Source organism: Micromonospora sp. NPDC051006, from assembly GCF_044456245.1.
Classification (GTDB): Bacteria; Actinomycetota; Actinomycetes; order Mycobacteriales; family Micromonosporaceae; genus Micromonospora.
In genome coordinates this window covers 13,646-61,082 of sequence record NZ_JBITFP010000034.1, presented here as the reverse complement: position 1 = coordinate 61,082, position 47,437 = coordinate 13,646, and the positions used below count along the sequence as shown (strand labels likewise).

Annotated in this window: 45 protein-coding genes and 2 tRNA genes; 14 read left to right on the top strand and 33 right to left on the bottom strand. The window is 73.4% G+C overall.

From position 1 onward, the window contains the following. Nucleotides 1–859 precede the first annotated feature (859 nt). Both ACIBBA_RS31805 and ACIBBA_RS31800 read left to right on the top strand, forming a co-directional pair. A complete protein-coding gene (locus ACIBBA_RS31805; RefSeq protein ID WP_396702336.1) occupies nt 860–1,753 on the top strand; it encodes a DUF1996 domain-containing protein in 894 nt (297 codons plus the stop codon). A gap of 70 nt (nt 1,754–1,823) precedes the next feature. Then, complete coding sequence (locus ACIBBA_RS31800; RefSeq protein ID WP_396702334.1) at nt 1,824–2,447, top strand: DUF305 domain-containing protein; 624 nt, start codon at nt 1,824–1,826, stop codon at nt 2,445–2,447. Between the two features lie 102 nt (nt 2,448–2,549). Here ACIBBA_RS31800 and ACIBBA_RS31795 read toward each other — a convergent pair whose 3' ends face one another. The 12 genes from ACIBBA_RS31795 to ACIBBA_RS31740 form a co-directional block, all read right to left on the bottom strand. Continuing rightward, nucleotides 2,550–3,371 (bottom strand): HpcH/HpaI aldolase/citrate lyase family protein, encoded by an 822-nt coding sequence (locus ACIBBA_RS31795; RefSeq protein ID WP_396702332.1) that lies wholly within the window; start codon nt 3,369–3,371, stop codon nt 2,550–2,552. Continuing rightward, on the bottom strand, nt 3,371–4,579 hold the full coding sequence (locus ACIBBA_RS31790; protein ID WP_396702330.1) for a CaiB/BaiF CoA transferase family protein: 1,209 nt from the start codon (nt 4,577–4,579) through the stop codon (nt 3,371–3,373). Before ACIBBA_RS31790 ends, ACIBBA_RS31795 begins: the two co-directional genes overlap by 1 nt. Further along, the gene (locus ACIBBA_RS31785) at nt 4,576–6,744 is read right to left on the bottom strand and encodes an alpha/beta hydrolase (protein ID WP_396702328.1); all 2,169 of its coding nucleotides are present in this window, start codon (nt 6,742–6,744) and stop codon (nt 4,576–4,578) included. Before ACIBBA_RS31785 ends, ACIBBA_RS31790 begins: the two co-directional genes overlap by 4 nt. Before the next feature lie 4 nt (nt 6,745–6,748). Further along, a complete protein-coding gene (locus tag ACIBBA_RS31780; RefSeq protein ID WP_396702326.1) occupies nt 6,749–8,698 on the bottom strand; it encodes an SUMF1/EgtB/PvdO family nonheme iron enzyme in 1,950 nt (649 codons plus the stop codon). Further along, entirely contained in the window at nt 8,695–9,633 is a 939-nt protein-coding gene (locus tag ACIBBA_RS31775; protein ID WP_396702324.1) for a ribokinase, read from the bottom strand. The genes ACIBBA_RS31780 and ACIBBA_RS31775 overlap by 4 nt, the downstream gene beginning before the upstream one ends. Nucleotides 9,634–9,697: 64 nt before the next feature. Beyond that, nucleotides 9,698–11,047 carry an ADP-ribosylglycohydrolase family protein gene (locus ACIBBA_RS31770; RefSeq protein ID WP_396702322.1) on the bottom strand — a complete coding sequence of 450 codons (1,350 nt, stop codon included), beginning with the start codon at nt 11,045–11,047 and terminating at the stop codon, nt 9,698–9,700. Further along, on the bottom strand, nt 11,044–12,234 hold the full coding sequence (locus ACIBBA_RS31765) for an ADP-ribosylglycohydrolase family protein (protein ID WP_396702320.1): 1,191 nt from the start codon (nt 12,232–12,234) through the stop codon (nt 11,044–11,046). Before ACIBBA_RS31765 ends, ACIBBA_RS31770 begins: the two co-directional genes overlap by 4 nt. Nucleotides 12,235–12,237: 3 nt before the next feature. Further along, nucleotides 12,238–13,530: a sugar ABC transporter substrate-binding protein gene (locus tag ACIBBA_RS31760; RefSeq protein ID WP_350874748.1), complete on the bottom strand. Its 1,293-nt coding sequence runs from the start codon at nt 13,528–13,530 to the stop codon at nt 12,238–12,240. Between the two features lie 35 nt (nt 13,531–13,565). Next, complete coding sequence (locus ACIBBA_RS31755) at nt 13,566–14,405, bottom strand: carbohydrate ABC transporter permease (RefSeq protein ID WP_350874746.1); 840 nt, start codon at nt 14,403–14,405, stop codon at nt 13,566–13,568. A gap of 1 nt (nt 14,406) precedes the next feature. Continuing rightward, nucleotides 14,407–15,342, bottom strand: coding sequence for a sugar ABC transporter permease (locus ACIBBA_RS31750; protein WP_350874744.1), 936 nt, complete (start codon nt 15,340–15,342; stop codon nt 14,407–14,409). After that, complete coding sequence (locus tag ACIBBA_RS31745; protein ID WP_396702317.1) at nt 15,339–16,418, bottom strand: LacI family DNA-binding transcriptional regulator; 1,080 nt, start codon at nt 16,416–16,418, stop codon at nt 15,339–15,341. The genes ACIBBA_RS31750 and ACIBBA_RS31745 overlap by 4 nt, the downstream gene beginning before the upstream one ends. A 154-nt stretch (nt 16,419–16,572) precedes the next feature. Beyond that, nucleotides 16,573–17,457 (bottom strand): NAD(P)-dependent oxidoreductase, encoded by an 885-nt coding sequence (locus ACIBBA_RS31740; RefSeq protein ID WP_396702315.1) that lies wholly within the window; start codon nt 17,455–17,457, stop codon nt 16,573–16,575. A gap of 52 nt (nt 17,458–17,509) precedes the next feature. Between ACIBBA_RS31740 and ACIBBA_RS31735 the strand changes: the two genes are divergently transcribed. Next, entirely contained in the window at nt 17,510–17,860 is a 351-nt protein-coding gene (locus ACIBBA_RS31735) for a winged helix-turn-helix transcriptional regulator (RefSeq protein WP_396702313.1), read from the top strand. Between the two features lie 158 nt (nt 17,861–18,018). Here the strand turns inward: ACIBBA_RS31735 and ACIBBA_RS31730 are convergent, their stop codons facing one another. Beyond that, nucleotides 18,019–19,632: a carboxylesterase/lipase family protein gene (locus ACIBBA_RS31730; RefSeq protein WP_396702311.1), complete on the bottom strand. Its 1,614-nt coding sequence runs from the start codon at nt 19,630–19,632 to the stop codon at nt 18,019–18,021. Between the two features lie 150 nt (nt 19,633–19,782). On the opposite strand from ACIBBA_RS31730, the gene ACIBBA_RS31725 reads away from it, so the two are divergent. Continuing rightward, on the top strand, nt 19,783–20,736 hold the full coding sequence (locus tag ACIBBA_RS31725) for a TetR/AcrR family transcriptional regulator C-terminal domain-containing protein (RefSeq protein WP_396702309.1): 954 nt from the start codon (nt 19,783–19,785) through the stop codon (nt 20,734–20,736). Between the two features lie 98 nt (nt 20,737–20,834). On the opposite strand, the gene ACIBBA_RS31720 is transcribed toward ACIBBA_RS31725, so the two are convergent. The 3 genes from ACIBBA_RS31720 to ACIBBA_RS31710 form a co-directional block, all read right to left on the bottom strand. Then, nucleotides 20,835–21,518 (bottom strand): hypothetical protein, encoded by a 684-nt coding sequence (locus ACIBBA_RS31720; protein WP_396702307.1) that lies wholly within the window; start codon nt 21,516–21,518, stop codon nt 20,835–20,837. 153 nt (nt 21,519–21,671) lie between these two features. Next, nucleotides 21,672–22,790, bottom strand: coding sequence for a snapalysin family zinc-dependent metalloprotease (locus tag ACIBBA_RS31715; protein ID WP_396702342.1), 1,119 nt, complete (start codon nt 22,788–22,790; stop codon nt 21,672–21,674). 176 nt (nt 22,791–22,966) lie between these two features. Beyond that, nucleotides 22,967–23,947, bottom strand: a complete 981-nt coding sequence (locus ACIBBA_RS31710) for a DUF5937 family protein (protein ID WP_396702305.1) — start codon at nt 23,945–23,947, stop codon at nt 22,967–22,969. Nucleotides 23,948–24,022: 75 nt separating this feature from the next. On the opposite strand from ACIBBA_RS31710, the gene ACIBBA_RS31705 reads away from it, so the two are divergent. The 6 genes from ACIBBA_RS31705 to ACIBBA_RS31680 all read left to right on the top strand — a co-directional run bounded on the left by ACIBBA_RS31705 (nt 24,023) and on the right by ACIBBA_RS31680 (nt 30,983). After that, entirely contained in the window at nt 24,023–25,297 is a 1,275-nt protein-coding gene (locus ACIBBA_RS31705) for an MFS transporter (protein ID WP_396702303.1), read from the top strand. A gap of 123 nt (nt 25,298–25,420) precedes the next feature. Further along, nucleotides 25,421–26,002, top strand: a complete 582-nt coding sequence (locus tag ACIBBA_RS31700; protein WP_396702301.1) for a hypothetical protein — start codon at nt 25,421–25,423, stop codon at nt 26,000–26,002. A 98-nt stretch (nt 26,003–26,100) separates the two neighbouring features. Beyond that, the gene (locus tag ACIBBA_RS31695; RefSeq protein ID WP_396702299.1) at nt 26,101–26,781 is read left to right on the top strand and encodes a response regulator; all 681 of its coding nucleotides are present in this window, start codon (nt 26,101–26,103) and stop codon (nt 26,779–26,781) included. A gap of 10 nt (nt 26,782–26,791) precedes the next feature. Further along, nucleotides 26,792–28,321 (top strand): ATP-binding protein, encoded by a 1,530-nt coding sequence (locus tag ACIBBA_RS31690; protein ID WP_396702297.1) that lies wholly within the window; start codon nt 26,792–26,794, stop codon nt 28,319–28,321. Next, nucleotides 28,318–29,232, top strand: coding sequence for a Gmad2 immunoglobulin-like domain-containing protein (locus ACIBBA_RS31685; protein WP_396702295.1), 915 nt, complete (start codon nt 28,318–28,320; stop codon nt 29,230–29,232). Before ACIBBA_RS31690 ends, ACIBBA_RS31685 begins: the two co-directional genes overlap by 4 nt. A 260-nt stretch (nt 29,233–29,492) precedes the next feature. Continuing rightward, nucleotides 29,493–30,983: an MFS transporter gene (locus ACIBBA_RS31680; protein ID WP_396702293.1), complete on the top strand. Its 1,491-nt coding sequence runs from the start codon at nt 29,493–29,495 to the stop codon at nt 30,981–30,983. Nucleotides 30,984–31,035: 52 nt separating this feature from the next. Here the strand turns inward: ACIBBA_RS31680 and ACIBBA_RS31675 are convergent, their stop codons facing one another. Continuing rightward, nucleotides 31,036–31,338: a hypothetical protein gene (locus ACIBBA_RS31675; RefSeq protein ID WP_396702291.1), complete on the bottom strand. Its 303-nt coding sequence runs from the start codon at nt 31,336–31,338 to the stop codon at nt 31,036–31,038. A 26-nt stretch (nt 31,339–31,364) separates the two neighbouring features. Beyond that, nucleotides 31,365–32,099: an SDR family oxidoreductase gene (locus tag ACIBBA_RS31670; RefSeq protein WP_396702289.1), complete on the bottom strand. Its 735-nt coding sequence runs from the start codon at nt 32,097–32,099 to the stop codon at nt 31,365–31,367. A 138-nt stretch (nt 32,100–32,237) separates the two neighbouring features. Here ACIBBA_RS31670 and ACIBBA_RS31665 point away from each other — a divergent pair, with 138 nt between their 5' ends. Continuing rightward, nucleotides 32,238–33,062 carry a helix-turn-helix transcriptional regulator gene (locus tag ACIBBA_RS31665; RefSeq protein WP_396702287.1) on the top strand — a complete coding sequence of 275 codons (825 nt, stop codon included), beginning with the start codon at nt 32,238–32,240 and terminating at the stop codon, nt 33,060–33,062. A 74-nt stretch (nt 33,063–33,136) separates the two neighbouring features. Here ACIBBA_RS31665 and ACIBBA_RS31660 read toward each other — a convergent pair whose 3' ends face one another. The 3 genes from ACIBBA_RS31660 to ACIBBA_RS31650 form a co-directional block, all read right to left on the bottom strand. Beyond that, a complete protein-coding gene (locus ACIBBA_RS31660) occupies nt 33,137–34,336 on the bottom strand; it encodes an RtcB family protein (protein ID WP_396702285.1) in 1,200 nt (399 codons plus the stop codon). A gap of 34 nt (nt 34,337–34,370) precedes the next feature. After that, nucleotides 34,371–34,444, bottom strand: a tRNA-Gly gene (locus ACIBBA_RS31655). Nucleotides 34,445–34,478: 34 nt separating this feature from the next. Then, nucleotides 34,479–34,550: transfer RNA gene (locus ACIBBA_RS31650), tRNA-Glu, on the bottom strand. Between the two features lie 396 nt (nt 34,551–34,946). Between ACIBBA_RS31650 and ACIBBA_RS31645 the strand changes: the two genes are divergently transcribed. Continuing rightward, nucleotides 34,947–35,558, top strand: coding sequence for a DUF6058 family natural product biosynthesis protein (locus ACIBBA_RS31645; protein WP_396702283.1), 612 nt, complete (start codon nt 34,947–34,949; stop codon nt 35,556–35,558). Nucleotides 35,559–35,604: 46 nt separating this feature from the next. Here ACIBBA_RS31645 and ACIBBA_RS31640 read toward each other — a convergent pair whose 3' ends face one another. Then, nucleotides 35,605–36,030 carry a VOC family protein gene (locus tag ACIBBA_RS31640; protein ID WP_396702281.1) on the bottom strand — a complete coding sequence of 142 codons (426 nt, stop codon included), beginning with the start codon at nt 36,028–36,030 and terminating at the stop codon, nt 35,605–35,607. Between the two features lie 92 nt (nt 36,031–36,122). Here ACIBBA_RS31640 and ACIBBA_RS31635 point away from each other — a divergent pair, with 92 nt between their 5' ends. Together ACIBBA_RS31635 and ACIBBA_RS31630 are read left to right on the top strand one after the other, a co-directional pair. Then, the gene (locus tag ACIBBA_RS31635) at nt 36,123–37,085 is read left to right on the top strand and encodes a helix-turn-helix transcriptional regulator (protein ID WP_396702279.1); all 963 of its coding nucleotides are present in this window, start codon (nt 36,123–36,125) and stop codon (nt 37,083–37,085) included. 36 nt (nt 37,086–37,121) lie between these two features. After that, complete coding sequence (locus ACIBBA_RS31630; protein WP_396702277.1) at nt 37,122–37,943, top strand: alpha/beta hydrolase; 822 nt, start codon at nt 37,122–37,124, stop codon at nt 37,941–37,943. 7 nt (nt 37,944–37,950) lie between these two features. Here ACIBBA_RS31630 and ACIBBA_RS31625 read toward each other — a convergent pair whose 3' ends face one another. From ACIBBA_RS31625 to ACIBBA_RS31575, 11 genes are all read right to left on the bottom strand, one after another. Beyond that, nucleotides 37,951–38,457, bottom strand: a complete 507-nt coding sequence (locus ACIBBA_RS31625; RefSeq protein ID WP_350874721.1) for a DinB family protein — start codon at nt 38,455–38,457, stop codon at nt 37,951–37,953. Nucleotides 38,458–38,549: 92 nt separating this feature from the next. Then, nucleotides 38,550–39,359, bottom strand: coding sequence for a M15 family metallopeptidase (locus ACIBBA_RS31620; RefSeq protein ID WP_396702340.1), 810 nt, complete (start codon nt 39,357–39,359; stop codon nt 38,550–38,552). Nucleotides 39,360–39,588: 229 nt separating this feature from the next. After that, the gene (locus tag ACIBBA_RS31615) at nt 39,589–40,554 is read right to left on the bottom strand and encodes an alpha/beta hydrolase (protein ID WP_396702274.1); all 966 of its coding nucleotides are present in this window, start codon (nt 40,552–40,554) and stop codon (nt 39,589–39,591) included. Between the two features lie 52 nt (nt 40,555–40,606). After that, nucleotides 40,607–40,921 (bottom strand): antibiotic biosynthesis monooxygenase, encoded by a 315-nt coding sequence (locus ACIBBA_RS31610; RefSeq protein WP_350874718.1) that lies wholly within the window; start codon nt 40,919–40,921, stop codon nt 40,607–40,609. A gap of 143 nt (nt 40,922–41,064) precedes the next feature. Then, nucleotides 41,065–41,292: a hypothetical protein gene (locus ACIBBA_RS31605; protein WP_396702272.1), complete on the bottom strand. Its 228-nt coding sequence runs from the start codon at nt 41,290–41,292 to the stop codon at nt 41,065–41,067. Next, on the bottom strand, nt 41,289–42,341 hold the full coding sequence (locus ACIBBA_RS31600; protein ID WP_396702270.1) for an RNA-guided endonuclease InsQ/TnpB family protein: 1,053 nt from the start codon (nt 42,339–42,341) through the stop codon (nt 41,289–41,291). The genes ACIBBA_RS31605 and ACIBBA_RS31600 overlap by 4 nt, the downstream gene beginning before the upstream one ends. Before the next feature lie 18 nt (nt 42,342–42,359). Further along, the gene (locus ACIBBA_RS31595; protein ID WP_396702268.1) at nt 42,360–42,506 is read right to left on the bottom strand and encodes a helix-turn-helix domain-containing protein; all 147 of its coding nucleotides are present in this window, start codon (nt 42,504–42,506) and stop codon (nt 42,360–42,362) included. 76 nt (nt 42,507–42,582) lie between these two features. Further along, nucleotides 42,583–43,074 (bottom strand): acetylxylan esterase, encoded by a 492-nt coding sequence (locus ACIBBA_RS31590; protein WP_396702266.1) that lies wholly within the window; start codon nt 43,072–43,074, stop codon nt 42,583–42,585. Nucleotides 43,075–43,081: 7 nt separating this feature from the next. Next, nucleotides 43,082–45,460 carry a glycoside hydrolase family 3 N-terminal domain-containing protein gene (locus ACIBBA_RS31585; RefSeq protein ID WP_396702264.1) on the bottom strand — a complete coding sequence of 793 codons (2,379 nt, stop codon included), beginning with the start codon at nt 45,458–45,460 and terminating at the stop codon, nt 43,082–43,084. Nucleotides 45,461–45,552: 92 nt separating this feature from the next. Next, on the bottom strand, nt 45,553–46,416 hold the full coding sequence (locus ACIBBA_RS31580; RefSeq protein WP_396702262.1) for a carbohydrate ABC transporter permease: 864 nt from the start codon (nt 46,414–46,416) through the stop codon (nt 45,553–45,555). A gap of 2 nt (nt 46,417–46,418) precedes the next feature. Next, a complete protein-coding gene (locus tag ACIBBA_RS31575) occupies nt 46,419–47,258 on the bottom strand; it encodes a carbohydrate ABC transporter permease (protein WP_396702338.1) in 840 nt (279 codons plus the stop codon). Nucleotides 47,259–47,437 lie beyond the last annotated feature (179 nt).

Here is a 47,437-nt window from a genome sequence, read left to right as displayed (position 1 = left end):
TCGGGGGTGTCAGGTGCACGGACACGCGCATAAGGGGGGCGCGCAATGCCCGTAAGCAAGAAGGGGTCCCGGCGATCGTGGTGACCTGCTCGGGGTGTCCCGGGGGGATGTAACCGTGCGGGCCGGCCAGCCATTCCGGCGGGGCCCGGGTCTTGCGCGGTACCGGGTAGTCAACCGAACCCAGCGGCCGGTCATTCCCGGCGGGCTCTCAGGCCCGCGGTACCGGGTAGTCAACCAACCCGAGCGGCCGGTCATTCCCGGCGGGGTTGGTCCCCGGGGCCGGCGGCGAGGCCGCGCGGCACACCATGTTCAACGACCCGGGCCCGGCCATGATTCCGCCACCCGGGTGGTCCCGACCACGGGACACGGCGCGCCGAACCCGGACACCCGCGTCCAACCGGGCAGCCCACGAACCGGGCACCCGGCGCAATCGGGATCCGGGCGACGACCGGGCGGGCCGGTGGGCGTCAGGATGACCGACTCCAGGTCGCCGAAACGGGGGTATCCGGCTCGCGGCGATACCGCCATGTCAGCGAACTGGAGTCGATCATCCGCCCGCCCGCCTCGCGAGGGGCTGATCCACTCGGGTTCCGTGATGTCGGGGTGTCCCCGGCGCCCGCATACCGCGACCTCGACGGGGCCCGAGTCGATCGCGCGGCCCGCCCCGCGACGCGGGTGAGTCGTCATTCGCACCAACCGGGCATGTATTGACAACTGTCGACATCAAGGTGACTCTGGACGTGAGAGCGCTCTCTCACACCGGGCACAGCCCCCACCACCAGTCTGGCCAGGGATCTCCGACGTCTTCGGCGGCGACGCCGGAGGTGTCCCTGACCCGTACCCCGACAGGAGTCACGAGATGGACAGGGCCGCACCCCTATCCGGCACCCGCCGCCGGCTGCGCCTCGCCATGGCGATCGGCGCCGTGCTGGCACTCCTCGCCACGTACGTCGCGTCCACCACCACCCGGGCCGACGCCGACCCGGGCCCGAACGTCATCCGCGTCGCGGAGTTCCCCGCCGACTGCACGTACAGCCACCGACTGCCGGACGACCCGATCATCTACCCCGGGCTGCCCGGTGCCTCGCACATGCACAGCTTCTTCGGCGCCACGGTGACCAACGCCCACACCACGCTCCCCGACCTGGTGCGCTCGCCGACCACCTGCAACCCGCGGGTGGACGTCTCGTCGTACTGGGTGCCGACGCTCTACAACAACAACGTGCCGGTGGAGCCCGCCATCGCCACGTTCTACTACCTGGGCGAGGGCGTACGCGCCGACGTCGTCGCGAACACTCAGCCGATCCCGCAGGGACTGCGGATCGTCGCCGGCAACGCCCGGGCCACCGGGCCGAGCGAGAGCATCGCCCGCTGGTCCTGCCTCCACGCCGGTCAGGTTCCCCCGTCGAAGGACTTCGTCACCTGCCCGGCCGGCACCATGATGGAGTCGTACCTGGACTTCCCGCAGTGCTGGAACGGCCGGGACCTGGACTCGCCGGATCACAAGAGCCACATGGCGTACCCGGTGAACCAGGCCTGCCCGGCGACGCACCCGGTGCACGTGCCGAAGCTGCGGCAGGTGCTGCGCTACCCGGTCAACGGCAACCCGGCGCAGTTCCGGCTGGCCTCCGGGGCGGGCTACACGATGCACGGCGACTTCTTCAACGCCTGGCCGACGGCGGAGATGGCCCGCCGGGTCAACGACTGCATCCGCCCGGTCATCAAGTGCGGGCACGACGGCCGACCGATCTGAGCCCACACGTTCGCACCCGAGGGCGGGCCCGGTCACGCCGGGCTCGCCCTCCGGGCGGAAAGGAGGCCGGATGCGAACGTCCGTCGCCGCACCGACCACCCTGCTCGTCGCGGCGCTGCTCCTCGCCGGTTGCGCCGCCGGATCACCCGACCCCGCCGGGACCGCCCCGCCGTCCGCCGCCGCGCCGCCGGCGACCGCAGCACCGGCCGTGCCCACGGCAAGCCCGACCGGTCCGTTCAGCCCCACCGACATCGCCTGGCTCCAGCTGACGGTGGCGATGACCGAACGGGTGCTACCGGTGCTCGACCTGGTGCCGGGCGGGACGACCGACCCGGCCTGGCGACGGTTGGCCGCTCAGGTCGAGGCCGCCCACCGCGCGGACCTGACCCGGGCCCGCCGGCTGCTCACCGAGTCCGGGGCGCCGGCGACCAACCCGCACGAGGGTCACGACATGCCGGGCATGGTCACCGCCGAGGAGTTGGCCGCGCTGCGCTCGGCCACCGGTGCACCGTTCGAGCGGCTGGTCGCCCGGCACCTGCGCGCGCACCTGGCACAGTCGGTCCGGATGGCCGGCGCGGAGCAGCAGGCCGGCGCCCACCCGGCGACCACCGCGTTGGCCGCCGCCGTGGCCCGGGACGGCACCGCCGAGCTGACTCGGCTCGACCGACTGCCGGGGGCCGACCGGCCGGCGTAGCGCCGGGCCGGCACCGCGATCGCCGCACGTCGCCGGCCCGTCAGCTGCCGGTGGTGACCCCCGCGACGACCAGCAGCCCGCCGGCGGGGGCCGGTGAGATGCTCAGGCTGCGTAGCGGGCGGCCACGTCCACGACGCGCTGCGCGGCGGCCACCATCGCCCGGTCGGCGAACCGGCCGTCCGGCAGCACCACCGTGCCCGAATCCCGCCGCTGCGCGTCGGCGACCGCGGCGAGCAGCTCCACCGCCCGGGCCACCTCCCGCTCGGCCGGCCGGAACGCCTCGACGATCACGGGTAGCTGGCGCGGGTGGATCGCCGTGCGGCCGAGGAAGCCGAGCCGCCTGCCCAGCGCACAGGAGGCGGCCAGGCCGTCGAGGTCGGCGACGTCGGCGTACACCGACATCGCCGGCGGGGCCAGGCCGGCCGCGCGGGCCGCCACCACGACCCGGCCGCGCGCCCAGGCCAGCCCGTCGTCGTCGATCACCCCGAGATCGGAGCGCAGGTCGGCCTCGCCGAGCCCGAGCGAGGCCACCGCCGGGTGGGCGGACGCGATCGCGTACGCGGCCTCCAGCCCGAGCGCCGACTCGACCAGCGGGTGCAGTGGCGCGTCGACCCGGTCGGCGAGCGCCGCGACCGTCGCGGCCGACTCAACCTTCGGCAGCCGCAGCCCGCCCAGCCCGGGCCGGCCGGCCACCGCGGTGAGGTCGGCGTCGACGTCGGACCCGGTCAGCTCGTTGACCCGGACCTGCACCGGCACCGGGTGCGCCTCGGCGAGGAACTCGGCGACCGCGTCCCGGGCGTACGCCTTGCGCCCGGCGACCACCGCGTCCTCGAGGTCGAGAATGACCGCGTCGGCGCCCGAGGCGACCGCCTTGGCGAACCGGTCCGGCCGGTCGCCGGGGACGTAGAGCCAGCTGATCAGCATCAGAGCACGCCCCGCTCGCGCAGCGAGTCCAGCTCCTCGGCGCTCAACCCGAGCGCGCCGAAGACCGCGTCGGTGTCCTGGCCGTGCTGGCGCCCGGCGTGCCGGATCTCGCCCGGTGTGTCGGTGAGGCGGAACGGCACGTTCTGCATCCGTACCTCGCCGAGTTCCTCGTCCGGCACGCTGCGCACGGTGCCCAGCGCCGCGTACTGCGGGTCGGCGAGGATGTCCCGCACGTCGTAGACCGGCGCGACCGCCGCCTGCGCCGCCTCGAAGGCGGCCACCACCTCGTCGCGGTCCCGCTGCGCCACCCAGGCGCTCACCGCCGCGTCCAGCTCGTCGGCGTGCGCGGCCCGGCCGCTGCCGGTGGCGAACCACGGCTCGGCGACCAGCTCGGGGCGACCGACCAGCGTCAGCACCCGCTCGGCGATGCTCTGCGCGCTGGTGGAGACCGCCACCCACCGCCCGTCGGCGCACCGGTAGGTGTTGCGCGGTGCGTTGTTGTTGGACCGGTTGCCCAGCCGGGGCTGGATGTAGCCGAGCTGGTCGTACCAGGTGATCTGCGGGCCGAGCATCGCCATGATCGGCTCGATGATGGCGAGGTCGACCACCTGCCCGGCGCCGGTGGCGTCCCGGGCCCGCAGGGCCAGCATCACCGCGTACGCGGCGGCCAGCGCGGTCACCGAGTCGGCCAGCCCGAACGGGGGCAGGGTGGGTGGGCCGTCGGGTTCCCCGGTGGCCGCGGCGAAGCCGCTCATCGCCTCGGCGAGGGTGCCGAAGCCGGGCCGGCGGGCGTACGGCCCGACCTGCCCGAACCCGCTGATCCGGGTGATGACCAGCCGCGGGTTGACCGCGTGCAGCTCGGTCGGGCCGAGCCCCCACCGCTCCAGGGTGCCGGGGCGGAAGTTCTCCACCAGCACGTCGGCGTCGGCGAGCAGCTGGCGCAGCAGGGCGGCGCCGTCGGGGTCGGAGAGGTTGAGGGTGACCGTCCGCTTGTTGCGGCCGAGCACCTTCCACCAGAGCCCGACGCCGTCCTTGGCCGGGCCGTGCCCGCGCGACGGGTCCGGCTTGACCGGGTGCTCCACCTTGATCACGTCGGCGCCGAAGTCGCCGAGGAACGCCGCCGCGAGCGGCCCGGCGAAGAGGGTGGCCAGGTCGACCACCTTCACCCCGTCCAAGGGGCCCGGGGCGTTCGGATTCGCGCTGGTCACGGCGTTCCCTTCGTCGGGTCGAGTGCGGCGAGGAAGACGTCGCCGTTGCCGAGGGCGCCGCCGCCCACCGGCGCTCCGGCGGTGAGCCCGCTGACCAGCAGCCGGCCGTCGGCGCCGAGGGTCGCGTAGACGTTCTCCTCGCCGAACGGGTCGGCCGCGTCGTCCCGGGCGGTGCCGTACTGGGCGACGCCGAGCTGGCGTCCCCGGGCGTCGAGCCGCACGGTCAGCACGTCCGCGCCGCCGACCGGCAGCCCGAGCGTGCTGCCGGTGAACCCGACCACGGCGACCGCGCCGTCGGTCAGTGCCACCACCTCCGCGCCGGCATCGGCTCCGCGGCCGCCGGTCACGGTCCGCCAGCGTTGCCGACCGGCCGGGGTGTACGCCACCGTCAGCACGTCGCTGCCGCCGGCGGTGGCCTCGCCCCCGGTGGAGCCGGTGGCCAGCACCGAGCCGGTGGTGCCGATCGCGACGCCGCCGAGCAGGTCGTCGCCGGGCCCGCCGACCGAGGTCACCCAGCTGCGGGTGCCGGCCGGGTCGTAGCGGGCCAGCCAGCCGTCGGCCCCGCCGAGCGCGGTGGTGCCCGGCAGGCCGGCCGAGGTGCCGCCGGCCACGTACACGCCCTGCGCGTCGGCGGTCACCGCGTACGCCTTGTCCTCGCCGGGCCCGCCGAACTGCCGGCTCCAGGCGACCCGCCCGTCCGGGCCGATCCGGGCCAGCACGGCGTCCTTGTCACCGGCGCCGGTCTCGCCGGCGAACGAGCCACTGGTGTAGCCGGCGACGTACGCGCCGCCGTCCGGTGCCGGCGCGACGGCGTAGAAGCGGTCCGCCTTCGTCGGGTCACCGGCCTGGGTCAGCCAGGCCCGCTGCCCGGACCCGGTCAGCCGGGTCACGAAGGCGTCGTCGGCCGGGCTGCCGGGGTGGGTTCCGTCCAGGTCGCCGCGGGTGTAGCCGGCGGTGATGACCCCGCCGTCGGCGAGCGGCACCAGCCCGTAGAGGCGGTCGTTCGCGGCGGTGCCGAACTGGGTCGTCCACCGCGTGGTCGTGCCATCGGTGGCGAGTCGACTCACCACCGCGTCCAGGCCGCCGGCGTACGGCTGGCCGGCGACCGGCCCGGACGCGGCGTAGCCGATGGTGCTCGTGCCGTCCGGGTGGGCGGCGACGCCGCCGGCCCAGTCCGTGCCCGCGCTGCCGTGCACCGGCCCGGGCAGCCCGGCCGGCGGGGTGACGCTCAGCGTGCCGGCGAGATGCCTCAGCCCGTCCACGAAGGCGGGTCGCCAGACGTCCCAGTCGTGCCCGCCGTCGAGCACCCGCAGCTCGGCGGCGACCCCGTCGGCGCGGCGCACCGTGTTGTAGAGGGTGGCCGCCTCGTAGTCGAGGTCGTGCGCGGCGTCGGCCGGGTCGGGGTTGGCCCACTCGTCGTCGCCGACCGCGACGTACATCCGGACCGGGGACTCCGGGTCCAGACCGGGCAGCAGGGCTGGGTAGTTCAGTCGCTGGTAGACCTCGTCGGAGAAGCGCTGCGCGCCAGAGCCGAAGGCGCCGTACTCGCGCGCCGACGAGTCGGCCGGCGGCAGCGGCCGGTAGACCGCGGGGCTGAGCACCAGCGCGTTGGCGAAGAGGTCGGAGTGCGCGAGGGCGTAGCGCAGCGCGCCGGCGCCGCCCATCGAGTAGCCGCCGACCAGGCGGGCGCCCCGGTGCGCGGCGGTGCGGTAGGTGGCGTCGACGTGCGCCACCAGGTCGCGGGTGAGCGCGGTCTCCACCGGCCTGCCCGGGTCGTCCGCGCCGGTGTAGGCGGAGTCGACGTACCAGTTGCCCCGGCTGCTCCACGGCGCGTCGGGCAGCACCGCGATCACCGGCGGCACCTCCCCGTCGGCGATCATCCGGTCCAGGTCGGCCTTCACCCGGGTCCACGCCTGCATGGTGTCGCCCCGCCCGTGCAGCAGGTACAGCACCGGGTAGCGGGTGGCGGTCGCCTTGGCGTACCCGTACGGCAGATAGACGGTGTAGTCGATGGTCCCGTCCAACGCCGGGGACGGCGCGGAGGCGCTGGTCAGCGTGCCCGCGCGGAGGCGCTCCGCGCTCGCCCCGCCCGGCACCGCACCGGCGAGTCCCAGCGCGAGGAGTACGGCGGCCACGCCGCCGCCGATCCGCCAACGTCTGCCCATCAGGTCACTCCTCGGGGGTCGGCAGGTCGGCCGCGCAGCGGAAGCCGACCTGGTCGGAGCGGGTGAGGCCGGCCCCGGTGAGCAGCAGCTTCACCGAGACCTCCGGCGGCTGCGGGCCGCCGTCGAGGTACCAGTCGGAGCCCTCGGCGCGGTACGCGGCGCCGCCCTTGAGGATGGCGAAGCGGGTACGCCCGTCGGAGTGCTCGCTCTCGGTCAGGTTCCACACCAACGGCTCCCGGCGGGCCAGCAGCCCCGCCTCGGCGGCCACCTGCCACTCGTCCTCGGTGGGCAGCCGCAGCCCGGCCCACGCCGCGTACGCCCGGGCGTCGGCCAGCTCGACCCCGGTCACCGGCGCGTCGGCCGGCCCCCGCCCCGCGGTGAACCGCTCCGGGCGCACCGGCCGGTAGCCGGTGGCGCGCAGGAATTCGGCGTACTGGGCGTGGGTGACCTCGTGGGTGGCGATGGCGAACCGGCCGAGCGAAATGCTGCGGCGCAGGGTGCCGGTGTGGTGCAGCCGGGGTGGCAGCGGCTTCCACTCGTCGACGTAGGGCGTCTCGCCGTAGAGCCCGGTCTCCCGCACCCGGTGCCGGACGACGAGATCCCGCCGGCCGGCGTCGACGGCCACCATTCCCGCCGGCAGCTGCGGCCGGGGCGCCCACGGGGTGCGGAGGCGCACCGCGGCGCGGGCCGGGAAGGACGGATCGCCGACCGGCGGCTCGTGCCGCTCGACTGCGGCGTCGGTGACGGCCACGGCGGCGATCGCGCCGGCCGGCAGCGGGCCGCCCACCGTCACACGGCCGTCGCCCACGTCGGTCACGGTCAGCTCGACGCCGGTGACCAGGTCGACGAAGCGCCGGCCCGGCCGCGCCCCGGTGACCAGCCACGGCCCGTCGTGGTCGCCGCCGGAGTTCACCACCGTCCACAGTGGCTCACCGTCGTGGGTCCAGCGCGACGCGTACACCTGCCCGGAGCCGGGGTGGTCGGCGAGCGGAACCCAGTCCTCGGCGCGCAACCACGCCGCGTGGCTGGTCTGCACCCGGCGCATCGCCCGCAGCACCGCCCGGTCCCGCTCGTTCCAGCCGACCCAGACGCCGAAGACGCTCTCCCAGACCAGCACCCCGACCCCGTTGAGCCAGGCCGAGTGCAGCTCGTCGAGGTGGTCGCGGTGCCAGCGGCGGGTGTGGTGCAGCACGTGCCGCCGTTCGAACCACTTGGCCCGCAGCACACCGGGAACCTCGGAGTCGGCGAACCACTGCGCCCAGGACATCGCGTGGTCGGCGATCCGGGCCAGCGGCACCCGGCTCTCGCCTTCGAGGACCAGGCCGGGGCGGGCCGCGTCCAGCGCGGCGCGCAGCTCTCCGGCACCCTCCTTGAGGGTGTCCAGGAAGACCCCGTCGACGCCGAGCTTGCCGGCCAGCGCGGCGACCTCCTCGGCGTCGCTACCCGACTCCCGGCGGGTGCCGGTGTCCCACGGGTTGTAGTCGACGAACACCCGCACCCCGCGCTCCTGGAACGCCCGCACCACCTCGGGCAGCTCCGGCACGTCCCGGTACCAGTCGAACTGGTTGCGGTCGTCCAGGCCGATCACCGGATAGGCGTGCCAGAGCACCACCCCGTCGAAGCCGCCGAAGTCCCGCCCGGCAGCGTCGAGGAACTCGTCCACGGTGAAGACGCCGCGCTCGTGGTCGTAGAGCGCCTCGTCCCAGAGCCAGGCCAGGCAGACGCTGAAGCAGTCGCCGGCGATCTCGTCGTAGTGCTCGCCGGTGTAGCCGATCCGGGCCCGGGCGTCGGCCCGCCAGTGGGCGAGCTGCTCCCGCCAGGCGGGCCAGTCCGCCGGGTCGTTCGGCGCGGCGAAGATTTTCGCCTCGTCCAACGTGGTCAGGTCGGCGTGCGCGCCGAGCGGAACTTCGGTCGGCCGGTCGATCGGGCGCGGGACGTAGGGGTTGAAGCTCACGGGGTACCTCGGTAGGTCGCGTCGTGGAGGGCGTCGATGGCGGCCCGCTCGGGCAGGGCGGTGGACGCGCCGGGTCGCTGGGCGCAGGCCGCGCCGGCGGCGCAGGCCCAGCGCAGGCTCGCCGTGACGGTGTCTTCGGTGACGGCGCCGCCGCGCTCGGCCCAGCCGACGGCGAGCGCGCCGGTGAACGCGTCACCCGCGGCGGTGGTGTCCACCGCGTCGATCCGCGGCGCGGGCACCGTCAGCCGCAGGCCGCGCCGATCGCCGTACGCGGCGCCGCGCGCCCCCAGGGTGAGCACCACCCGGGGCACCAGCTCCAGCAGCGCGTCGAGCAGCACCGGCGGGTCGGCGGAGAAGACCCCGGCCACGACCGCCGCCTCGTGCTCGTTGACCACCAGCACGTCGACCAGCTCCAGCAGCTCCGCCGGCAGCACCGCGGCCGGCGCCGCGTTCAGCACCACGGTGGTGCCCTCGGCCCGGGCCCAGCCGGCCGCGCGGACCACGGTGGACAGCGGCACCTCCAGCTGGAGCAGCAGTACGTCGGCGGCGGCGATGGCCGACCGGTCGGCGGCGTCCAGTTCGGTGAGCGCGCCGTTGGCTCCGGGCGCGACCACGATGAAGTTCTCCGCGTCCCGGTCGACGGCGATCAGTGCGACGCCGGAGGCGCCGGGAACCGTGCGCAGACCCCGCACGTCGACCCCCGCCCCGACCAGGCTCGCCCGCAGCTGCGTGCCGAACGCGTCGTCGCCGACCGCGCCCACGAAGTCGCAGGCGGCGCCGGCCCGGGCGGCGGCGACCGCCTGGTTGGCGCCCTTGCCGCCGGGCACGGTCCGGAAGTTCTCGCCGAGCACCGTCTCGCCGGGGCGGGGCAGCTGCGGCGTCGTCACCACCAGGTCCAGGTTGGTGCTGCCCACCACCACCACGTGCGCGCTCATCCCCTGCTCCCTTCGATCCGCCTCGCGACCGCCGGCGGGCACCCACCGGACGGCCGCGACCCGTTCACTTCCCCGCTCCGGCCAGGGCGCGGGTCCGCTCGGCCAACTCGTCGAAGCCGATGCCGTCGAAGCCGCCGATGCTGCTGGCCAGCCGGTTGCGCAGCGGGGCGACCCAGCGCGCCGGCAGCCCGGACGCCCCGGCGAGGGCCCCGGTGACCGCGCCGACCGTCGCGCCGGTCGAGTCGGTGTCCCAGCCGCCGCTGACCACCGCGGTGATCGACCGCTCCAGGTCACCGCGGCCGTACGCCAGCGCGGCGGCCACCAGCGCGGCGTTGTTGCGCACGTGCACCCAGTGCAGGTGGCCGTGTCGGGCGTACAGCTCGTCGACCACCCGTTCCCAGTCGTCGGCCCCGGCGCCGAGGGCGCGCGCCTCGCGGACCGTGGCGGCGAAGCGGCTGCGCGGCGGCAGCACCGCCTCGGCGGCGTCCAGCACCTGCTCGACGCTCGCGGCGACCGGCGCGGCGGCGGCGAGGGCGGCGGCCCAGAGCGCGCCGTGCATCCCGCCGCGCACGTGGCTGACGGTGGCGTCCTGCCAGGCCAGCTCGGCGGCCCGGTCGGGCCGGCCGGGGTTGACCCAGCCGTACACGTCGGTGCGGATCTGCGCGCCGATCCACTCCCGGAACGGGTTGTGCCGACGCGCGCTCTCCGGCGGGGCCAGCCCGAGCAGCAGGTTGCGGTAGGCCACCCGCTCGGCGGTGAACACCCGCCCGCCGGGCAGCCAGTCCAGCCAGGCCTGCGCCACGTCCGCGCTGGTGAAGTCCCGACCGTGCGTCTCCAGCACGCGCAGCGCCAGCAGCGCGTAGTTCAGGTCGTCGTCCTCCGGCATGCCGTCGATGTTCTCGGCGAGACTGGTCGGTGCGCTGCGCCGGTTCCACGGCCAGCGGGCGGCCACCTCGGACGGCAGGCCCTTCGCGGTGAACCAGTCGCGCAGCGGCCATCCGCCGGTCGCGGTGAGGATCTCCCGGATCCCCTCCCGGGGGATCTTCTCCACCGGCTTGCCGAGCAGACAGCCGACCGCCCGGCCGAGCCAGGCGCCGTGCAGCCGGTCGTACGACACGTCGGTCGGCAGCGACCAGCTCGCCGGCCAGCCGGCCCGGATCGCGGCCAGGTCGTCCGGCTCGTCGTCGGCGGCGACGGCGGCGGGCAGCGCGTCGGCGGCGTCCAGCAGCTGCGCGGCGAGCGCCCGCAGCGCCGGTGACGCCGGGGTCGGCGACGCCCCGCTGACCGGCGGAGTGAGATCCCCGCCGGCTGCCGTCCACCGCTGGGCGAGCGCGCTCACGTCCCGCCCCTCGTCCCGGCTGGCCGCCAGCTCGTGCGGCAGCAGGTCCTCCGGCTGCACCCAGGTGATCCTCACCGGGTCGGCTCCGCGTCCCGACGGTCGGCGCCGCTCGGCGCCCGGGTCGCGCCACCGGCCAGCCCGGCGAAGCGCTCGGCCCGCCGGGCGAACCGGACCTGGTCGCGGTCGAAGACCTCGCCGGCCACCGCCGCGAGGACGTGGGCCGGCTCGATCAGATCGGTCCGGGAGGCGGTGGCGACGGTCTCGGCCCACTCCGCCGGCACCGCCGCCGAACCGCCGAGCGCCCCGGCGATGGCGCCGGCCATGGTGGCGGTGGAGTCGGCGTCGCGGCCGTAGTTCACCGCGCCGAGCACCGCCGGACGGAACTCGCCGCCGGCCACCACGAGCATGCCGATCGCCACCGGCAGCTCCTCGATGGCGTGCAGCCGGCTGGGCCGCCGGGCGCCGAGGCCGGGGCTGCGGTACTCCTCCCCCACCGTGTCGTAGGGGGCGACCGCGGCCCGCAGCGCCGGGATCGCCGGCTTCCAGTCGTGGTGTCCCCGGGCCTCCTTGACCACCGCGTCGATGGCTGCCTGGGTGCCGTCGCGGGCCAGGTCCAGCGCCGCGGCGACGACATCCTCGACGCTCGCGCCGGGGGTCGCCGCCGCGGCGACCGCGGCCGCGAAGACGGCGGCGGCCTCCCGCCCGTAGCTGTGCTGGTGCGCCCCGGCGACCTCCACCGCCTCGGCGTACGCCCCGGCCGGATCGCCCGCGTTGACGATGCCGACCGGGGCCATGTACATGGCCGCCCCGCAGTTGACGATGTTGCCGACCCCGGCCTCGCGCGGGTCCGCGTGGGCGTGGTGCAGGCGGGTGACCAGCCACCGCTCGGCGGCCGCGAGCCGGTGGAAGGTCACCCCGTCCCGCTCCATGTCGGGGATGTGGACCACCCGCTCGATCAGGTCGGGGACCAGCAGCTCCACCACGTCGTACGCGTCGAGGTGGTCTCGCTTGGCCGCGTAGGCGCGGACCAGGGCGTGGGTCATCAACGTGTCGTCGGTGATGTGCCCGTCGCCCTTGTGGTACGGCGCGAGCGGCCGCGCGGTGGCCCAGTCCGCGTGGTACGGGGGCACGATGCCCTCGACCCAGCCGCCGAACCGGGCGCGGATCTGCTCGGGCAGCGCCGTCTCGGTGGCGCCACCGAGGGCGTCTCCGACCGCGGCGCCGACCAGGCAACCGACCGATTTATCGAGCAAGAGTGACATGTTCTACCTCAGAACCTGCTTGCCACCATCGACCAGCTGCGTGCCGAGCTGGTCGAGGGTGATCTTGTTGGCGAAGTACTGCTGGAGAGCCGGGGTGGCGTACTTGGTCTTCCACTCCGGGTAGCCGTCGGCCTGCTGGAACGGGGCGACGGTCAGGTCCGCGGCGCTGTCCGCGGCGACGTCCCAGCCCTGCTTGCCGTTGGTGAGCTTGACCAGTTCCTCGTTGGCCTGCTTGCCGGTCGGCACCAGCCAGTCACCCTTGGCCAACGCGGCCATGTTCGTCGGGTTCAGGAAGTACTCGAGGAACTGCGCGGCCTGCTTCTTGTGCTTGGAGTCCTCGGAGACCGACAGCGTCTGCGGGTTCGCCGCCTGCTTGGCGGAGAGCCCCTTGACCGGCGGCAGGGTGACCCACTGGAAATCGGCGGGCGCCTGCTCGACCATCTGCTGGCGCAGCGACACCGAGCCGGGCAGCATCGCGTACTTGCCGCCGAAGAAGCCGGGCAGGGTGTCCGCGCCGCTCATGCCGAGGGCCTCCGGGGAGGCCGACTTGGCGGTGTAGATCATGTCGTGGATCCGCTTCGGGATTTCCTTCTCCGCGTCACCGATCTTGACCTCGGTGCGACCGCCGTCGGTGTAGAAGAACTTCCCGTCGTAGTTGAGCGCCAGGTTCAGCACCCGGTTAGTCGGCGACTTCAGCGCCCACGCCACGCCGTACTGGCCCGGCTTGGTGAGCTTCTGCGCGTTGGCCTGGAACTCGTCCCAGGTCCAGCCGCCGTCGGCCGGCGGCACCGCGACGCCGGCGGCGTCGAGCAGCTTTTTGTTGGCGATGACGACCTGCGACTCCAACAGGAACGGCACGCCGGTGACCTTGTCGTCGGTGGTGACGGTGTCCCAGACGCCCTGGTCGATCTGGCCCTTCAGGTCGTCGGAGAGCAGCCCGGAGAGGTCGGCCAGGTAGCCCTGCTTGCTGAACTCGCCGATCGCGGACGCCTCGTAGTGCACGATGTCCGGCGCGTCGCCGCCCTCGAACGAGGTGAGCAGCTGGTCGTGCACCGAGTTCCAGTCACCCTGGACGTACTCGACCTGGATGTCCGGGTGCTCGGCGTTCCACTTGGCAACCAGGTCCTTGTTGACCTGCAACGACTCCTTCTGCCAGGCGAGGCTGAGGAAGCGCAGCTTCACCGGGCCGGACGCGGCCTCGTCGTCGCCGCTGTCACCGCACGCGGCGAGCGCGCCGAGGCCGACGACCGCGACCGCGGTGGCCGCGGCGAGTCGACGGAATCGGGTAGGGAGCATGGGGGTTTCCTCCTTGGTGGTGGATGGGGGACGGTTCAGCCCTTGACCGCGCCGGCGAGCGACCCGGACGAGAGCCGGCGTTGCATGAACGCGAAGAAGATCAGGCTGGGCAGCGTGGCCAGCAGCGAGCCGGCCGCGAGGGGCCCGAGACGGGCAGTGCCCTCGATGCCGACGAACCGGGCCAGCGCGACCGGCAGGGTGGCCAGTTCGGGGGTCTTGATCAGCACCAGGGCGAAGAAGAACTCGTTCCAGGCCGAGATGAAGGAGAACAACGCGGTCGCGACCAGGCCCGGGGCGAGCAGCGGGAAGACCACCCGGCGCAGGACCTGCACCCGGGTCGCCCCGTCCACCGAGGCGGCCTCCTCCAGCTCGCGGGGGATGTTGCGGACGAAACCCTGCAGCATCCAGAGCGCGAACGGCAGCGCCCAGACCACGTAGATCAGCACCAGTCCGGCGTGCGTGTTGGCCAGGCCGGCCTGCCGCAGCACCAGGAAGATCGGGATGATCAGCAGTACGAACGGGAAGAGCTGGGAGAGCAGCACCCAGCCCAGCGCGGCGGTGCCGAGCTTCGAGCGGAACCGTGCCAGCGCGTACGACGCCGGCATGGCGACCAGCACGGTGAGCACCGCCGAGGCGAGCGAGACCTGGAGGCTGTTCAGCGCGGCCCGCCCCAGCTCCTGCTCGGTGAAGGCCTGGACGAAGTTCTGCACGGTCGGGTTGGTGGGGATCAGCGTCGGGTGCAGCTGCACCAGCTCCCGCGGCGGCTTGAACGCCGTGGAGACCAGCCAGATCAGGGGGAACCCGAGGAAGATCAGGTAGCCGGCGAGCGCCACGTACTGCAACGCCCGCCCGGTGCGGCTCGGCTTACCAAACATCTCAGTTGGCCTCCCTCAACCGGCGGCGGAGATAGACGGCGAGCAGCGCGACGATGATCACGACCATCACGTTGCCGAGCGCGGCGGCGTAGCCGTAGTTGCCGTAGCGGAACGCCTCCTCGTACGCGAAGAGCATCGGCAGCATGGTCTTGCCGCCCGGTCCGCCCGCGGTCAGCACGTAGACCAGGCCGAACGAGTTGAAGTTCCAGATGAAGTCCAGCGACGTGATCGCCACGATCACCGGGGCCAGCGCGGGCAGCGTGACGTGCCGGAACCGGTGCCAGGTGCTCGCGCCGTCCACGGCGGCCGCCTCGTGCAACTCCTGGCCGACCCCCTGCAGGCCGGCGAGCAGCACCACGGTGGTCTGCGGCATGCCGGCCCAGACCCCGACGATGATCACGGCGGGCAGCGCGGTGCTGAAGTCGCCGAGCCAGTTGGCGCGCAGGCCGTCGGCGCCGATCCGGTGGAAGAACTCGTTGAGCAGGCCTGCGTCCGGGTGGTAGACGAGCTTCCAGAGGATGCCGACCACGACCGGCGGCATCGCCCAGGGCACCACGGCCAGCACCCGCGCCACGCCCCGGAACCGCAGCTGCTGGTTGAGCAGCAGGGCCAACCCGAGGGCGAGCAGGAACTGGAGCACGGTCACCCCGAACGCCCAGAGCAGCCCGATCTTGAACGAGTTCCAGAACAGGTCGTCACCGAGGAGTTCCCGGTAGTTCGCCAGGCCGGTGAAGCTGACCTCGGCGTTGCGCCCGGCCCGGGCGTCGGTGAAGCCGAGGTAGATGCCGCGCAGCAGCGGGAAGACCGAGAGCAGCAGGATCGGCAGCAGCGACGGCAGGAGCAGCAGGTAGATGGCGGTCCGGTCGGAACGCGACCGGTTCGGGCGGCGGGTCTTGCCGGCCGGCTCGACGTCCGGCCGTTCGGCCAGCGTGGTCATGAGATCACCCCTTCGCTGGACGGTCGGGAGGGCGGTCGCGGGGCCGGCAGCGTCGGCCCGCTGGACGCGCGGACGGCGAGGCTCGGCAGCACCTGCTCACGCCGTGGCGGCAGGGCCGGCTCGGCGATGCGTTGCAGGAGCAGTTCGGCGGCCCGACGACCTCGCTCGGCCGAACCGAGCGAGACGCTGGAGAGCTGGGGGAACATCATCTGGGCCAGCTCGGTGTCGTCCATGCCGACCAGGGCGACGTCCTCCGGCACCCGGCGTCCGGCGGCCAGCAGGGCGTGCAGCGCGCCGACCGCGATCAGGTCGTTGGCGCAGACCAGGGCGTCCGGGTCGGTCCGGGCGAGCAGCCGCTCCGCGGCGGCACGGCCGGCCGCGTACTGGAAGTCGCCGACCTCGATCAGGTCTTCGTCGAGCGTGATGCCGTGCCGGGCCAGGGCGGCCCGGAAGCCGGCGTCGCGGGCGGTGCCGGGGACGGTGTCGAGCGGGCCGTTGACGAATCCGATCCGCCGCCGCCCGGTGGATACGAGGTGGTCCACGGCCAAAGCCACGCCCTGCCGGGAGTCGGTCCGCACGTTGTCCACCGCGGCGTCCGCGCCGAGCTGGCCGACCACCACCACCGGCACCGGGCTGGCCACCAGCGCGGCCAGGTGGTCGTCGGTGACCCGGATCGGCGAGACGATCATGCCGTCCACGTAACGGTTGGCCAGGCGGCGCAACAGGGCGGTCTCGTTGTCGATCCGCCCGCCGGTGGCGTGCACCAGCAGCTGCCGCCCGGAGGAGGCGACCACCGCTTCGATGGCGCGCATCATCTGCACGTAGACCGGGTTGCCGATGTCCTCGACGGCGAGCGCGACGAGGCCGGTGCGCTGCGACTGCAGTGACCGGGCGATCGCGTTCGGCACGTAGCCCACCTCGGCCGCCGCGGCGCGTACCTTGCGGACGGTCTCGGGGCTGCCGCCGACGCCGTTGAGCACCCGCGAGGCGGACGCGATGGAGACACCGGCGCGGGCGGCGACGGTGTGCACCGTCGGCCGGCCGTCCGCCGTCTCCTGTAAACGTTTACGACCCACGCCCTGGCACCTCCACCCGATAGCTGTAAACGTTTCCGGGAGTCTGCGCCGTGGATGGCGGAGAGGTCAAGGGCTCGTTACGAAAACGTTTCCAAGCGGGACGAGGGCCGGCGATCCGACCCACGCGCTGGGTCGGATCGCCCTCGACGGCCGGTCAGCGGCGACCGAGGACCTCGGCGATCCGGATGAACCCGTCGCCGCCGTGTCCCAGCCCGATGGTGCGGCGGGCCAGACCCTCGGCCGCCCGCATCACGCTCGCGTCGATGCCGTGCGCCTCGGACGCGTGCACGATGTGGGTCATCGACGAGACCGCGGAGGTGATCGGATTGCCCTCGCCGGAGAAGCTGCCGCTCTCCACGTCCTCGGCCAGCTCCTCGAAGAGCGGTGGGAGGATCGCGCCGATGCCCTTGGCGAAAGGTGCCAGCTCCCGGGCGGTGACGCCCTCCGCCCGCGCCACCGCCAGGGCGTGCGCGTAGCCCGCCATCGCCGTCCAGAAGATGTCGAGCAGGGCGATGTCGTACGCCGCCGCCCGGCCGATCTCCTCGCCGAGGTGGGTGTGGACGCCGCCCAACGCGTCCAGCACCGGCCGGTGCTGCCGGTAGACCTCGGTCGGGCCACTGTGGATGAACACCGCGGCCGGCGAGCCGATCGTGGTGGTCGGCGTCATGATCGCGCCGTCCAGGTAGCCGATGCCGTGTGCGGCTGCCCAGTCGGCGGTGTCCCGGGCCCGGTCCGGCGTGTCGGCGGTCAGGTTCACCAGCACGCGACCCTTCAGCGCACCGCTGACCGCCTCCTGTCGCAGAATGGCGTCGCTGGCGTCGTAGTTCACCACGCAGACGACGGTCAGCCCGCTCGCCGCGACCGCCTCCTCGGCCGATCTGGCGACCACCGCGCCCCGCGCCACCAGCTCCGCGCCCCGGCCCGGCGTCCGGTTCCAGACCGTGGTCGGCAGACCGGCGGCCAGGAAAGCACCCGCCAGGGACCGACCCATCGGCCCCAGCCCGAGAACGGTGACAGACTTCTCGATGTCCGAGGACATGCCTCAACTCCTCATCGGTAAACATCAACAAATACGGATGAACAGGACGAAGATGACGCGCAGTCGTGCCCAGGACCTGAACGTCTGCGGAGTGACCGCCGCGATCGCCGTGATCGACGGCAAGTGGAAGACCGCTCTGCTCTGGCTGCTGGAATCCGGTCCGTGCCGCCCCGGCGAGCTGCGCCGGAAGCTGCCCGGCCTCACCGAGAAGGTGCTGACTCAGGCCCTGCGCGAGATGGAGGCGGACGGTCTGGTGCACCGGGAGGTGCACGACGTGCTGCCCCTGAAGACCGAGTACTCCCTGACCCCGTTCGGCCGCGACCTCTCCGAGGCGCTGGCACCCGTCGCCGACTGGGGCCACCGCCGTCTGGCCAAACTCACCGGGGAGCCCACGTCCTCCTGAAACACCGGCGACCCCCGCCCTGCTCGGTACCGGCGGTCCCCCGACCGCTCACGACCAGCTTCGCCCCGCCCGCCGTGGCCGCCAAGTACCCACAAAAAGGTGGCCAGGCCGCCCGGGCCGCCCGGACAGGGCGGCGGCCAGGGCGGCCGGCCGAGCCCTCAACCAGTGATCGAGCGCCAGAACGCCACCCGATGGTCGCGGGCGAACTCCGTTCGGCCGATGCCGGCGCGCCCGGGAGCGAGCCGCTGCACGTGTTCCGACCGGGCGTCGACCCGCGGCCAGGACGGCAGCCCGGCCCGGTTGGGGTCGCCCCGGTGCGCGAACGCGGTCCAGTAGCCGACCATCGCGTCGGACAGGCGCTCCTGCCCGGCCGAGAACGGTCGCACGTAGTCGACGGTGAACAGGTAGGGCAGCTCCGCCGTGTGGTACGCCCCGGTCGGGAAGGTCACCGGCGCCGCCTCGGCGAAGAACGGAGCGTCGCGGTCGGCGAACTCGTACAGGTAGGTCGGCACGTACCGACTGAACGCCAGCGCGGTGTCCAGGACCGGCTGTGCGTACTGGAAGTCGGTCATGGCCGCGGAGAGCGCCTCCGACGGCGTATCGAAGTCGGCCAGCGGATAGCGGGCGAGGACCTGCGGCGCCCGCACACCGAACGCCGCCCTGATCTGTTCCCGGTACTGCCGCGCGGTGAGCCCGCAGGGCCTCGCCTGTTCGGGTGCGCAGAGCATGTCGGTGCGCTCCATGCCCCACACCTGCGCGCGGTACTCGTCACGGGTCACGCCGACGAGGACCGGCACCCGATGGAAACGGCCCGTGGCGACCGCCTCGGCCGGGTCGACCGGAAGCACCGGGCCACCGGCGACCGGGCCGGCCTCCCACGCGGACTGGCCCGGGTATCCGGCAGCCGCCACCAGTTCCCGCGCCGAGCGGCGACGCAGGCAGGCGGCGACGCCCGCGCCGTCGTCCTCGCAGCCGACCGCCGTGACCAGCGCCCGCGTGCCAGCCATCGCGTCCTCGCGGCCGGGCAGCGGCGTGACGCACGAGTTGCTCTGCAGCATCGCGCGGTGGAACAGCCCGACCGAGCCGGGTGCCGCGAGGTGGGCGCAGACGCTGGTGGCACCGGCCGACTGCCCGGCGAGCGTGACGTTGCCCGGGTCGCCACCGAACGCCACCGCGTTGGCCCGTACCCACCGCAGCGCGGCCTGCTGGTCCTCCAGCCCGAAGTTGCCGGACCCGCCCACACCGGACTGAGTCAGGAACCCGAGCGCGCCGAGCCGGTAGTTCACCGTCACCACGACGACGTCGCCGCCTACCGCCATCCTGCGCCCACCCCAGGTGTCGCCCTGCCCGAGGAAGAAGTGCCCACCGTGGAGCCACACCAGCACCGGGAGCGACCTCTTGTCGTCGCGTACGGCGGGTGTGGTGACGTTCAGGTACAGGCAGTCTTCGGCCCCGCTCTGCCGGTCCATCGGCAGGCCGGCCGGCTGGGCGCACCCCGGTGCCGGCCTGGTGGCGTCGCGTACCCCGGTCCAGGCCGCCGCCGGTCGCGGTGACCGCCACCGCAGCTCACCGACCGGCGCCGCCGCGTACGGGATGCCCAGGAACGAGCGGTGATCCGCGGCGACCACGCCGCGCGTCTCCCCGTGCGTGGTGCGGACCACGGCCGGCGCACGCTCCGGCTCCGTCGGGCCGGCCACCGCGGTGCCGACGGGGAGCAACGCCGCGACCACCACGGCCGCGGCGATCCAGGATCGCATTCTCGACAAGTCCATCCGGTGCCTCCGGTCTCCTTGTGTACGCGGTACGCGTACCCGACCTGAGCATTCGGGCGCCTGTTACAGTCCTCAACCTGGGCACTAGTGCACCCCGTCCGGCCATTCTGGACGGGGCCCTGGCGCACTAGTGCGGTGGAGGTGGATGCGGTGCCGATCGACGAGGCCGGGCCGGCGTCCGCCCGCATCGCCGCGCAGCTGCGCGGGCGGATCGCCGCCGGCGAACTCAAGCCCGGTGACCGCCTGCCCTCCACGCGACAACTCGTGAGCGAGTGGGGGGTGGCGATGGCCACGGCGAGCAAGGCCCTCGCCGCGCTCCGGCTGGAGGGCCTCACCGAGGCCGTGCCCGGCGTCGGTACCGTCGTCGCGGTCGGACGCGGTCGCCGCACCGGCACCCCGCGCCCCGTGGGTCAACACGGTCGCCGTGACGCGGACGCCTTCCGGGATCGGATCGTGCGCACCGCCACCGCGATCGGTGACGCCGAAGGGTTGGCCGCCACCACGATGCGCCGCATCGCCACCGATCTCGACGTGGCCACCATGGCGCTCTACCGCCACGTGCGGGGCAAGGACCACCTCGTCATGCTGATGGCCGACGCGGTCTTCGCCGAGCATCCACTGCCCGACCGACCAACCGGCGACTGGCGGGCCAAGCTGGAGTTGCTGTGCCGCACCCAGTGGGCGATGTATCAGCGTCACCCGTGGCTCGCCCACGTGGTGTCCTTCACCAGGCCACTGCTCACACCCCACGCCATCGCGCACACCGAGTGGACCATGCGCGCCGTCGCCGACCAGGGCCTCGCGCCCACCACCCTCATCCACGTCGCCGCCACCGTCGCCAATTTCGTCCGCGGCACCGCCGTCAACCTGGAGCGAGAGGCCGAGGCGGTGCAGGACACCGGCATCACCGACGACGAGTGGCTGCAGGCCCAGGGCCAGACGCTCGCCGCCACCCTGCGCAGCGGGGCGTTCCCGATCCTGGCCGGCATATCGGCTCGCACCGACGTGGACCTCACCCTCGACACGCTGTTCGAGTTCGGCCTGCAGCGCATGCTCGACGGCATCGAGCCGCTCTGCCGAACGCGCTCAGGGGTCGAGAGCTGACGGGTGCGGGCACCCGCGCCAGCCAGGGATGAGCGCCGCCGGTGGTGAGTCCCGGCCGCGCCCGACGAGCAGCCACCGGGCCGATGCGCCCCGTGGCGTCAGGAGCGGCGTTCGCGCTCCTGGGCGAGCCGCTCGTCCAGCCGGCCCAGCTCGTAGATCGCGTTGAGGTTGGTCGGCAGCCGGGTCACATTGTCGGCGCTCAGCTCGGGGTCGCCCGGCGGCACGGGGCCACCGGCCACGACCGGGGACGCGGCGACCGGCACCGGCTGACGCCGGCGGACGAGCAGGATCAGCGGCACCGCGATCGCGCCGACCGCGATCACCAGCACCGCCATCCGCATCAGGTCATCGTCGCCGGCTGCGGGCGCGGCGAGCTGGTCCGGGCCGACCGGAGCGCCGTCACGAGCGCCGGGTTGCGGCGCCATCGGAACGCCGACCAGTGAGTCTTCGGCGTCACCCTGCGAGCCGACCCGGGCCGGCGTGCGGGACGTCGGGTCGGACGACCCGCCGGGCAGTGGCGCGGCGCCCGGCGAGCCGGGCAGCCCCGACCGGCCGGGGGGACCGGAGGGACCGGGTGGGCCCGACGGGCCGGGCGGCCCGGTCGGCGCCGCGCTCGGGGTCGCGCTCGGCGTGCCGTCACCCCCGCCGAGCAGGTCGTCGACGAGCTGCCCCAGGCCGCCGAGCAGGCCACCGACCGGGCCGGTGGACGCCGGCGGCGACGTGGACGGGGAGGGCGCGGGAGCCAACGCGAGGGTCAGGGCGAGCGCGGCGACGGCAGACATGGGCCACCTCAGAAGGGGTCGATATGTGAGGCACCGTACCGCACGGTGGGTGGCTGCGGGATGACCCCCGGCGCGGCGACGCGACGGCGGGCGACGGCGGAGCGGAGGGGTGCCGCCGCAGCCCTCCGCTCCGAGTCCGGGGTGGCCGTCCGGTCAGGACGGCAGGCCACCGACCTGGGTGTTGATCCAGGACCGGATCGACGACAGGTCGCCGTAGATGGACGGGCCCGTCGCGCACGTCGAGTTGTTGTTGCCGGCTCGACTGGTCGCGCCGATCAGGTTCCACACCCCGTTGATCCGGCGCACCTGGGGGCCGCCGGAGTCGCCGTAGCAGGCGCCCGAGTTGCCGTTCGTGTTGTTGGTGCAGATCTCGTACGGGCTGTTGATGCCCGAGCAGCGGCTGTCCGCCACGATCGAGGTGTCCAGTTCGTTGGCGACCGCGGGCGCGGATCCGCAGCCGCGGGGAGCGCAGGTCTGCCCCCAACCGATGATCCGGGTCGCCGTGCCGACCGCACCCGAGGTGCTCGGGATCGGCGCCGGCGCGTAGCTCACCGAGCTGGCCAGTTGCAGCAGCTTGACGTCGATGCTGGGATGGTTGAGCCCCCGCGTCACCCGGACCACCGTGCCGCCGCTGGTGCGGTTGGTGCTGCCCACCCGGACCGAGGAGGGGGTCGGGCAGTGCTTGGCGGTGACCGCCCAGTTCGCCTTGATCAGCGATCCGGTGCAGCCGGAGACGTACACCATGAAGGGGTAGTTCTCGGTGGCCGGCCGACCGCCGACCACGAGCGGCGCTACGTCCGCGCCGTCCTGCCAGGTGTAGGTCCGGGTGTCGGCGGGGGCGGCCAGCGTGCCGGCGAAGAGCGAGTTCACCCGGGTCGCCTCGGCGGAGCTGGGGTAGGCGTTGGTGCAGGAGACCGGCGCGCTGCTGCCGGACATCAGGTCCGAACAGAGGCCGGTACGCCGGTCCGGCAGGCCGAGGATGTGACCGAACTCGTGGGTGGCGATGCGGGTGCGGTGGTATCCCTGGTTGACGGCGGTGCGGCCCATCCAGATCCGACCCGAGCCGAGCCCGGTCACCTGCGCCCGGGGCCAGCCGTCGTCGACGTAGATGGTGATGCTGGCCGGCGTGCCCGGCAGCAGCCGCACGGTGCTGACCCGGCTGTTCCAGATCTGCGCGGCCTGGTCGAAGTTGGTGCGGAACTCCCCGGTCCGACTGGCGTCGTAGTAGAGGGTCCGCACGGCGGAGGCCGCCGTGCCCGTGGCGACCTGCATCCCGGCCGCCGCCAGGACCGCCACCAGTACGGCGATCACCGTACGTAACAGTTGTCGTCGGATCATCACGCACTCCCCTGGTTCCCGGACGGCCGTGCCGCCATCCATTGACATGCGTGAATGTTAATCGGCCGCTGTCGATATGCGACATAGCGGATACGTCATACCGCGTGCCGTCAGCGGGTGGCAGCGCCGGTCGCGGCGAGCAAAGCCTCCGCGGCTGTGGTCCGGGCGTAGAGCACGAAGCGACCGGCCCGATGGGCGCCGACCAGCCCGGCGTCGCGCAGCGCGCCGAGATGCGCGGATACGGTGCCCGGGGTCAGCCGGCAGCGCTCGGCCAACTCCGTGGTCGAGGTCGGCACCGCCAGCTCGTGCAGCAGTGCGGCCCGGGTCTTCCCCAGCACCCGGGCCAGCCCGCGGCCTGGCGATAGCGGGTCCCGTTCCCAGAGCGTGGCCACCGCGCGGGCCGGGTAGCGCAGCACCGGCTGGCCCGGCGAGCCGAAGTTCGACCAGACCCGCGGGCCGCAGAAGACCGAGGGGACGAGCAGCAGCCCTCGCCCGTCCAGCCGCACCGCACCGGAAAGCACCAGGTGCTCCACGTGCAGGGTGTCGCCGTCCAGCCGGACGTACGGGTCGAGGTGGTTCAGCAGGCTCTGCACCCCGTCGGTGGCCATTCGTCGCGCCCCGAGCAGCACCTCCCGCTCCAGCAGCGTCCGCATCCTCGGCCAGTACAGCCCGATAGCGGCATCGGCGTACGCCCGGACGACCTCCGCCAGTCGACGCAGGCCCTCCGTCGGGCAGGCGTACAGCTCGGCCACCCGAGGCGACCGTGGCCCGGGTACGCGGTCCAGCTCGGCCCGGACCACCTCGGCCGGCGTGGCGGCGAGGGTGGCCAGCTCGACGTCGAGCGTCGGCTGTGAGGTGGACGGGGGTGGGCACACGAACCCCGGAATGATGCCGGTGGGCATCGACACCAGGTCGGTGAGGAGCCGCCAGTCCACCGTGGCCAGGCGTGGCCGGGCCCGCTCGACCCAGGGCAGGTGCTCCGGGAACCACTGGGGCCGCGTGATGATCCGGACGCTGCCGACCGCCTCCCACAGCGGCGACACCGCGAACCGGGTCGTCGCCAGGTCCCGCGCGTTCAGTCCGACCAGCATCATCGGCGCCTCCGTTGGATTTGACAGGCGCCAAATCTATCGCCGCCGGCAGGCCGGGCCGGCACGGTGGGCGGCATGACGACCGCCTCCACGGCGACGGCTGCCGGCCACCGTCCGGCCGGCCGCTGGCCGCGCCCCTTTCGGCTGCTCTACACGGCGACGGTCGTGCACGACGTCGGCTTCCACGTCAGTCACCTGGCCGTGCCGGTGCTCGCCGTCTCCGTGCTCTCCGCCAGCCCCGGCCAGGTGGGGTTGCTCGGCGCGCTGAGCACCGCCGCGTTCCTGCTGATCGGCCTACCGGCCGGGGTCTGGATCGATCGCTGGCCCCGCCGTACCGTGCTGGTCGGCGCGGACCTGCTGCGCGCGGCACTGGTCGCCTCGGTGCCGGTGGCCTGGTGGGCCGGTTGGTTGACCATTCACCAGCTCTACGTCGTCGTGCTGCTGAGCGGTGTCGGCGCCGTCTTCGCGGACGTGGCGGCGCAGAGCGTCCTACCCGAGCTGGTCGGCCGGGACCGGCTGGTCGCGGCGAACGCGCTGCTGATGACCACGAGCGGCACGCTGCAGATCGCCGGACGCGGGCTCGGCGGTCTGGTGGTGCAGGCACTCACCGCGCCGGTCGCGATCGTGGTGGACGCGGTCGGCTTCGCGGTCGCCGCCGCCGTCCTCCGCCGGATCCCGACGCCGCCGCGGACGACGCCGACCCGGCGACGCGGCGGATTCGGTCGGCAACTCGGCGCCGGCGTCCGGCACGTACTCGGCAACCCGCTGCTGCGCCCGCTCGCCGTCTCGACCGCGAGCATCAACCTGACCATGCAGCTGACCACCACGATGCTGCCCGTCGTCTTCCTCCGCGACCTGGGCCTCGGTCCGGCCACGCTGGGGCTGTTCCTCGCCGCAGGCGGGGTCGGCGCGTTGCTCGGGGCGGTGAGCGCCCGACCGATCGCGCGGCGGATCGGCCACGGCCGCGCGCTCTGGCTGCCCGGACTGCTCGTCGCGCCGCTCGGCCTGCTCGTCGCACTGGTCGACACCGGCCCGATGCTGTGGCTTGCCGGCGTCGGTTGGCTCGTGCTGGCCTGGCGGACCGGCATCGGCAACGTCGTCGGGGTGAGCCTGCGGCAAAGCGTTACCCCCGACGCGCTGCTCGGGCGGATGAACGCCACCTTCCGGTTTCTGCTCACCGGGGCGCTCACCGTGGGCGCCGCGGTCGCCGGGTTGCTGGCCCAGTACGTCGACGTGCGCACCTCGCTCCTGGTCGGCGCGGTCGCCAACGGGCTCACCTGGCTGCCGGTCCTCTGCTCACCGCTGCGGGCGCTGCGCTGCCCGCCGGCGGCGACATCGGACGTCGGCTGACCGGACGCGTTGTTACCCGGGTGTTACGGCACGGCGAAGCTGCTGCCGCGCAGGGCCTCCACCGTGGATCCGACGACGCCGGCGACGAGGCCGGACCGCGCAACGGATCGAGGGGAAACGACGATGAGGATCAGGAGCGCACTGACGGCACTGGCCGTCCTGGTCGCCGGCCTGGTGGCCGGCGCGGGCACCGGCACGGCGGCCACCACCAGCCGGGCGGCGGCCACCGGGGCGCCGTACTGCGGGATCACCTGGGGCAGCGGGGAGAAGGCGGCCGGCACGCTGAGCAGCGCCCCGCTGACCGACGTGCGTACCGGCCGGCACGAGTGCTACGACCGGGTGGTGTTCGAGTTCGCCGGGCCGGTGAACGGCTACACGGTGGGCTACGGCGAGACGTGGACCGAGGGCGAGGGGCTGGCGCTGTCGCCGTACACCGCCGGTGGCGCGCTGCTGCGAGTCTCCCTCCAGGCCCCGGCGTACGACGACGCGCACGTGGGCACCGTGCCGTACCGGGTGGGCGAGCACGCGGCCAACGTGCTGCGCTACCAGACCCTGCGGGACGTGGTCTTCGGCGGCAGCTTCGAGGGCTACAGCACCTTCGCCGTCGGCGTGCGGGCACGGCTGCCGTTCCGGGTCTTCGTCCTGGCCGGCCCCGGTACGCACAGCCGGATCGTGCTGGATGTGGCGCACCAGTGGCAGGAGTGAACCACCGCGCGGACGAGGGTCCGGCACCGGCCGGGCCCTCGTCATCGTCCGTTGCGCCAGGGCTCACCGGCGTCGCCCGGGGCTACGCTGGTGGCGTCATGGACGGCCGCGTGCTGCTGGTCGAGGACGATGCCTCCATCAGGGAGGTCACCGCCCTCGGGCTGCGCCGGGCCGGTTTCCGGGTCGACACCGCAGTCGACGGCCGGGCGGCGCTCGCCGCCTGGCGGGCGCAGCCGGTGGACCTGATCGTGCTGGACGTGATGCTGCCCGGCCTCGACGGCCTGGAGGTCTGCCGCGAGGTGCGGCGCAGCAGCCCGGTACCGATCCTCATGCTCACCGCCCGCACCGACATCATCGACGTGGTCGTCGGCCTCGAGTGCGGCGCCGACGACTACCTGCGCAAGCCCTTCGACCTGCCGGAGCTGATCGCCCGGGTCCGGGCGGTGCTGCGCCGGGCCAGCGCGCCGGCCGAGCGCGGCACGCTCACCGTCGGCGACCTGGAGATCGATCCGGCCAGCTTCGTGGTCCGCAAGGACGGTCGGGAGTTGCCGTTGACCGCCACCGAGTTCCGGCTGCTGCTGGAGCTGGCCCGCCGCCCCGGCCAGGTCTTCACCCGCGAGATCCTGCTCGATCGGGTGTGGAACCACAGCTATCTCGGCGACTCCCGGCTGGTCGACGTGGCCGTGCAGCGGCTGCGCGCGAAGGTCGAGGAGGACCCGGCTCACCCCCGGCTCATCCGGACCGTACGCGGGGCCGGCTACAAGCTGACGACGCCGTGAGTGTGACGCGATGGCCGCGGACCGCGTACCCCCGGGCCGGCTCCGCCGCCGGCTGACCATCGCGTTCGTGCTCGTCGCCGGGGTCTCCGCCGGGCTGCTCGCCGGCGGGTCGTACCTGCTGCTGTGGCAGACCCGGCTGGACGCCTCGGTCCAGCAGGCCGCGGCCGACGCCCGCTACCAGCTCGTGCTGGCCGCCCAGTTCCAGCCGCTGACCGAGCAGCGCCGCGCCGACCTGCTGCGCAGCTTCGAGGCGAGCGGCCGGCACGTCCTGCTGGCCGACGGCGACGACGTGCGGGCCGCCAACCCCGCGTTCGCACCGGCGCTCGGCGCGCCGCTGCGGGCCACCGTCGCCGGCGGCGAGCTGGGCTACGAACGCTCCGCGCCGTCGGCCCGGCCGCGCCTGCTGGTGGTCGGCGGCCGGATACCCGGGTCGAGCAGCGAGCTCTACGTGGTCACCGCCGAGGAGGACCTGCTCGCCGACCTCGACCAGCTGCGCACGGCGCTGCTCGCCGGCTGGGCCCTGGTCGTGCTCACCGCGGCCGCCGTGGGGCACACCCTGGCCCGGCGGACCCTGGAGCCGGTCGGACGGGCGAGCCGCGCCGCACAGGCGGTCGCCGAAGGGCTGCTCGCCACCCGGCTGCCGGTCCGCGGCCGCGACGAGTTCAGTGTCTGGGCCGCGTCGTTCAACGGCATGGCCGAGGCGCTGGAGGCGAAGATCCATGCGCTGTCCCGAGCCCAGGCCCGGGAGCGGCGGTTCACCGCCGACGTCGCCCACGAGCTGCGTACCCCGGTGACCGCCCTGGTGGCGGCGGCCTCGCTGCTGCGCGACCACCTCGACCAACTGCCCGGCGACGCCCGCCGGGCGGCGGAGCTGCTCGTCGCCGACGTGGTCCGGCTGCGCCGGCTGGTCGAGGACCTGATGGAGATCTCCCGGCTGGACGCCGGGCAGGAGCCGCTCGCGGTCCAGCCGGTGGATCCGCTCGCCCTGCTGCACGCCCTGGTCGGGGCGCACGGCTGGCGCGACCGGGTGGTCGTCGCCGGTGGGCCGGCTCCGCTGCGCACCGACCCGCGACGGCTGGAGCGGGTGCTGGCCAACCTGGTCGGCAACGCGGTCGAACACGGCGGCGGCGAGGTCCGGGCCGGCGTCGAGCGGGACGGGCCGAGCGTCGTCTTCGACGTCGCCGACCGTGGACCCGGCATCCCCGCCGCACACCTGCCCCGGCTCTTCGACCGCTTCTACAAGGTCGACCCGGCCCGCTCCGGCCGGGGCAGCGGGCTCGGGCTCGCCATCGCGCAGGAGAACACCCGACTTCTCGGCGGCCGGCTGACCGTCCGCAGCGAGCCGGGATTCGGCACGCTCTTCCGACTCGCGCTGCCCGCCGCCGGGCCGGACGCCCCCGACCCGCCCGCCAATACGCAGCCCGCCGGGCCGGACGCTTCCGACCCGCCCGCCGGGACGCAGCCCGCCGGCCCGTCCGCCACATCGCACGAGCCCCGGGGCGGCGCCGCGGATCCGGACGCGCGGGAGGCGGCCCGATGAGACGACCACTCGCCAGCCTGCTGCTGATCTGCGTGCTGCTGCCCGCCGGTTGCGCGCCCGCGCGCTCCGGGTCGCTGGGTCCGGCCCCCACGGCGGCACCGCCGACGTCCGCCCCGGCCACGCCGACCCCGACCGCCGACGTGGCCACGTCGCCGCCCGCCCCGGCCACGTCCGGCGCTGCGCCGGCATCACCGGTCCCGCCGCCGGTCGGTGGCGACCCCGCTCCCGCCGGCACGATCACCGTCGAGCTCTGGTTCGTCCGCGACGGACGGCTGGCACCCACCCGACGGACCCGGCCGAGCACCCCGGCCACCTCGCGGCTGGCGCTCGCCGAGCTGGCAGACGGCCCCACCGGCGCGGAGGCGGCCACCGGCCTGAGCACCCTGCTGTCCGCCGGCGCCGAACCGGTCGGGGTGGCCGGCGGGGTCGCCACCGTCCGGCTGCCGTCCACCGCCGGTGACCTGGCGACCCGGCGGCTGCGTCAGGCGCAGGTGGTGTGGACGCTCACCCAGTTCCCCACCGTGCGGCGGGTGCGCTTCGACCCACCGGCCGAACCCGCCGACGGCCCGGTCGACCGCACCGACTACGCCGGCCTGCTGCCGCCGATCGTGGTGACCGGCCCGGCCATCGGCCAGCGGATCGGCAGCCCGCTGACGGTCGCCGGAACGGCCGACGTGTTCGAGGCCACGGTGAGCGTCCGGCTCCTCGACGCGGACGGTCGGGAGATCGCCACCACCTTCACCACCGCCACCTGCGGCACCGGCTGCCGAGGTGACTACCGGGTGGCGCTCGCGTGGCGGGTCGCCCGAGAGCAGCGCGGCACCGTCGAGGTCTACGAGGTCTCCGCGCAGGACGGCTCGCGGGTGAACGCGGTCAAGGTGCCGGTGACGCTCGTCCCCACCGGCCGCTGAGCCGTCGGCGGGTGACCCGGTTGGACACCTTGCGGCACGGATATCCCAAGCCGCTGCGCGGACCGGATGCGGCCCGCTAGCGTCGGATCCGAAGTCGTTTCGCGGGTACGGCGCCAACGGGGTGGGCAGCCGCGGGCCCGGCCCGGCCCGGCCCGCCGACGGGACCTCGCTGACCGGGGTCGTCCGTGCTTCCCGCTCCGCCCCGCCTGACCGTCCCCGGCGCACAGAGCCGGCACCGAGTCCGCACGGAAGGCTTCACCATGCCCGGAGCAACCTCGACCTCCCCCGGTGCCCCCGACGCGGAGACGACGACCGGGGGGCACCCGCGGCGCTGGGTCGCGCTGGCGGTCATCGCGATCGCCCAGCTGATGGTCGTGCTGGACGCCACCATCGTGAACATCGCGCTCCCCCACGCCCAGGCCGACCTGCGCATCAGCGACGCCGACCGGCAGTGGGTGGTCACCGCGTACACGCTGACCTTCGGCGGTCTGCTGCTGCTCGGCGGGCGGATCGCCGACTACTGGGGCCGTAAGCGGGCCTTCCTGGTCGGCATGGTCGGCTTCGCGGTCGCCTCCGCCATCGGCGGCGTCGCCAACACCGGCGAGATGCTCTTCGCCGCCCGCGCGCTGCAGGGCGCGTTCGGCGCGCTGCTCGCCCCAGCCTCGCTGGCGCTGCTCACCGTGCTCTTCACCGAGACCCGGGAACGGGCCAAGGCGTTCGCCGTGTACGGCGCGATCGCCGGCGGCGGCTCGGCGGTCGGCCTGCTCCTCGGTGGCGTGCTCACCGAGTACGCCTCCTGGCGCTGGTGCCTGCTGGTGAACATCCTGATCGCCGCGGTGGCGCTGGCCGCCGCGATCCCGCTGGTACCGGAGAGCCGGGCGCACGGGAACACCCGGTACGACGTACCCGGCGCGGTCGTCGTCACCGCCGGCCTGGTCAGCCTGGTCTACGGCTTCACCAGGGCCGCCGAGGACGGGTGGCGCGCCACCAGCACCCTCGCGTTCATCGCGGTCGGCCTGGCCCTGCTGGCCGCGTTCGTGGTGATCGAGCTGCGCTCCGGGCATCCCCTGTTGCCGATGCGGATCCTGCTGGACCGCAACCGCGGCGGGGCTTACCTCACCTCCACGCTGATCGGTGCCGGCCTCTTCGGCGCGTTCCTCTTCCTGACCATCTACTTCCAGGTCGTGCTCCGGTACACCCCGCTGGAGGCCGGGCTGGCCTCGCTGCCGGTGACCGCCGGCGTGCTGATCGCCGCGGGCGGCGCGAGCCAGCTGCTGCCCCGGATCGGGGCGAAGCCGCTGATGCTGTCCGGCGCGGTCCTCGCCGTCGTGGGCATGGCGGTGCTCACCCAGGTCGAGGCGGACACCTCGTTCGTCACCCACCTGCTGCCCGCCCAGTTCATCCTCGGCCTGGGCCTCGGCTTCACCTTCGTGCCGTTGTCCAGCCTCGCCCTGTACGGGGTGCCCGAGCACGACGCGGGTGCGGCCAGCGCCACGCTCAACGCCACCCAGCAGGTCGGCGGCTCGCTCGGCACCGCGCTGCTGAACACGATCTACACCAGCGCGGTGGCCGGGTATCTCACGAACCGGGTGCCGGACCAGACCAACCAGGTCAAGGCGTTGGTTCACGGCTACTCGACGGCGTTCGTCTGGGCCGCCGGCCTGATCCTGCTCGCGGGTCTGGCCACGCTGGTGCTGGTCCGGGTCCGCCGCGAGGACGTCCCCACCGGCGGCGCGGTGCACATGGGCTGAACCCGCGGCCCCCGGCGGTCACCCCCGGGCTGGTGGCCGCTGGGGATGCGTCTCAGACCGAGTGTTGCAGCACCGGGACGATGCGGAAGTCGACGCTGCCCTGGTCGATCGTCGCGTGCACCGGCGAGGCGGCCATCTCCGTCATGACCCCGGACGCGCTGCGCCGCCCGTCGGCCGCGGTCTCCCAGGCCACGATATCGATGATCGTGCCGTCGTCGCCCTGCGCGATCCGACGCCAGCGGAAACCGGGCTGGCGCCGGACGTAGTCGTTGATGTCCGCGTTGGCCGCGACGAAATCGGCCCCGGTGAGGCCGGCGACAAGCCGGAACGTGGTCACTTCGAGCGCTTCAGCCATGGCAGTGCTCCTTCTCCTGGACGTCGTCAGCCCAGCGCGGTGGGGCGGACGACCAACTCGTTGACGTCGACGTCGCCGGGCTGGGCAACCGCGTAGCCGATCGCGTCGGCCACCGCGGCGGCCGGGATCGCCAGGCTGTCGGAGGCGGCCCGCACGGCGGCCCGCACCTGCGGGTCGCCGCCGTGTTCGAGGAGTTCCGACCGGGTGTAGCCGGGGCTGACGACGGTAACCCGGATGTCCCGGTTCTCCTGGCGCAATCCTTCCGACAGTGCCCGGACGGCGTACTTGGTCGCGCAGTAGACCGCGGCCGTCGGGTCGACCCGGTAGGCAGCCGTCGAGCCGACGTTGACGACGTGGCCGGCACCTCGGGACCGCATCAGCGGCAGGACGGCCGCGATGCCGTGCAGGGTGCCCCGCAGGTTCACATCGATCATCTGGTTCCACTCGTCGACCCGCCCGGCGTCGAGCGTCGACAGGGGCATCACACCGGCGTTGTTGACCAGTACGTCGATGCGCCCGTGCCGCTCGTACGCGCCATCGGCGAAGGCCCGCACGCTGTCCAGGCGGGTCACGTCGAGCTCCTGGTGCTCGGCCCTGCCGCCGGCGGCGCGTAGCTCGGAGACCAGGACGGCGAGCCGGTCGACCCGCCGGGCGCCGAGCACGACGTGGTGGCCGTCGGCGGCCAGCCGGCGCGCGGTGGCCTCGCCGATGCCACTGCTCGCGCCGGTGATGAGGACGATCTTGGATGCTGGGGTGTTCATGGGGACTCCTGATCGGTTCGGCCAGCTGTGGGTGGCTGGGGTCAAGGATCAGGCGGTCGCCGGGCCGGGAGAAGGCCGTGTCTTCCTGGGTGCGCCGCACCCTGGCAGTTGGCCGACGAGGCGACCTACGCTGGTCGGATGCCAGCGGCCACCAGCAAGCTCGGGGAGTTCCTGCGGGCCCACCGCGCCCGGGCCGACCCGACGGACGTCGGTATGCGTGGCGGTGGCGACCGCCGGGTGCCCGGGCTGCGCCGCGAAGAGGTCGCCGTGCTGGCCGGGGTGAGCGTCGACTACTACGCCCGTCTGGAGCAGGGCCGGGAACGGCATCCCTCGCCGCAGCTCCTCGAGGCGATCGGGCGGGCTCTCCGGCTCGACGGCGACGCCCGCGGCCATGTCTTCCGGCTTGCCGGGCTCCATCCCAGCCTCGCCCTGAACAGCTCCCGGGACCTCGTCCACCCGGCGTTGCGGCAACTGCTGGACGCGTTTCCCGCCTCGGCCGCCTACGTGCTCAGCCCCGCGTTCGACGTGCTCGCCAGTAACGGCGTCGCCGCCGCGCTGCTCTCGCCGTTTCCCGGCATGGACAACATGGTCCGGGTGCTGTTCCAGCACCCGCAGGCGCGCGCCGTGTTCGTGGAGTGGCCGACCCTGACGGAGAACGTCGTTCACGCCCTGCGGCTGAACGCGGGCCACTACCCGGACGATCCGGACATCCGCGCGCTCGTGGCCGAACTCCGGCAGGCCTCACCACGGTTCCGGTCGTTGTGGGCGGACCAGACCGTGCGCGGGCTGACCCGACTGTTCAAGGTCTTCGTCCACCCCGAGGTCGGCCGGGTCGAGTTGACCTATCAGAGCTTCGACGTCCGCGACGCCCCCGGTCAGCAACTGCTCGTCGGCACGCCGGAGCCGGGGAGCCGCAGCGCCCAGGCCCTCGCCTACCTGGCCGGCATGCACGTCGCGGCCTGACCAGGCCGGCCCCTCAACCGACCTGGTCCGCCGCGCGCAGCAGGCACGGGTGGCGGCCGCAGCCGCCACCCGGCTCAACCCTTCACGCAGACTACCTGCTTGAGGTGTGCGACCACCTCGACCAGGTCCTCCTGCTGGGCCATCACCTCGGTGATGTCCTTGTAAGCGCCGGGGATCTCGTCCACCACCCCGGCGTCCTTGCGGCACTCCACGCCGGCCGTCTGCGCCGCAAGGTCCTCGGTGCTGTAGGTCCGCTTCGCCTGCGCCCGGGACATCCGACGACCCGCCCCGTGCGAGGCGGAGCAGTAGGCGTCCGGGTTGCCCTTGCCGCGCACGATGTACGACCCGGTGCCCATCGAGCCCGGGATGATGCCCAGGTCTCCCTTGCCGGCCCGGATCGCGCCCTTGCGGGTGACCAGCACCTCCACCCCGCCGTAGCTCTCCTCCGCCACGTAGTTGTGGTGGCACGAGATCGGCTCGTCGTAGCCCACCTGCGGGAAGCGTTCGCGGACCACCTCGCAGAGCACGGCGAGCATCATCGCCCGGTTACGCCGTGCGTACTCCTGCGCCCACCACAGGTCCCGGCGGTACGCGGCCATCTCCGGCGTGCCGGCGAGGAACACCGCCAGGTCCCGGTCGGGCAGGTCGGTGTTGTGCGGCAGCCGCCGCGCCACCGCCATGTGCCGCTCGGCCAGCTCCTTGCCGATGTTGCGGGAGCCGGAGTGCAGCAGGAGCCACACCCGCCCCTCGTCGGCCCCGCCCTGCTCCAGGCAGACCTCGATGAAGTGGTTGCCGCCGCCGAGGGTGCCCAGCTGCCGCTGCGCCCGGACCTCCAGCTGGGCCACGCCACGATCCAGGTCGGCGAAGCGCCGCCAGAAGTCGTCCCAGCCGCGCTGCTCCAGGCCGTGTACCCGGCGCGGGTCGACGGGCCGCTCGCGCTGGGCGAACCCGACCGGGATGGCGGCCTCGATCGCGGAGCGCAGCCCGGCGAGGTCGTCGGGCAGGTCGGCGGCGGTGAGCGAGGTCCGCACGGCGGACATCCCGCAGCCGATGTCGACGCCGACCGCCGCCGGCGACACCGCCTGCCGCATCGCGATGACCGAGCCGACCGTGGCGCCCTTGCCGAAGTGCACGTCCGGCATCACCGCGACACCCTCCACCCAGGGCAGCGTGCCGATGTTGCGCAGCTGCCGGGCGGCCTGCGGCTCGATGCCGTACGGGTCGGTCCAGACCCGGACCGGCGCCCGGGTGCCGACCAGCGGGGTGTAGCCCATCGTCGTCTCCTCATCTCGTGCGTGACGGTGTCGGAGCGGCTGGCCGGATTCGAACCGGCGATCTTCACCCTGGCAAGGTGACGCGCTGCCTGGCTGCGCTACAACCGCGATGCGGTACGACGCCCTCGTGGCGTGGTACGCGTAGGCCGTACGGGATTCGAACCCGTGACCTCCCGGGTGAGAACCGGGTGAGCTTCCGCTGCTCCAACGGCCCGTGCCCGGGCGGGGGACCCCCCGCCCCGCCCGGATCCGGGGTCACGGACGAAGAAGCCGCCCGGACCCCGGTGGGGTGGGCGGCTGCGCGTGCGCGCTGGCGCTAGTCGCGCCGCCTCCCCCGACGCCGGCCCGAACCGGACCGGCGCCCACCCAGGGCTGGTTCGCCGGTGAAGGCCGACGCACCACCGCACGGCACAGGCCGTGTGGTTCGGGTATTGGTGCGCTGCGACACGACGTACTCCCTGGCTCTGGTCAGTTGACCTTGCACGGATGACGGTATGCGGGCCGACGGGCCGCGGCAATCGATATTCACCGCAGGCGACGTTTCGGCCGGGACCGCACGGTCCGGCGGCTAGCGTGCCCGTGGCGGTGCTGGTCCCACGGGGAGGCGATGGTGGATCTGAAGCAGCAGGTGGCGGACAGGTTCCGCGAGGTCAACGGGGAGCATCCGATGACCATTGCGGACGACGCGTACGTCAGCCGGCAGTTCGTGGTGCTCGACGACCTCTGCGCGGCCCACGGCCGCGACCCCCAGCAGGTACGCCAACTGATGCTGGAGCGGCGGTTGCCGCTGCCGGGCTATCTCCGCTCGGATGGCGCGCAGATGGTGCCCGCCGACCTGTTCGCCCTGGCCGACCAGGCCGGCGGTCCGGAGCGGCTGGCCGACTGGTTCGCCGCGCACTGGGCGGATCGGGCTGTCGGCGAGGCGGAGTGGGACGCCTACCTCGACGGTCAGTATGTATGTCTGCACTCGGTCACGCCGGGCACCATCGTCCGGAAGACCGAGCTGGTGGCCGCGATCTCGGCCGCCGCCGCTGAGCTGGACGCCAACCCGGTGCGCGACGCGGACACCGACGACCGCCTGGCCCGGCTCCACGCGCTGGTCGACGAACTGGACGCCCTGGAACCCGCGTTCACCGGATATGACCGGCTCCGGTTCGGCGGTCCGACCTCGCGGGACCGCTGCGTCGACGCGGTCCGGGTACGCCACCCGCGCCGGCGCTGAGCGCGGCGCGCCGGGCCGGCGGCTCAGGCCACCGACCCGGCCGGGCTCACCGCCCGGGTCGCGCAGCGAGCATCTCGAGGTAATGCGGATTGCGCATGACGCCGAGGATGTTGCCGAAGGGGTCCACCACCGAGGCGGTGACGAAATCTCCCTCACCGCGCGGGGTGGGCGGCTGGTGCTCGCGGGCCCCGGCCTTGAGCAGGGTCGCCACCGTGGCGTCGAGGTCGTCGACGTGCCAGTAGGCGATCGCGCCGCCGGGCGCGGCCGACGGCCCGTCCGGGGCGTAACGGCTGTCGATCAGGCCCAGCTCGTGCTGATAGTCGCCGAGCCGGAACTCGTAGTACGCCGGCCGGCCCGCGCCGTCGCGCACCTCGTAGTACGGCTCGACGCCGAACAGGTCCGCGTACCAGTCCTTCGCGGCGGTCAGGTCGGCGGCCCAGAAGCTGACGGTGGCCAGTCCTCGCAACTGCATGGGATTTCCTCTCGTCGGTCGATTCCGCTGACTTCGACGCTACGAGGGCTTGCGGAACGTGTGGTTCCGCAATTGCTGGCAGACTCGCTGACATGCTGGAAACCTCGGTTCGGCTGCTGCGGTTGCTGGCCCTGTTGCAGGACGGGCGGGACCGCTCCGGCCCGGATCTCGCCGCCCGCCTCGACGTGACCACCCGGACCGTCCGCAACGACGTCGAGCGCCTGCGCGTCCTCGGTTACCGGATCGACTCCCAGCCGGGCACCGGCGGTGGCTACCGGCTCGGGGCCGGCTCGGAGTTGCCGCCGCTGCTGCTCGACGACGACGAGGCGGTCGCCGTCGTGGTCGGCCTGCGCGCCGCGGCCGCCGGCACCGTCTCCGGCATCGAGGAGACCTCGCTGCGGGCGCTGGCCAAGCTCGAGCGGTCGCTGCCCTCTCGGCTGCGGCACCGGGTGGACGCCCTGCGGGCGGCGACGGTCTCCGCCGCCGGCGGCGGACCGACCGTCGACGCGGCCACGCTGACCGCCGTCGCGACGGCCATCCACCGCCGCGAGCGGCTGCGCTTCGACTACGTCGGGCACGACGGCGCGGGCAGCGTGCGCACCGTGGAGCCGCACCGGCTGGTCTACACCGGACGACGCTGGTACCTGCTCGGTTGGGACCCGGACCGCGCCGACTGGCGTACCTTCCGGGCCGACCGACTCCGGCCGCGGATCCCGACCGGCCCGCGCTTCGCGCCCCGGGAGCCGCCGGGCGGGGACGCGGTCGCGCACGTGCTACGCGGCGTCGGCTCGGCGGCCTGGCCGCACCCCGCGCGGGTACGTCTGCACGCGTCCGCCGCCGTGATGGCGCAGCGGTTGCCGGCCACGGCGGGGGTGCTGGAGGCGGTCGACGAGCGGAGCTGCCTGTTGCAGACCGGCGGGGAGTCGCTGGCCAACCTGGCCGCCTTCCTGGGCACCCTCGACGTGCCGTTCGAGGTGCTCGACCCGCCGGAGCTGCGGGACCTGCTGCGCCAGTTGGCCGGCCGCTACGCCGCGGCGGCCGACGCCGGCCCGTAGCGCTGACCGCCGCCGCGGCGACTACCGTTGGCGTTCGTGGCCCTGATGCGCGTCGACTTCTACTCCGAGGTGCTGACCCTCAGCACGTCGATGACCGTGATCCTGCCGCAGCGCACGTCGTCCCAGATCGGACTCTCCGGTGGGACGACCGACGGCGACCCGCCGGTGCTCTACCTGCTGCACGGGCTGACCGACGACGACACCATCTGGCTGCGCCGTACCGCCATCGAACGGTACGTGGCGCCGCTCGGGCTCGCCGTGGTGATGCCCCGGGTCGCCCGCAGCTTCTACACCGACGAGGCGCACGGCAACCGCTACTGGACCTTCCTCAGCACCGAGCTTCCGCAGCTGTGCCGGTCGTTCTTCCGCCTCTCCGACCGCCGCGAGGACACCTTCGTCGCCGGCCTCTCGATGGGCGGCTACGGCGCGGTCAAGTGGGCGCTGCGCGAGCCGGCCCGGTTCGCCGCCGCGGCCAGCCTCTCCGGGGCGCTCGACGTCGCGCACCGGCACCGGCACCCGACCAACCCGATCGATCCGGCGGTCTGGCACACCGTCTTCGGCGACCGGCCGGTCGCGGGCAGCGACGACGACACCGTCGCCCTGCTCGACCGGGTGCCCGACGCCGACCGGCCGGCGCTCTACGTCGCCTGCGGCACCGAGGACTTCCTGTACGAGGACAACCTGCGTTTCGTCGACGCGGCGCGGGGGCGGGGCGTGCCGCTCACCGTCGACTTCTCCCCCGGCAGTCACGACTGGGCGTACTGGGACGCGAAGATCCAGGACGTGCTCGCCTGGCTGCCGTTGCGGGCCGCCCCGGACACGGCCGCCGCCACGTCGGTCAGCGGCGCGACGGACTGAGCCGGCGTCAGGCGCCGACGGTGCCGTCGATCGCCTCGCGCAGGAAGTCGGCGTGCCCGTTGTGCCGGGCGTACTCGTGGATCAGGTGCAGCATCACCAGCCGCAGCGAGACGTCCTCGCCGGACTTGGCGTGGTGGGCGGTGACGTCCAGCGACTCCGCCTCCCGCTCGATGCGCCGGGAGTGCTCCACCTCCCGCCGCCAGGCGGCGAACGCCTCCGTCCGGCTCGCCGAGCGGGCGTCGTACGCCTGCTGGAAGTCGCCGGTGCTCGACCACACCAGCGGGATGTCCTCACGGTTGATGGTCCGCCGGAACCAGGCCCGCTCGACCTCCGCCATGTGCCGCACCAGCCCGAGCAGGGAGAGCGTCGAGGGTGGCGACGACTGCATCCGCAGCTCCTCGTCGGAGAGCCCGTCGCACTTCAGCGCGAGCGTCGCCCGGTGATAGTCGAGGAACGCCCGAAGCATCTCCCGTTCCCCGCCGGTCACCGGTGGGCCGATCCGCTCCGTGGTCACTGTGGTCTCCCTTCCGTCCGGCCGGTTCGTCCGCCCCGCCGTCACGCAGCCGATCATGCCGGGTCCCCGCCGTGCCGGCGGGACCGGTCGGTTCAGCCCACCGAGGACCGGGCCACCGGGGCGTCGAAGTAGCGGTTCGGGTGCGGCTCGGCCTGGAGGCGGTAGTGCCACCACTCACGGTCGTAGTTGACGAATCCAGCGTCGGTCATCAACCGTTTCAGCAGCATGCGGTTCTCCCGAGCGGTGCCGGTGATCCTCGGGTCGGCGGTGTGCGCCCGGCTGTCGAAGCAGTCGAAGCCGGTGCCCATGTCGACGCTGTTGTCCGGGAACCGCTGGGCGCGTGGCGCGGTGCACGCCACCAGAGGCTGGCCGGGCACGTACGGCGGCTGGCTGGCGGCGGGCACGTCGACCAGGGTCAGGTCCAGCGTGCTGCCCCGGCTGTGCGCGGTGGGCGCGCCGATGTAGCCCTCGTCGAAGAGCCGGGACTTGGCCACCCGCGGGTAGAACTCGGCCTTCGTCTGCTGTTCGCCGGGGCGCTTGGCCCAGGCGACGAAGTCGTCGACGGCCGGCACCGGGCGGTAGCAGTCGTACACCTTGAGGCTGTGCCCGCCGGCCAGCGCGGCGTCCTGGACCCGGCGCAGCGCTTCGGCCGCCTCCCGGGTGAGCAGGCAGAGCGGCTCGGCGTAGCCGGTGATCGGCCGGCCGACGAAGTTGTGCGGGGTCGCGTAGCGGATGTCGCTGCCGATGCGGGGGTCCACGTCGCCGAGCACCACGAAGCCAGGCAGTCGGGCCGCCGACCGGCTGGTGGCCGGCGAGGCGGACGGGGTGGGGGCGGCCGGCGTCGGCGCCGGGCGGGGCTCCGGTCGCGAGCAGCCGGCGAGCGGCACGGCCAGTGCGAGCAGGGCGACGGCGGCCCGGGCCCGCAGCGGCAGTGAACCCCGGCGGGCTGTCGCCGCGCCGGGGTCCACCGGGCCGCTCAATCGGTCTGACCTGCGCACCCGTCCTGTCTACCAGTCCGCCCCGGGTGCTGCGCCGGGTCGGCGACCACCAGCCGCGACACCCGACAGCCGGGCCGGTGCCGCCGGGTGAACCGCGACGAACTCGGCGCGGCAGCCCCGGCGGGAACGGCCGCTAGGCGTCGGAAGCGTGGTTGAGGATCCGAGCGAGCCAGTCGTTACGGGTCCGGCGCGCCGCGGCCGAGACCTGCGCCTGCGGATACAGCGCGTCGAACCCGTGGAATCCACCCGCCCAGATGTGCAGCTCCACCTGGCCGCCGGCCGCCCAGATCCTGCTGGCGTAGTCGACGTCCTCGTCGCGGAAGACCTCGGCCGAGCCGACGTCGATGTAGCTGGTGGGCAGGCCCGAGAGGTCGTCGGCCAACGCCGGTGACACGTAGCTGGACACGTCGGCGTCGGCGAGGTCGCCGAGGACCGACCGCCAGGCGAACTCGTTCATCTCACGGGTCCAGACACCGGAGTCGCCCGCGTACTGCCGGCTGGAGGTGGTGCTGTTGCGGTGGTCGAGCATCGGGTAGATCAGCATCTGGGCCGCGATCGCCGGGGTGCCGTGGTCGCGCGCCATCAGGGTGAGCCCGGCGGCGAGGCCACCGCCCGCGCTGGCGCCCGCGACGACGACGCGGCTGGGATCGATGCCCAGCTCCTCGGCGTGCCCGACGGCCCAGCGCAGACCGTGCAGGCAGTCGTCGACCAGGGTCGTGCCGGTCGCCTCCGGCGCCAACCGGTAGTCCACGGAGACCACGACGGCGCCGAACAGGTCGAGCCACTCCAGCGGGATGTCGATGTTCGAGAAGCGGTCGCCCATGACCATGCCGCCGCCATGGATCCAGTAGACGCACGGGGCCGCCGTGGCACGATCCCCGGCGGGAGTGAAAATCGACAACGGGATCTGCGCGCTGTCCGGGCCGGTCACGATGACCTCTCGCCGGTCGACCGCGCGACCGTCCAGGAGGGTGTCGACCGGCGTCGGCGGGAGTTGGCGGAGCTGCGCGAGCACCTCGGCGTCGAGCCGGGGCATGAGCTGCATGTCGGCGAGCAGCGGGCGCAGCTCGGGGTCGATGTCGGGTCGGGCGAGTTTCACGCTGGGTTCCCTTCGAGGGTGATCAGGGAAGAAGGAAGGATCGATCTGCCGGTCAGCGGTCTGCGAAGGCGGCCTTGCCGCCGACCGGCACCTCGTCGAGGTACCGCGACTCGCCGGCGAGCAGCGGCTGGAGCTTCGCGACCAGCGCGGTGGCGCCCTCCGTCGCGAAGAACCTGCGGTGGGCGGCTTCGCTGGTCCAGCCCTCGGTGACGTGCACGACGTCGCGGTTGGCGGCGGAGCGACCGACCAGGAAGACGACGCAGTCCTCGTGGGTCATGGCGGGCGCGTCGAGCAGGAGTTCGACCAGCTCGTCGCCCTTGCCGGGCTGGGCAGTCATGGTGGCGTGGAAACCGTGGTGGACGGGCATCGGAGCAGATCTCCTCGATCGTGGAGCCGCTGTGCGCTCCTGGGATATCGACTCACCCATCAAACCGCCACGACCAGTGGAAACCCTAGATCGATGCTCCCTGCCTCTTGCCTGATCCTACCTATGAAGGGAGAAATGACGACTCAGCCGCGGGTCACGCCCAGCTGCTCGTCGAGGAACCGCAGCGCCGCCGCGTCGTCGTCGATCCCACCGCCCTCGTAGCCGTTGTACCGCCATACCGACAGCTCCGTCGCCCCCGCGTGCGCGTTGACGGCGGCGAAGACCGTCGACGGCGGCGGCGACACCACCTCGTCCTTGACCTCCTCCCCGCGGCTGAAGCCGGGGGAATCCCGTGGCTGAGGCGTGTTCACGCCGCGGCCTGTTCGGGTGGTTGGCGCTTCACAGACCGCCCAACGGCGAGGTCTCCACGCCCTGTCACCGCCAGCCCGGCGGCGAGGATGTTCTTGGCCGCATTGACGTCGGCGTTGTCCTGGTGCCCGCAGGCTACGCACCGGAAGACCACTTGGCTCTCGCGGGACTCCCGGGCAATGCGCTTGCAGGCGTGACAGGTCTGCGACGTGTACGCGGGGTTGACCTTGACGACCTCCGCCCCGTGGTACCGCGCGGCATGCTCCAGCTTGAGCAGGAATCCGCCCCAGCCTTTGGCGAGGATGGCCCGATTCAGGCCAGCCTTCTGCCGCACGTTGCGCCCGGGTTTCTCGACGGTGCCCTTGGCGCTGGCGGTCATGTTCTTGATGTGTAGGGCCTCGACGGCGACCAGGCCGTGCTCGCGGACGAGCCGCACGGCGCTCTGCGCGGCGAAGTCGGCCCGCCGGTCACGAATGCCGGCGTTGAGGCGGGCGAATTCGGCGCGGACAGCGTCGCGGCGCCTCGATCGACGATCGTGGCCGTGCACGCGCAGCGACCGCGACAGCCGTTGCTGCAACCGCTTGAGCCTCACCGCCTCGCCGCAGGTGACGAACTCCCGGTCGTACGCCTCGCCGTGCGAGGTGGCGACCGCCACGGCCACACCTCGATCGACTCCGATCGGCGCCTTGCCGTTCGGCGCCACCTCGCTCACACCGTCCTCGACACAGAACGAGATGTACCAGCGCCCCCCGGACCGGCTGACGGTGGCATAGCGGACGGAGCCGCCGAGCGGCCGGGTCCAGCGCAACCGCACCGGCCCGAACTTCGGCAGGCGCACCTCACCCCACCGCCGATTGAGCCGCCGCACCGTGATGTGGTGGCGGTCGGGGAACCGGAACGACGGTGCGGTGCGCGCCTTGGACCGCCACCGCACCTTCCACGTGCCGTGCCTCTTGCAGGCCCGTTCCAGGTCCCGCAGCGTCTGCTGAAGCGTGTGCGACGGGGCGTCGGCGAGCCACGCGCAGAGCGGGTCCTTCTTCGCCTCCGCCAACTGCCGGGCCTGCTCGACCTAGCCGATGAACGCGCCACGTCGGCGGTACTCACGGCGCTGCTCCAACGCCGTGTTCCACACCGCCCGACAGACCGCCCCCACCTTCTCGGCGTAGACAGCCTGCTCGTCAGTGAACGCGATCAGATAACGGCGGCCGGTCAGCATTCAGAAGGCGCATTGGAAGACGACGTTGCCGTTCAACCGCAGCGTGACGGACACCCAAAGAGCATACAACCTATCGTTATCTACCGTGCGTCCAAATTGACCCGCTAACCCCACGGCTAAAGCCGGGGGTCTGCGCGCTATTCATTTCGATCACCCCGGGCCCCTGCGGACCGGCGGGGTCCGGGGTGTCGCCGCGGCTCCACCCCGAACCCTGCCCCCGCGTGTCCATCTGCAGGTGCGCGAACCCGGCTGCCACCCAGAGCAGGTTCTCCAGCGGGTGCCCGCGCCCGCCGCCGTAACCGGCGTACTGCACCACCGTCGGCAGCGGGGCCTGAGCGCCGCGGGGCACCCGCAGCCAGGCCCGAACCGGTTGGCCGGCGAAGCCGGAGAAGGTCACGTCGAGGACCTCGATGCCGGCCAGCCGGGTGGCCACCGGCTCGGTGTGGACCTCCGAGCCGGCGGGCCGGGCCTCGGCCAGGGTGTCAGCCCAGAACCCGTCGAAGTCGGCCGGTTCCCGCACGTCGCCGCGATACCCGCGGAGCTGCTCCTCGGGCAGATCGGTGTACATCGGGCGCTCAGTCCACCACCGGCGTGGCGGTGAACACCGGGTGCATCCGCCGGGTGTGGTCGACGTGGCGCGCCGGCCCGCGCAGTGCCACCTGCGCGACCAGCCGGGGCTCGGTGCTGGACGCGGCGAGCCGCAGCTCCAGCTCGCCCGGCTCGACGACCCGCCGCCCGTCGCGTCCCGTGAACGAGAAAACGTCGGCCGGCACGGCCAGCGCGACCCGGCAGGACGCGCCGGCCTCGAGCGGCACCCGCAGGTAACCGATCAGTCGCTGCACCGGCTGCACCACCGAGGCGACCGGGTCGTGCGCGTAGACCTGCACCACCTCGCTGCCCCACCGGGCGCCGGCGTTGCGCAGCGTGAACGCCAGTCGCAGCTCACCGTCGGTCTGCGCGACCGCCCGTTCGACCGTCAGCTCCGACCAGTCGAACGTGGTGTAGGTGAGCCCGTGCCCGAAGCCGTACGCCGGGGAGGGGTCGACGTTGGAGACTTCGCTGGCCTGCCCGAGCCGGGCGGCGAGGTAGGTGGTCGGCTGGCCGCCGGTGCTGCGGGGCACGCTGACCGGAAGCCGCCCCTGCGGCTCGACCCGCCCGCTGAGCAGCCCGGCGATCGCCGGAAGCCCCTCCTCGCCGGGGAAGAAGGACTGCACGATGGCCGCCGCCTCGTCGAACGCCCGGCCCAGCGCGTACGGCCGGCCGGCGATCAGCGTCACCACCACCGGCGCGCCGGCGTCCAGCAACGCGTCGAGCAGCTGCTGCTGCACGCCGGGCAGGGCCAACGACTCCGCGTCGCATCCCTCACCGCTGGTGCCCCGGCCGAAGAGCCCGGCCCGATCGCCGAGGGCCGCGATCACCACGTCGGCGCCTCGGGCCGCCTCGACGGCCGCGGCGAACCCGTCGGTCTCTGGGCCGTCGACGCTCGCGCCGGCCGCGACGACGATCTCGCTGCCCGGGAATTCGGCACGCAGCGCCTCGGCGAGGGTGGGCAGCTCGATCCCGACCGGAATCTCCGGATGGTGGGCACCGACGTGCAGCGGGAACGAGTAGCAGCCCAGCACGGCCGTCGGGTTGTCGGCCTGGGGCCCGACCACCGCGATGCGCGCGGGCCGGGACAGCGGCAGGGCGCCGTCGTTGCGCAGCAGGACGACGGCCTGCTCGGCCACCTCGCGGGCGAGCGCCCGGTTGGCCGGCGGGTCCAGCTCGACGCTGCCCCGCACCGCCTCGGGGTCGGCGAGGTCGATGCCCTCGAGCGCCGGCGGCACCGGGTCCCACCCGGCGTCGAGGAGCCCGAGCTGCGCCTTCTGCAGCAACACCCGCCGCAGTGCCCGGTCGACCAGCGCCTCGGGCACGTGACCGGCGGCGAGCGCCGCGTGCAGCGGCTGGCCGAAGGTCTTCACCGTCGGCAGCTCGACGTCCACTCCGGCGGCGAGGGCCGCGCCGGCCGCCTCGCTCCAGCTGCCGGCCACCCCGTGCAGGGTGTGCAGGAAGGCGATGCCGAAGTAGTCGGCGACCACCGTGCCGGTGAACCCCCAGGTCTCCCGGAGCAGGCCGGTGAGCAGCTCCTCGTCGGCCGCCGACGGCACCCCGTCGGTGTCGGTGTAGGCGTGCATCACCGACCGCACGCCGCTCTCCCGTACCGCCATCTCGAACGGTGGCAGCATCACGTCGGCCCGCTCCCGCTGGCCCATCCCGACCGGCGCGTGGTTACGCCCGGCCCGGGAGGCGGAGTAGCCGACGAAGTGTTTGAGGGTGGCCACCACGCCGGCTGACTCCAACCCCTGGATGTACGCGGTGGCGACCGTGCCCACCAGGTACGGGTCCTCGCCGACGGTCTCCTCGACGCGCCCCCAACGGGCGTCGCGGACCACGTCGAGCACCGGCGCCAGCCCCTGGTGCACACCGAGGCGGCGCAGGTCCGCACCGATGAGGGTGGCCATCCGCCGGATCAGACCCGGGTCGAAGGTGGCCCCCCAGGACAGCGGCACCGGGTACGCGGTCGCGCCCCAGGTGGCGAAGCCCGCCAGGCATTCCTCGTGGGCCAGGGCCGGGATGCCGAAGCGGTTGGCGGCGGCGATGCGTTGCTGGGTCCGCACCAGCGAGAGCGCGCCCAGCGCCGGGTCCACCGGTGCGGTGCCGAACGGCCGGGTCAGCTGCCCCAGCCCGGTGGCGAGCAGCTCGTCGAGGTCGACCGGCTCCTCCATCTCGTGCTGGTGGGGCGCGACCTCACCGCCGTCGGCGGACGCGCCCACCCACACGCCGTAGAGCTGCGCCACCTTCTCCGCGAGAGTCATCTCGGCGATCAGGGCGTCGACCCGGGTGTTCAGGTCGAGTGACGGGTCGTTCCAGATCGCGGTGCCAGGTTCGATGTCCAGAGTCACGTTGTCGGTCACTTTCCTCCGACGCCCATCGGCCCCCGTACGAGGGCCCGCTGGGCGAACAGGTAGACGGTCATGTTTCGCCTCTCTGTGCGTACCGGTGCTGCTCAGCCCTTCACCGCACCCTGCAGGCCACCGACGATCTGCTTCTCTGCGAAGGTGAAGAAGAGAAGTGCCGGCAGCATCGCCAGCGAGGTGAACGCGAGGATTCCCGCGGTGTCGGAGGTGTACTGGCTGGAGAAGTTCTGCACGCCCAGCGGCAGGGTGTGCAGATCGGCGTCGCCGAGCACGAGCAGGGGCAGGAGAAAGGCGTTCCAGCTCGCCACGAACGCGAGAACCCCGACGGTGACCAGCGCGGGCCGGGACAGCGGCAGCATGATGCGCCACAGGAATCCCAGCCGACCGGCACCGTCGATCGCGGCGGCGTCCTCCAACTCGCGGGGGACGGCGGCCAGGAAGGGACGCAGGATCACGATCGTGAGCGGCAGCGAGAAGGCGACCTGCGGGAGGATCACCGCGTAGTAGGAGTTGATCAGGTTGAGGTCGCGCAGCATGAGGTAGAGCGGCAGGATCGCCGCCCCGGAGGGGAAGAGCAGGCCGAGGGTGAAGAAGGTGTAGAGCGCCTCCCGGCCGCGGAAGGCGTACCGGGCGAGCACGAACGCCGCGCAGACACCGAGCAGCACGACGGCGAGCGTGGTGCCCAGTGCGATCACCGCGCTGTTGAACGCCTGCTGCCAGAAGTCGCTCTGCGTCAGCACCCTGGCGTAGTTGTCCCACACCCACGGGTCGGGCAGGCCGGCCGGGTCCGCGATGATCTGCGGGGTGGTGCGGAAGCCGCCGACGATCACGTAGACCACCGGGGCGATCGAGACGGCGGCGATCGCGAGGGCCAGCCCGTAGGTCAGCGGACTGCCCCACGAGAACGGGCGGCGGTTCGGCGACGAGGGGGACGTCAGGGCGTTCTCGGCCACGGTCAGTTCCTCCTTCCGGTGACGGCGCCCTCGATGTCGCGACGGAGGAGGAAGCGCTGGAACAGCAGCGCCGCGATGAACGAGATGGCGAACAGGATCACGGCGACCGCGTTGCCGTAACCCCAGAGCCGGGCGAAGAAGCCGTTGTCCACCATGTAGGTGGCCATGGTCGCCGAGGCGCCGAGCGACCGGACCGCGGGCACCGAGGTCACCCAGATCACCTCGAAGGCCTGCAGCGAGCCGATCATCGACAGGAACATCCAGATCCGGATCGTGGGGCCGAGCAGCGGAAACATCACGTGGCGCTGCGTCTGCCACCAGCTCGCGCCGTCGATCGCAGCAGCCTCGGTCAGCTCGGGCGGCACGTTCGACAGGCCGGCGAGCAGGAGGATGATCGCGAAGCCGACGTACTTCCAGGTGAGGACGAACAGCATCGTCCAGATCACGACGTCGAGGTCGGCGAGCCACGCCTGCACGAAGCTGCCCAGGCCGATCTGCTTGAGCAGGGCGTCGACGGTGCCGCCGCCGGTGAGCAGCAGCTTCCACATGATGCCGACGGTGACCTCGGCGAGGACGTACGGCACGAACACGAGCAGGCGGAACACGGCGCGTCCGCGGAAGCGACGGTTGAGCAGCAGGGCCACCGCCAGGGCGAGAGGGCCCTGGATCACCAGCGACCCCACCACGATGATGGCGTTGTTGCGCAGCGCGTCCAGGAAGACCGGGTCCTGGAAGGCGAGGACGTAGTTGTCGTAACCGACGAACTCGGTCGGGGGTCCGACTCCGCGCCAGCGGAAGAGACTGTAGTAGACCGCGAACCCCATCGGCACCAGCACGAACATCACGTAGACGACGATCGCCGGCGTGGTGAGCCCGATGATCTCGTACCACTTGCGTCTGGTCTCGGCCGCCCGGGCGGACGAGCGCCGGGCCGGCCGGGGGCCCGGGGGGGGGGGGGGGGGGGGCGCGCGCCCCGCGGGGGGGGGGGGGGGGGGGGGGGGGGGGTGGGGGGGCGGGCCGG

Coding starts and splice junctions, on each gene's coding strand:
- ACIBBA_RS31805 (WP_396702336.1), top strand. CDS start 860: ATGGACAGGGCCGCACCCCTATCCGGCACCCGCCGCCGGCTGCGCCTC.
- ACIBBA_RS31800 (WP_396702334.1), top strand. CDS start 1,824: ATGCGAACGTCCGTCGCCGCACCGACCACCCTGCTCGTCGCGGCGCTG.
- ACIBBA_RS31795 (WP_396702332.1), bottom strand. CDS start 3,371: ATGCTGATCAGCTGGCTCTACGTCCCCGGCGACCGGCCGGACCGGTTC.
- ACIBBA_RS31785 (WP_396702328.1), bottom strand. CDS start 6,744: ATGGGCAGACGTTGGCGGATCGGCGGCGGCGTGGCCGCCGTACTCCTC.
- ACIBBA_RS31775 (WP_396702324.1), bottom strand. CDS start 9,633: ATGAGCGCGCACGTGGTGGTGGTGGGCAGCACCAACCTGGACCTGGTG.
- ACIBBA_RS31765 (WP_396702320.1), bottom strand. CDS start 12,234: ATGTCACTCTTGCTCGATAAATCGGTCGGTTGCCTGGTCGGCGCCGCG.
- ACIBBA_RS31760 (WP_350874748.1), bottom strand. CDS start 13,530: ATGCTCCCTACCCGATTCCGTCGACTCGCCGCGGCCACCGCGGTCGCG.
- ACIBBA_RS31755 (WP_350874746.1), bottom strand. CDS start 14,405: ATGTTTGGTAAGCCGAGCCGCACCGGGCGGGCGTTGCAGTACGTGGCG.
- ACIBBA_RS31750 (WP_350874744.1), bottom strand. CDS start 15,342: ATGACCACGCTGGCCGAACGGCCGGACGTCGAGCCGGCCGGCAAGACC.
- ACIBBA_RS31740 (WP_396702315.1), bottom strand. CDS start 17,457: ATGTCCTCGGACATCGAGAAGTCTGTCACCGTTCTCGGGCTGGGGCCG.
- ACIBBA_RS31735 (WP_396702313.1), top strand. CDS start 17,510: ATGACGCGCAGTCGTGCCCAGGACCTGAACGTCTGCGGAGTGACCGCC.
- ACIBBA_RS31730 (WP_396702311.1), bottom strand. CDS start 19,632: ATGGACTTGTCGAGAATGCGATCCTGGATCGCCGCGGCCGTGGTGGTC.
- ACIBBA_RS31720 (WP_396702307.1), bottom strand. CDS start 21,518: ATGTCTGCCGTCGCCGCGCTCGCCCTGACCCTCGCGTTGGCTCCCGCG.
- ACIBBA_RS31715 (WP_396702342.1), bottom strand. CDS start 22,790: ATGCAGGTCGCCACGGGCACGGCGGCCTCCGCCGTGCGGACCCTCTAC.
- ACIBBA_RS31710 (WP_396702305.1), bottom strand. CDS start 23,947: ATGCTGGTCGGACTGAACGCGCGGGACCTGGCGACGACCCGGTTCGCG.
- ACIBBA_RS31705 (WP_396702303.1), top strand. CDS start 24,023: ATGACGACCGCCTCCACGGCGACGGCTGCCGGCCACCGTCCGGCCGGC.
- ACIBBA_RS31700 (WP_396702301.1), top strand. CDS start 25,421: ATGAGGATCAGGAGCGCACTGACGGCACTGGCCGTCCTGGTCGCCGGC.
- ACIBBA_RS31695 (WP_396702299.1), top strand. CDS start 26,101: ATGGACGGCCGCGTGCTGCTGGTCGAGGACGATGCCTCCATCAGGGAG.
- ACIBBA_RS31690 (WP_396702297.1), top strand. CDS start 26,792: ATGGCCGCGGACCGCGTACCCCCGGGCCGGCTCCGCCGCCGGCTGACC.
- ACIBBA_RS31685 (WP_396702295.1), top strand. CDS start 28,318: ATGAGACGACCACTCGCCAGCCTGCTGCTGATCTGCGTGCTGCTGCCC.
- ACIBBA_RS31680 (WP_396702293.1), top strand. CDS start 29,493: ATGCCCGGAGCAACCTCGACCTCCCCCGGTGCCCCCGACGCGGAGACG.
- ACIBBA_RS31675 (WP_396702291.1), bottom strand. CDS start 31,338: ATGGCTGAAGCGCTCGAAGTGACCACGTTCCGGCTTGTCGCCGGCCTC.
- ACIBBA_RS31670 (WP_396702289.1), bottom strand. CDS start 32,099: ATGAACACCCCAGCATCCAAGATCGTCCTCATCACCGGCGCGAGCAGT.
- ACIBBA_RS31665 (WP_396702287.1), top strand. CDS start 32,238: ATGCCAGCGGCCACCAGCAAGCTCGGGGAGTTCCTGCGGGCCCACCGC.
- ACIBBA_RS31660 (WP_396702285.1), bottom strand. CDS start 34,336: ATGGGCTACACCCCGCTGGTCGGCACCCGGGCGCCGGTCCGGGTCTGG.
- ACIBBA_RS31640 (WP_396702281.1), bottom strand. CDS start 36,030: ATGCAGTTGCGAGGACTGGCCACCGTCAGCTTCTGGGCCGCCGACCTG.
- ACIBBA_RS31635 (WP_396702279.1), top strand. CDS start 36,123: ATGCTGGAAACCTCGGTTCGGCTGCTGCGGTTGCTGGCCCTGTTGCAG.
- ACIBBA_RS31610 (WP_350874718.1), bottom strand. CDS start 40,921: ATGCCCGTCCACCACGGTTTCCACGCCACCATGACTGCCCAGCCCGGC.
- ACIBBA_RS31595 (WP_396702268.1), bottom strand. CDS start 42,506: ATGCTGACCGGCCGCCGTTATCTGATCGCGTTCACTGACGAGCAGGCT.
- ACIBBA_RS31590 (WP_396702266.1), bottom strand. CDS start 43,074: ATGTACACCGATCTGCCCGAGGAGCAGCTCCGCGGGTATCGCGGCGAC.
- ACIBBA_RS31575 (WP_396702338.1), bottom strand. CDS start 47,258: ATGTTCGTGCTGGTGCCGATGGGGTTCGCGGTCTACTACAGTCTCTTC.